Source organism: Streptomyces morookaense, from assembly GCF_013030945.1.
GTDB classification, from domain to species: Bacteria; Actinomycetota; Actinomycetes; order Streptomycetales; family Streptomycetaceae; genus Streptomyces; species Streptomyces morookaensis.
The window spans coordinates 113,320-168,552 of record NZ_JABBXF010000001.1 but is presented as its reverse complement, the minus strand read 5'-3'; the positions used below and the strand labels follow the sequence as shown (position 1 = coordinate 168,552).

Annotated in this window: 55 protein-coding genes and 1 pseudogene (2 of these 56 cut by a window edge); 31 read left to right on the top strand and 25 right to left on the bottom strand. The window is 71.9% G+C overall.

Annotation, left to right across the window (positions count from 1 at the left end; all coding sequences use genetic code 11):
• The 3 genes from HG542_RS00760 to HG542_RS00750 all read left to right on the top strand — a co-directional run.
• Window positions 1-158, top strand: partial view of a gamma-glutamyltransferase family protein gene (locus HG542_RS00760; protein WP_171077972.1) — the end only. It extends 1,636 nt beyond the left edge of the window; only the last 158 of its 1,794 coding nucleotides appear in the window; its start codon lies off the left edge, out of view; it ends in the stop codon at window positions 156-158.
• 100 nt (window positions 159-258) lie between these two features.
• A complete protein-coding gene (locus HG542_RS00755; protein WP_171077971.1) occupies window positions 259-1,086 on the top strand; it encodes an inositol monophosphatase family protein in 828 nt (275 codons plus the stop codon).
• Between the two features lie 66 nt (window positions 1,087-1,152).
• Window positions 1,153-2,571: a phytoene desaturase family protein gene (locus HG542_RS00750; RefSeq protein WP_229922765.1), complete on the top strand. Its 1,419-nt coding sequence runs from the start codon at window positions 1,153-1,155 to the stop codon at window positions 2,569-2,571.
• An 89-nt stretch (window positions 2,572-2,660) separates the two neighbouring features.
• On the opposite strand, the gene HG542_RS00745 is transcribed toward HG542_RS00750, so the two are convergent.
• The 3 genes from HG542_RS00745 to HG542_RS00735 form a co-directional block, all read right to left on the bottom strand.
• Window positions 2,661-3,248: a Clp protease N-terminal domain-containing protein gene (locus HG542_RS00745; protein WP_171077970.1), complete on the bottom strand. Its 588-nt coding sequence runs from the start codon at window positions 3,246-3,248 to the stop codon at window positions 2,661-2,663.
• A 2-nt stretch (window positions 3,249-3,250) separates the two neighbouring features.
• The gene (locus HG542_RS00740) at window positions 3,251-3,475 is read right to left on the bottom strand and encodes a hypothetical protein (RefSeq protein ID WP_171077969.1); all 225 of its coding nucleotides are present in this window, start codon (window positions 3,473-3,475) and stop codon (window positions 3,251-3,253) included.
• A gap of 144 nt (window positions 3,476-3,619) precedes the next feature.
• A complete protein-coding gene (locus tag HG542_RS00735; RefSeq protein ID WP_171077968.1) occupies window positions 3,620-4,417 on the bottom strand; it encodes an SIR2 family NAD-dependent protein deacylase in 798 nt (265 codons plus the stop codon).
• 293 nt (window positions 4,418-4,710) lie between these two features.
• Between HG542_RS00735 and HG542_RS00730 the strand changes: the two genes are divergently transcribed.
• The 3 genes from HG542_RS00730 to HG542_RS00720 all read left to right on the top strand — a co-directional run bounded on the left by HG542_RS00730 (window position 4,711) and on the right by HG542_RS00720 (window position 7,405).
• On the top strand, window positions 4,711-5,349 hold the full coding sequence (locus tag HG542_RS00730; RefSeq protein ID WP_171077967.1) for a hypothetical protein: 639 nt from the start codon (window positions 4,711-4,713) through the stop codon (window positions 5,347-5,349).
• A gap of 202 nt (window positions 5,350-5,551) precedes the next feature.
• On the top strand, window positions 5,552-6,697 hold the full coding sequence (locus HG542_RS00725; RefSeq protein WP_171077966.1) for a serine hydrolase domain-containing protein: 1,146 nt from the start codon (window positions 5,552-5,554) through the stop codon (window positions 6,695-6,697).
• A gap of 132 nt (window positions 6,698-6,829) precedes the next feature.
• A complete protein-coding gene (locus HG542_RS00720) occupies window positions 6,830-7,405 on the top strand; it encodes a hypothetical protein (RefSeq protein WP_171077965.1) in 576 nt (191 codons plus the stop codon).
• A 21-nt stretch (window positions 7,406-7,426) separates the two neighbouring features.
• Here HG542_RS00720 and HG542_RS00715 read toward each other — a convergent pair whose 3' ends face one another.
• A complete protein-coding gene (locus HG542_RS00715; RefSeq protein WP_171077964.1) occupies window positions 7,427-9,106 on the bottom strand; it encodes a BCCT family transporter in 1,680 nt (559 codons plus the stop codon).
• A gap of 122 nt (window positions 9,107-9,228) precedes the next feature.
• Here HG542_RS00715 and HG542_RS00710 point away from each other — a divergent pair, with 122 nt between their 5' ends.
• Complete coding sequence (locus tag HG542_RS00710; RefSeq protein ID WP_171077963.1) at window positions 9,229-10,332, top strand: glycerate kinase; 1,104 nt, start codon at window positions 9,229-9,231, stop codon at window positions 10,330-10,332.
• 164 nt (window positions 10,333-10,496) lie between these two features.
• On the opposite strand, the gene pssA is transcribed toward HG542_RS00710, so the two are convergent.
• From pssA to HG542_RS00665, 9 genes are all read right to left on the bottom strand, one after another.
• Window positions 10,497-11,357 carry a CDP-diacylglycerol--serine O-phosphatidyltransferase gene (gene pssA, locus HG542_RS00705; RefSeq protein ID WP_171077962.1) on the bottom strand — a complete coding sequence of 287 codons (861 nt, stop codon included), beginning with the start codon at window positions 11,355-11,357 and terminating at the stop codon, window positions 10,497-10,499.
• Window positions 11,344-12,000: a phosphatidylserine decarboxylase gene (locus HG542_RS00700; RefSeq protein ID WP_171077961.1), complete on the bottom strand. Its 657-nt coding sequence runs from the start codon at window positions 11,998-12,000 to the stop codon at window positions 11,344-11,346. The genes pssA and HG542_RS00700 overlap by 14 nt, the downstream gene beginning before the upstream one ends.
• A 170-nt stretch (window positions 12,001-12,170) precedes the next feature.
• On the bottom strand, window positions 12,171-13,376 hold the full coding sequence (locus tag HG542_RS00695; RefSeq protein WP_171077960.1) for an acyl-CoA dehydrogenase family protein: 1,206 nt from the start codon (window positions 13,374-13,376) through the stop codon (window positions 12,171-12,173).
• Between the two features lies 1 nt (window position 13,377).
• A complete protein-coding gene (locus HG542_RS00690; protein ID WP_171077959.1) occupies window positions 13,378-13,890 on the bottom strand; it encodes a MaoC family dehydratase in 513 nt (170 codons plus the stop codon).
• Window positions 13,891-13,895: 5 nt separating this feature from the next.
• Window positions 13,896-14,876, bottom strand: a complete 981-nt coding sequence (locus HG542_RS00685) for an HpcH/HpaI aldolase/citrate lyase family protein (protein ID WP_171077958.1) — start codon at window positions 14,874-14,876, stop codon at window positions 13,896-13,898.
• Window positions 14,873-16,885 (bottom strand): protein meaA, encoded by a 2,013-nt coding sequence (locus HG542_RS00680; protein WP_171077957.1) that lies wholly within the window; start codon window positions 16,883-16,885, stop codon window positions 14,873-14,875. The genes HG542_RS00685 and HG542_RS00680 overlap by 4 nt, the downstream gene beginning before the upstream one ends.
• Window positions 16,886-16,895: 10 nt before the next feature.
• Complete coding sequence (gene ccrA, locus HG542_RS00675; protein ID WP_171077956.1) at window positions 16,896-18,233, bottom strand: crotonyl-CoA carboxylase/reductase; 1,338 nt, start codon at window positions 18,231-18,233, stop codon at window positions 16,896-16,898.
• 377 nt (window positions 18,234-18,610) lie between these two features.
• The gene (locus HG542_RS00670) at window positions 18,611-19,462 is read right to left on the bottom strand and encodes a TetR family transcriptional regulator (protein WP_171077955.1); all 852 of its coding nucleotides are present in this window, start codon (window positions 19,460-19,462) and stop codon (window positions 18,611-18,613) included.
• A gap of 85 nt (window positions 19,463-19,547) precedes the next feature.
• Complete coding sequence (locus HG542_RS00665) at window positions 19,548-21,359, bottom strand: 3-hydroxyacyl-CoA dehydrogenase family protein (RefSeq protein WP_373313181.1); 1,812 nt, start codon at window positions 21,357-21,359, stop codon at window positions 19,548-19,550.
• A gap of 327 nt (window positions 21,360-21,686) precedes the next feature.
• On the opposite strand from HG542_RS00665, the gene HG542_RS00660 reads away from it, so the two are divergent.
• The 9 genes from HG542_RS00660 (at window position 21,687) to HG542_RS00620 (ending at window position 31,575) form a co-directional block, all read left to right on the top strand.
• Window positions 21,687-22,295 carry a HEAT repeat domain-containing protein gene (locus tag HG542_RS00660; RefSeq protein ID WP_171077954.1) on the top strand — a complete coding sequence of 203 codons (609 nt, stop codon included), beginning with the start codon at window positions 21,687-21,689 and terminating at the stop codon, window positions 22,293-22,295.
• Between the two features lie 109 nt (window positions 22,296-22,404).
• Window positions 22,405-22,863, top strand: coding sequence for an SRPBCC family protein (locus HG542_RS00655; RefSeq protein ID WP_171077953.1), 459 nt, complete (start codon window positions 22,405-22,407; stop codon window positions 22,861-22,863).
• A gap of 244 nt (window positions 22,864-23,107) precedes the next feature.
• The gene (locus HG542_RS00650; RefSeq protein ID WP_373313180.1) at window positions 23,108-25,522 is read left to right on the top strand and encodes an MFS transporter; all 2,415 of its coding nucleotides are present in this window, start codon (window positions 23,108-23,110) and stop codon (window positions 25,520-25,522) included.
• 69 nt (window positions 25,523-25,591) lie between these two features.
• Window positions 25,592-26,428 carry a M55 family metallopeptidase gene (locus tag HG542_RS00645; RefSeq protein WP_171077951.1) on the top strand — a complete coding sequence of 279 codons (837 nt, stop codon included), beginning with the start codon at window positions 25,592-25,594 and terminating at the stop codon, window positions 26,426-26,428.
• Window positions 26,421-27,800 carry a M20/M25/M40 family metallo-hydrolase gene (locus HG542_RS00640; RefSeq protein WP_171077950.1) on the top strand — a complete coding sequence of 460 codons (1,380 nt, stop codon included), beginning with the start codon at window positions 26,421-26,423 and terminating at the stop codon, window positions 27,798-27,800. Before HG542_RS00645 ends, HG542_RS00640 begins: the two co-directional genes overlap by 8 nt.
• Before the next feature lie 29 nt (window positions 27,801-27,829).
• Window positions 27,830-29,818: a dipeptidyl-peptidase 5 gene (locus tag HG542_RS00635; RefSeq protein WP_171077949.1), complete on the top strand. Its 1,989-nt coding sequence runs from the start codon at window positions 27,830-27,832 to the stop codon at window positions 29,816-29,818.
• A gap of 58 nt (window positions 29,819-29,876) precedes the next feature.
• On the top strand, window positions 29,877-30,581 hold the full coding sequence (locus HG542_RS00630) for a 4'-phosphopantetheinyl transferase family protein (protein WP_171077948.1): 705 nt from the start codon (window positions 29,877-29,879) through the stop codon (window positions 30,579-30,581).
• A 3-nt stretch (window positions 30,582-30,584) separates the two neighbouring features.
• Window positions 30,585-30,806, top strand: a complete 222-nt coding sequence (locus HG542_RS00625; protein ID WP_171077947.1) for a DUF1049 domain-containing protein — start codon at window positions 30,585-30,587, stop codon at window positions 30,804-30,806.
• 13 nt (window positions 30,807-30,819) lie between these two features.
• Complete coding sequence (locus tag HG542_RS00620; protein WP_171077946.1) at window positions 30,820-31,575, top strand: SDR family NAD(P)-dependent oxidoreductase; 756 nt, start codon at window positions 30,820-30,822, stop codon at window positions 31,573-31,575.
• Here HG542_RS00620 and HG542_RS00615 read toward each other — a convergent pair.
• Window positions 31,562-32,158, bottom strand: a complete 597-nt coding sequence (locus HG542_RS00615) for a TetR family transcriptional regulator (protein WP_171078006.1) — start codon at window positions 32,156-32,158, stop codon at window positions 31,562-31,564. The genes HG542_RS00620 and HG542_RS00615 overlap by 14 nt on opposite strands.
• Before the next feature lie 106 nt (window positions 32,159-32,264).
• Here HG542_RS00615 and HG542_RS00610 point away from each other — a divergent pair, with 106 nt between their 5' ends.
• Window positions 32,265-33,194, top strand: coding sequence for an oxidoreductase (locus tag HG542_RS00610; RefSeq protein ID WP_171077945.1), 930 nt, complete (start codon window positions 32,265-32,267; stop codon window positions 33,192-33,194).
• Between the two features lie 116 nt (window positions 33,195-33,310).
• On the opposite strand, the gene HG542_RS34660 is transcribed toward HG542_RS00610, so the two are convergent.
• Window positions 33,311-33,838 (bottom strand): EF-hand domain-containing protein, encoded by a 528-nt coding sequence (locus tag HG542_RS34660; protein ID WP_229922764.1) that lies wholly within the window; start codon window positions 33,836-33,838, stop codon window positions 33,311-33,313.
• 217 nt (window positions 33,839-34,055) lie between these two features.
• Between HG542_RS34660 and HG542_RS00600 the strand changes: the two genes are divergently transcribed.
• Window positions 34,056-34,586: a hypothetical protein gene (locus tag HG542_RS00600; protein ID WP_171077944.1), complete on the top strand. Its 531-nt coding sequence runs from the start codon at window positions 34,056-34,058 to the stop codon at window positions 34,584-34,586.
• Here HG542_RS00600 and HG542_RS00595 read toward each other — a convergent pair.
• Window positions 34,583-35,338: a helix-turn-helix transcriptional regulator gene (locus HG542_RS00595; protein WP_171077943.1), complete on the bottom strand. Its 756-nt coding sequence runs from the start codon at window positions 35,336-35,338 to the stop codon at window positions 34,583-34,585. The two genes, HG542_RS00600 and HG542_RS00595, sit on opposite strands and share 4 nt — an antisense overlap.
• A gap of 74 nt (window positions 35,339-35,412) precedes the next feature.
• On the opposite strand from HG542_RS00595, the gene HG542_RS00590 reads away from it, so the two are divergent.
• From HG542_RS00590 to HG542_RS00585, 3 genes and pseudogenes are all read left to right on the top strand, one after another.
• On the top strand, window positions 35,413-35,751 hold the full coding sequence (locus tag HG542_RS00590) for a hypothetical protein (protein WP_171077942.1): 339 nt from the start codon (window positions 35,413-35,415) through the stop codon (window positions 35,749-35,751).
• Window positions 35,673-36,177: pseudogene (locus tag HG542_RS34655) on the top strand (hypothetical protein); the annotation flags it as partial. The gene HG542_RS00590 and the pseudogene HG542_RS34655, both read left to right, overlap by 79 nt.
• A gap of 161 nt (window positions 36,178-36,338) precedes the next feature.
• Window positions 36,339-37,175, top strand: a complete 837-nt coding sequence (locus HG542_RS00585) for an NAD(P)H-binding protein (RefSeq protein WP_171078004.1) — start codon at window positions 36,339-36,341, stop codon at window positions 37,173-37,175.
• Window positions 37,176-37,186: 11 nt separating this feature from the next.
• On the opposite strand, the gene HG542_RS36005 is transcribed toward HG542_RS00585, so the two are convergent.
• Complete coding sequence (locus HG542_RS36005; RefSeq protein ID WP_368857174.1) at window positions 37,187-37,441, bottom strand: DUF6255 family natural product biosynthesis protein; 255 nt, start codon at window positions 37,439-37,441, stop codon at window positions 37,187-37,189.
• Window positions 37,438-37,608, bottom strand: a complete 171-nt coding sequence (locus HG542_RS00580) for a hypothetical protein (protein ID WP_171077941.1) — start codon at window positions 37,606-37,608, stop codon at window positions 37,438-37,440. The genes HG542_RS36005 and HG542_RS00580 overlap by 4 nt, the downstream gene beginning before the upstream one ends.
• A gap of 135 nt (window positions 37,609-37,743) precedes the next feature.
• On the opposite strand from HG542_RS00580, the gene HG542_RS00575 reads away from it, so the two are divergent.
• The 5 genes from HG542_RS00575 to HG542_RS00555 all read left to right on the top strand — a co-directional run bounded on the left by HG542_RS00575 (window position 37,744) and on the right by HG542_RS00555 (window position 42,187).
• On the top strand, window positions 37,744-38,556 hold the full coding sequence (locus tag HG542_RS00575; RefSeq protein WP_229922763.1) for a helix-turn-helix domain-containing protein: 813 nt from the start codon (window positions 37,744-37,746) through the stop codon (window positions 38,554-38,556).
• On the top strand, window positions 38,553-38,864 hold the full coding sequence (locus tag HG542_RS00570; RefSeq protein ID WP_229922762.1) for a DUF397 domain-containing protein: 312 nt from the start codon (window positions 38,553-38,555) through the stop codon (window positions 38,862-38,864). Before HG542_RS00575 ends, HG542_RS00570 begins: the two co-directional genes overlap by 4 nt.
• Before the next feature lie 30 nt (window positions 38,865-38,894).
• Window positions 38,895-39,638, top strand: a complete 744-nt coding sequence (locus tag HG542_RS00565; RefSeq protein WP_171077939.1) for a polysaccharide deacetylase family protein — start codon at window positions 38,895-38,897, stop codon at window positions 39,636-39,638.
• 32 nt (window positions 39,639-39,670) lie between these two features.
• Window positions 39,671-40,690 (top strand): methyltransferase, encoded by a 1,020-nt coding sequence (locus HG542_RS00560; RefSeq protein WP_171077938.1) that lies wholly within the window; start codon window positions 39,671-39,673, stop codon window positions 40,688-40,690.
• Window positions 40,691-40,837: 147 nt separating this feature from the next.
• Window positions 40,838-42,187 (top strand): CoA transferase, encoded by a 1,350-nt coding sequence (locus HG542_RS00555; RefSeq protein ID WP_171077937.1) that lies wholly within the window; start codon window positions 40,838-40,840, stop codon window positions 42,185-42,187.
• Between the two features lie 52 nt (window positions 42,188-42,239).
• Here the strand turns inward: HG542_RS00555 and HG542_RS00550 are convergent, their stop codons facing one another.
• Complete coding sequence (locus HG542_RS00550) at window positions 42,240-42,599, bottom strand: VOC family protein (protein ID WP_171077936.1); 360 nt, start codon at window positions 42,597-42,599, stop codon at window positions 42,240-42,242.
• Between the two features lie 57 nt (window positions 42,600-42,656).
• Window positions 42,657-43,457, bottom strand: a complete 801-nt coding sequence (locus HG542_RS00545; RefSeq protein WP_171077935.1) for a class I SAM-dependent methyltransferase — start codon at window positions 43,455-43,457, stop codon at window positions 42,657-42,659.
• Between the two features lie 171 nt (window positions 43,458-43,628).
• On the opposite strand from HG542_RS00545, the gene HG542_RS00540 reads away from it, so the two are divergent.
• Both HG542_RS00540 and HG542_RS00535 read left to right on the top strand, forming a co-directional pair.
• Entirely contained in the window at window positions 43,629-44,843 is a 1,215-nt protein-coding gene (locus tag HG542_RS00540; RefSeq protein ID WP_171078002.1) for an aminotransferase class I/II-fold pyridoxal phosphate-dependent enzyme, read from the top strand.
• Window positions 44,844-44,890: 47 nt separating this feature from the next.
• Window positions 44,891-45,943, top strand: coding sequence for an MBL fold metallo-hydrolase (locus tag HG542_RS00535; RefSeq protein ID WP_171077934.1), 1,053 nt, complete (start codon window positions 44,891-44,893; stop codon window positions 45,941-45,943).
• On the opposite strand, the gene HG542_RS00530 is transcribed toward HG542_RS00535, so the two are convergent.
• Entirely contained in the window at window positions 45,903-47,210 is a 1,308-nt protein-coding gene (locus HG542_RS00530) for an RCC1 domain-containing protein (RefSeq protein WP_171077933.1), read from the bottom strand. The two genes, HG542_RS00535 and HG542_RS00530, sit on opposite strands and share 41 nt — an antisense overlap.
• Window positions 47,211-47,540: 330 nt before the next feature.
• On the opposite strand from HG542_RS00530, the gene HG542_RS00525 reads away from it, so the two are divergent.
• Entirely contained in the window at window positions 47,541-48,341 is an 801-nt protein-coding gene (locus HG542_RS00525; protein ID WP_171077932.1) for an SDR family NAD(P)-dependent oxidoreductase, read from the top strand.
• Between the two features lie 17 nt (window positions 48,342-48,358).
• On the opposite strand, the gene HG542_RS00520 is transcribed toward HG542_RS00525, so the two are convergent.
• Complete coding sequence (locus HG542_RS00520) at window positions 48,359-48,982, bottom strand: TetR/AcrR family transcriptional regulator (RefSeq protein WP_227725048.1); 624 nt, start codon at window positions 48,980-48,982, stop codon at window positions 48,359-48,361.
• 163 nt (window positions 48,983-49,145) lie between these two features.
• Entirely contained in the window at window positions 49,146-49,667 is a 522-nt protein-coding gene (locus tag HG542_RS00515; RefSeq protein WP_171077930.1) for a GNAT family N-acetyltransferase, read from the bottom strand.
• A 348-nt stretch (window positions 49,668-50,015) separates the two neighbouring features.
• Between HG542_RS00515 and HG542_RS00510 the strand changes: the two genes are divergently transcribed.
• Window positions 50,016-51,401 carry an amino acid permease gene (locus HG542_RS00510; RefSeq protein ID WP_171077929.1) on the top strand — a complete coding sequence of 462 codons (1,386 nt, stop codon included), beginning with the start codon at window positions 50,016-50,018 and terminating at the stop codon, window positions 51,399-51,401.
• A 104-nt stretch (window positions 51,402-51,505) separates the two neighbouring features.
• On the opposite strand, the gene HG542_RS00505 is transcribed toward HG542_RS00510, so the two are convergent.
• The gene (locus tag HG542_RS00505; protein ID WP_171077928.1) at window positions 51,506-52,951 is read right to left on the bottom strand and encodes an aldehyde dehydrogenase; all 1,446 of its coding nucleotides are present in this window, start codon (window positions 52,949-52,951) and stop codon (window positions 51,506-51,508) included.
• 137 nt (window positions 52,952-53,088) lie between these two features.
• On the opposite strand from HG542_RS00505, the gene HG542_RS00500 reads away from it, so the two are divergent.
• Window positions 53,089-53,637, top strand: a complete 549-nt coding sequence (locus tag HG542_RS00500; RefSeq protein WP_171077927.1) for a TetR/AcrR family transcriptional regulator — start codon at window positions 53,089-53,091, stop codon at window positions 53,635-53,637.
• A gap of 1 nt (window position 53,638) precedes the next feature.
• On the opposite strand, the gene HG542_RS00495 is transcribed toward HG542_RS00500, so the two are convergent.
• Window positions 53,639-55,233, bottom strand: partial view of a hydroxysqualene dehydroxylase gene (locus tag HG542_RS00495; RefSeq protein ID WP_171077926.1) — the 3' portion only. 190 nt of this gene lie beyond the right edge of the window; only the last 1,595 of its 1,785 coding nucleotides appear in the window; the start codon falls outside the window, past its right edge; the stop codon is at window positions 53,639-53,641.

The following is a 55,233-nucleotide window of genomic DNA, read 5'->3' as shown; positions in this document are numbered from 1 at the left end:
AGATCGTCGCGGAACTGCGCCGCCGGGGGCACGACGTGACCGTGGGAGGGCCGTGGTCGGAGGGGCGGCTGTGCGCCGTGGCCCGCGACCCGGAGACCGGGGTGCTGTCGGCGGCCGCCAACCCGCGCGGGATGCAGGGGTACGCGGTGGGGCGCTGAGCCGCCGGACCCGGCCCGGCCGGGCACCTGTTCACCTCCGATATGTGCTGCATACACCCGGGCCTCACCGATTGTCGGTGGGGCATGGTTCGATGGATGCATGATCGATGAGTTTCTCGCGGGTGATCCGAACGGTGTCGAGGAAGCGGTCCGCAAGGCCGCGGCCGCCGAGATCATGCCGCGTTTCCGGCAGCTCGCCGCGGACGAGATCGTCGAGAAGAACGGCCCGCACGACCTGGTGACCGTCGCCGACCGGCTCGCGGAGGAGCGCCTCACGGCGGATCTCACGGCGCTGCTGCCCGGCTCCGTGGTCGTCGGCGAGGAGGCCGTGCACGCCGACCCGGCCGTTCTGCACGCGCTCGGCGGCGACGCCCCGGTGTGGATCGTCGACCCGGTCGACGGCACCCGGCAGTTCGTCCACGGCGACCCGGGCTTCGCCACCCTCGTCTGCCTCGCCCACCACGGCGAGCTGCTCGCCTCCTGGACGTACGCCCCCGCCCTGGACCTGATGGCCGTCGCCCGCCGCGGCGGGGGAGCGGTGCTCAACGGCGAGCGGATACGCAGCGGTTCGCCCGAGCCCGGCAAGCACCTCGAAGTGGCCATATCCCACTACGACTTCACCACGCCCGAGGAGAAGCGCGTCCTCGGCACGCTGCTGACCGACGCCGTCACCCCGCGCCCCTGCGGCTCGGCGGGCCTGGAATACCTGCACGTCGCCCAGGGATCGCTCGACGGCCTGGCCTTCTCCTGGGAGAACGCCTGGGACCACGCCGCGGGACTGCTGCTGGTCGCCGAGGCGGGCGGCGCGAGCGGCACCGTCGCCGGCGAGCCCTTCCGCATCGCCGGGGGCAACGCCCTGCCGTTCGCCGCCGCCCGGGACGAGGCGACCCTGCGGCATATGCTGGGCCTGCTGGCGTCCGCCGGCTGACCGGCTGCTGATCCACTGCTGATCTGCCGCTGATCCACTGCACAGGGGACGAGGGGAGTCCGACCGGTGGCCACCATGCTCGACGCGGTCGTTGTAGGAGCCGGGCCCAACGGGCTCACCGCCGCCGTCGAACTGGCCCGCCGCGGCCTGGCGGTCGAGGTGTACGAGGCCGCCGAGGGCATCGGCGGCGGCGCCCGCACCGAGGAGCTGACCCTCCCCGGCTTCCGCCACGACCCCTGTTCCGCCGTGCACCCGCTCGGCGTCCGCTCGCCGGCCTTCACCGCCATGCCGCTCTCCCGGTACGGGCTGGAGTGGGTCCACCCCGAGCTGCCGATGGCGCACCCCTTCCCCGACGGCACGGCCGCCGTGCTCTCCCGCCTGGTCGGCGAGACGGCCGGCTCGCTCGGGCCGCGCGACGCGGGTGCGTACCGCAGGCTCGTCGCGCCGTTCCAGGGCAAGTGGCCCACGCTCGCCGCGGACTTCCTGCGCACCCAGTGGGACGGGCTGCCGCGCGACCCCGTCACCTACGCCCGGTTCGGCATGGTCGCCGCCCAGCCCGCCGCACTGCTCACCCGCCGCTTCCACGACGAGAAGGCCCGCGCCCTGTTCGCCGGGCTCGCCGCCCACGGCATCGCGCCGCTCACCGGCTTCGGCACCGGCGGCATGGCCCTGCTCTTCGCGATCGCCGCCCACGAGGGCGGCTGGCCCGTACCGCGCGGCGGTTCGCAGTCCATCGCGGACGCCCTCGCCGGATATCTGCGCGCCCTGGGCGGCACGATCCACACCGGCTTCGAGGTCAAGCGCCTGGACGACCTGCCGCCCGCCCGCGCCTACGTCTTCGACACCTCGCCCACGGCCATGGCCCGCATCGCCGGACTCGGCAAGATGTTCGCGAACTACCGGTACGGTCCCGCCGTCTTCAAGATCGACTACGCGCTGGACGGCCCCGTCCCATGGACCGCGGAGCCGGCCCGCAAGGCCGGTACGGTCCATATCGGCCCCACCTACGGCGAGATCAAGGACGCTCTGGGCGCCGCCCTCCACGGCGACGACCCCTCCGTCCCCTTCCTCATCACGTCCCAGCCGACCCTGATGGACCGGACGCGCGCGCCCGGGGGCAAGCACACGTTCTGGGTGTACGGCCATGTGCCCAACGGCTGGGAGGGCGACGCGACCGAGGTGATCGAGCGCCAACTGGAGCGCTTCGCACCGGGGTTCCGCGACCTCGTCCTCGCCCGCGCCACCGCCGGGCCGCCGCAGCTCGCGGTGCGCAACGCCAACTACGTGGGCGGCGACATCGCGATCGGATCGGTCGCGGCCCTGCGGCTGGTCGTCCGGCCCAGGCTGGCCCGCGTGCCCTACGCGACGGCGCACCCCGCCGTCTTCCTCTGCTCCTCGGCGACGCCGCCCGGCCCCGGGGTGCACGGCATGTCCGGCCACCACGCGGCCAAGGCGGTGTGGCGCAGCCTGCGGCGCGTGCGCTAGGGCTCCGCGGGAAGTGCGGTGCGTCGGCTGCGGGTTCGTTGTGGCTGGTCGCGCAGTTCCTCGCGCCCCTTACGGGGTGCGGTACTTGCTCAGGCGGCCTGTTCCAACTCCGCCAGCAGGCCCGCCCGTACGGCCTCCATGTCCGTGCCCAGCCTGGCCAGCAGCGCGGCGGTCGGATGATCCGCAGGGTCGAGGATCCCGAGCAGCACGTGCTGGGTGCCGATGAAGTTGTCCTTGCGGGCCAGCGCTTCCCGCAGCGAGCGCTCCAGCACCTTCTTCGCCCGGGGCGTGAAGGGGATGTGCCCCTTCGGCGCGCCCTTCGCCGCCTTGCGCCAACGCCCCCGTGACTGCTCGGGTGTTGCGGCGTGGTCCAGCGCGCCGGGGCCGAACACCTCCTCGGCCCGGTCCCGTACGGCGTCGAGGTCGATGCCGATCGCGCTGAGCGCGGCCGCGTCCTGCTCGTCGAGCTCGCCCGCCGAGGCCGGCACCATTGCGGCTCGGCATGCCGCGGGCGTCACGCCGAGCCGCTCCAGCGTGGCCGCGCCGGGCGCCCCGGCGCGGGAGGCGATGCCGAGCAGCAGGTGCTCGCTGCCGATCCACGAGTGGTTCAGCATCCGCGCCTCCTCCTGCGCGAGGACGACGACGGTGCGGGCTTCCTTGGTGAACCGTTCGAACATGCCTACCTCCTGGCGTGTTTCTTGTGCACTGCCTGCCTGCTGACTCCGAGGGCGGCCCCGATCTCCTCCCAGGACCAGCCTTGTGAGCGCGCGTTGCCGACCTGCAAGGTCTCCAGCCGCTCGACGAGCCGCCGCAGCGCGGCGACGGCGCGCAGCCCCACGCGGGGGTCGGCGTTCATGGCGGCCTCGGTGGTGCCGAGTGCGTCCTTCGCGTCTGTTCCGGCCATGGTGTCAATGTAGGTTGACGGGCGGAGTGTGTCAACGTTCGTTGACGGGGTGGGGTTGGTTTTGCAGATGTGTCGACTTGGTGGTCGAGCCGCCGCAGCCCCAAGGGTGGAAGGGGTGATATGTCGCCACCCGTCCGCCGCCGGTCAGACGGGAGAACCGCCGGACCCGCCCTGTGCCCCGTACCGCGCGAGCACCTCCGGCAGCGCGCTCCCGATCGGCTCCCGTACCAGTTCGTCGGCGCGTTCGTCGTAGGGCGTGGGCTCCGCGTTCACGATGATCAGTCGTGCCCCGTGGTCGGCCGCCAGGCCGGCGAGTGCGGCCGCCGGGTGGACGGTCAGGCTCGTACCGACCGCGATGAAGACGTCGCACGCCTTGGTCACGGCCACCGCCTCGCCCAGCACCGCCGGGTCCAGGCCTTCGCCGAACATCACCGTCGCCGACTTCAGGATGCCGCCGCACGCCGTGCAGACCGGGTCCGGGTCGCCCGCCGCCACCCGGGCCAGCGCCTCCGCCATGTCCGAGCGGGACTTGCAGCCCGTGCACACCACCGCCCGTGCGGTGCCGTGCAGTTCGAGCACCTTGCGCTCCGGCATGCCCGCCGACTGGTGCAGTCCGTCGACGTTCTGCGTGATGACGCGCACCGGCGTGCCGGACCGTTCCAGCCGGACGACGGCCTCATGGGCGGCGTTCGGACGCGCGTGCCGTGCCGGGGACGAGAGCCGCATCTGCCAGGAACGCCGCCGCACGGCCGGGTCGGACATGTAATACGCGTACGTGACCAGCTTCTCGGCCTCGGGGTCGCGGCGCCACAGCCCCTGGGGGCCGCGGTAGTCGGGGATGCCGGAGTCGGTGGAGATCCCGGCCCCGCTGAGGATGGCCACCAGGGGGCGGGGGCCGGGGCCGGGGCGGGTGTCCTGAGGTGTGCTCTCGCCGCTGCTCATGGTTGCGAGGGTAGGCGTGCCGCGGGGCGTCCGGCTGTCGCGGATCTATGGATCTGTCGACTTTTCCGGCGTGCCGCGCCGGTCACCTGCGTGGAGTCGTTCTGTATGTCCGTAGGTCCCTCGCGTGGGTGATGAGAGAGCGGCATCCGGACCAGGAATCGGAGCCGTCTCGCAGCTGTATTACGACAAATATGTTCCTGTGCCACTTCAGAGTCTCTGTGAGTGGAAGGGGCGACATGTCGCTTTTTAAGACACGGTCCGCGTTCTTTACGACCAGGCGCGGAGCCACCGCCATGGGGGTGACGCTCGCCCTGTGTGCCACGGCGGGCGGGGCCGCGTTCGCCATCGCGGCGGACGGGCACAACAGCCGGGTGCCCGGCATGGTGGTCTCCCGGACGGGCCAGTACGTGCGCAACGGGTCCACGACCACCTCGAAGGTCATCGACACCCGCGGACCGGGGGACGGGGTCCTCATCGCCTGCAAGCTCCAGGGCGAGAGCGTGCAGGGCAACCGCTACTGGTACCGGCTCGCCGAGAGCCAGAACGGCTGGATGAGCGCGCACTACGTGAAGAGCTACGGGGCGGTGCCCCTCTGCCGCCCGGCCGGCACCGTGGGAGGGGTCTACAAGGGGACCGCCGGCCAGGGGCACAAGGGCCAGGGACACGGAAAACCCGTCGCTCCCGCAAAGCCTGCCGCCCCCGTGAAACCCGCGGGGCCCATGAAGCCCGGCGGCCCTCCCCGGCCCCTCGCCCCCAAGGGGAACGGCGCCGTCGCCCCCTCGCGGCCGCCCAAGGCGAATCCCTCGGTGCCGGTGAAACCCGCCGCACCCCCGCGGCCGAGCGCCCCCGTGGCCCCCGCCGCCCCCAAGACCGACCAGAGCCGGCCCCCGGGCACCGTCCCGGCGGCGCCCTCCCGGCCCCCCAAACGATGAGCGGCATTCCGTAGACCCGCACCGAACCCGCACCGGACCCACCCCCTGAGGAACTGCCGGTGGCCCGCCAGCGATGGCCGGGCCACCGGCCTTTTCGATGAGGGAACCCACCGTTCTCCCCTGGAAATTCATTCGAGCCGACGACCCGTCACACGTATCGTTCGGGGGTCGAACGTCCCACGTACGAGAAGGCAGTGGCCAGGTGAAGCACAACGGATGGGCCGACGAGGGGTTCGGTCCCGTCGCGGACGAGTTCTCCCGCAACTTCGACGAATTCGGTGAACTCGGCGCGGCCGTCTCCCTGTTCGTGGACGGCCGCCAGGTCGTGAACCTGTGGGGCGGCATCGCGGACGAGCGGGACGGCAGGGCATGGGAGGCGGACACGGCCGCCCCGGTGTTCTCCACCGCAAAGGGCATCGTGACCATCTGCGCCCTGCACCTCGCCCAGGAGGGCCGCCTCGACCTCGATGCGCCGATGGCCGGCTACTGGCCGGAGTTCGGGCAGCGCGGCAAGGAGGGGATCACGCTGCGCATGGTCCTCGCGCACCGCGCGGGGCTGCCCGTCCTCGACCTGACGCCGGGCTTCGACGAGATCATGCAGTGGGACCCGGTCGTCCGGGCCCTGGAGGTGCAGGAGCCCTACTGGGAGCCGGGCACCGCGCACGAGTACCACGGCCACACCTTCGGCTGGCTCGTCGGCGAGGCGATCCGGCGGATCACCGGGCTCACCCCGGGCGCCTACTTCCGCAAGGCGATAGCGGACGAGCTCGGCCTGCGCACCTGGATCGGCGTGCCGCAGGAGGAGGTGCCGCGCCTGGCCCGGCTCACCGAGGCCGAGGGCCGGCCCGGGCTGCCGGGCCCGGAGTCGATCTTCTACCGGATCCTCACGATGAACGGGGAGTTCGTCTTTCCCGGCATCGACGACCCGCGCGGCTGGAACTCTCCCGCGATGCTGACCGCCGAGGTCCCCGCGACGGGCGCGGTCTCGTCGGCAGGCGGCCTGGCCGCGCTGTACGCGGTGGCGGCGACCGGTGTGGACGGCCGACCGCGTCTGCTGTCGCACGAGACGATCACCGATGCGGTGCGGGAGCAGACTGCCGGTGCGTCGTGGGGCGGCATACCGGACATGGGCGCCCGCTGGGGCACCGGCTTCACGATCGACTCGCCGGGCGTGCTCCCGCTGCTCGGCGCGCGCAGCTTCGGTCACGAGGGCTCGGGCGGCTCGGTGGCCTTCGGCGACGACGAGTTCGGCGTCGGCTTCGCATACGTGCCCAACCGCATGGTGGGCCACGGGGACCCGCGTGCGCGACGGCTGATGGCGGCGGTCCAGGGGTGCGTAAAGGGCTGAGCGGCTTCCGCCGTTCACCGGGCGCCGCCCGGGTGCGTGACGCGCCCGGGCGCCCGCCTGTGCGCCGCAACCCACGGGGAGACGGAAGCGGTACCTCCGCCCACACTCGTACCGCCAACCCGAAGGAGGCGCATGATGCACGCCATACGCATGCACATCACCCGTCGGCTCGACGGCCGTGTCAGGAGACTGTGGGCGTGGGCCGGTTCCGTCGCCCTGATCGCGGCAGCGGTCGTCGCCGGGCCGGCCGCCGTCCCGGCCCGCGCGGCGCAGGGGGACCTGGCCTGTGCCGCGCAGTTCACCATGGCCATGAGTCCCGCGCTCAAGCCCAACGGAAGCGCGTCGGTCAACGTCACGGCGTCGCTGAGCAGTTGCACGTCGGCCAACGGCAACTACGCCCGGCTGCAGTCCGCCACGGCCACGGCGAGCGGCACGGCGACCGCCGACGGCGCCGGCAAGGGCCCGTGCGGCGTGCTGTTCACCGCACAGGGCACCGGCACGATCACCTGGTCCGACAAGTCGACGAGCACCATCCAGTTCACGGTGAACACCGACCCCACCAACGGGACCGTCACCTTCCACTGCGTCATCACCGGCGGCACGCTGAGCAACGACGGGGACACGGTGGTGCCCGTCATCTCGGGCGCCCAATGCACCTCGGGCGGGCTGCAGTCGATGAGCGCCCACATGGCGGTGGACTTCGCCTGAGCAGCGGAGGGGGCAGGGCGGTCAGCCCTTGCCCCCCTCCGTGTCGTCCCCCCGCTCCCGCGCGCTCCGCGCGACGCGCCGCAGCCTCGGGTGCCGCACCGGGCCCGTCTCCGTGACGGCCTCGCCGATCATCGTGCGCATGGCGTCGCCCAGGCCGTGCAGGGCGTGGTGCCGGGCCGGGCCCGCGCCCGGGTCCTCGCGGAGTTCGCTCAGCAGGGCCCAGCACAGGGCCAGCATCACCACGACGAACGGCAACGCCACGAGGATCGTGGCCGATTGGAGCGAGCCCAGCCCGCCGGCCACCAGAAGAACCGCCGCCACCGCGGCCATCAGCACGCCCCACGTCACCACCAGCCACGTCCGCGGGTGCAGCGCGCCCCGGCTGGACAGCGAACCCATCACCAGGGATGCGGAGTCCGCGCTCGTGATGAAGTACGTCATCACCAACAGCATCGCCAGCCACGACACCACCGCCGACAGCGGCAGCGTGTCCAGCAGCGCGAACAGCGAGGCCTCCGCGCCCTGTTTGACCGTTCCCGCCATGTCGGCCGCGCCGGTCATGTCCAGCCGCAGGGCGCTGCCGCCCATCACGCAGAACCACACCACCGTCGCGCCGCTGGGCACCAGCAGGACGCCGATCAGGAACTCGCGGATCGTACGGCCGCGGGAGATACGGGCGATGAAGGTGCCGACGAACGGGGCCCACGACAGCCACCACGCCCAGTAGAAGACCGTCCACGCGCCGAGCCACTTCGAGTCCGTGAAGGCGCCGGTGCGTGTGGCCAGCGTCAGCAGGTCCTGGAGGTAGCCGCCCACCGCGGCGGGAACGGTGTTGAGGACGAAGACCGTCGGGCCGACCACGAAGACGAACAGCATCAGGCAGGCCGCGAGCACGATGTTGAGCGTGCTGAGCCACTTCACGCCCTTGTGCAGGCCCGAGAAGGCGGAGAGCACGAAGGCCGCCGACAGGCCGGCGATGATGATCAGTTCCAGCGACCGGGAGTCCTGGACGCCCGTGGTGATGTTGAGGCCCTTGGAGACCTGGAGGGCGCCCAGCCCCAGGCTCGTCGCCGTGCCGAAGACCGTGGCGAAGACGGCCAGCAGATCGATCACCCGGCCCGGCCAGCCTGCCGCCCGCTCCTCCCCGAGCAGCGGGGCGAACGCGGCGCTGAGCCGGTTGCTGCGGCCCTTGCGGAAACCGGCGTAGGCCAGGGCCAGGCCGGACATCCCGTAGATGGCCCAGGGATGCAGGGTCCAGTGGAAGAACGAGTACTCCAGCGCCGTCCGGGCCGCCGCGGGGGAACCGGCGGTCACCCCGCTGCCCGGCGGCGGGGAGACGAAGTGCTGGAGCGGCTCCCCGACCCCGTAGAACATCAGGCCGATGCCCATGCCCGCGCTGAACATCATCGCGATCCAGGCGAGGTTGCCGAACTCCGGCCGGTCGTCGTCCTTCCCGAGCCGGATGCGGCCGAACCGGCTGAAGGCGATGACCACGCACAGCGCGAGGAAGACGTCGGCGGCGATCACGAACAGCCAGGCGAAGTTGTTCAGCACCCAGCCCAGGGCCGACCCCGACACCCGGTCGAAGGAGCGCTTGCCGAGGGCCGCCCAGGCGACCACGGCCACGACGGCGAGACCGCCGATGGCGACGAGCGGCAGGTCCGGAGGGCCCGCCTGGGGATCGTGCGCGTCGGTGCTCATGACGCCCCACTATGGCCGGGAAGAGGCCGATTGCCCGGGCTGGCACGCCGCCGTACCTCTGGGCTCCGCCCGTTCCCGTGGATAAGGTCGCTGCGGCGCGACGGAGGAGGGTGGCAGAAGCGATGCGTGTGCTGATCGCCTCGGACAAGTTCAAGGGCTCGCTGACGGCCGTCGAGGTCGCCGAGCACGTCGGCGCCGGGCTGCGGAGGGCCGCGGCGGGGACGGAGGTTGTCGCGCTGCCCGTCGCGGACGGGGGCGACGGGACGGTCGACGCGGCCGTCGCGGCCGGGTACGAGCGGCGCGAGGTGCCGGTCACCGGCCCGGCGGGGCAGCGGGTCCGCGCGGCCTACGCCTTCCGCCGGGCGGACGGCACCGCCGTGGTGGAGATGGCCGAGGCGTCCGGGCTGCGGTACGGGGCCGGGGCGCCGTTGACGGCCACGACGTACGGCACGGGCGAGCTGGTGCGGGCCGCGCTCGACGCGGGGGCGCGGACGATCGTGCTCGGCGTGGGCGGCAGCGCCACGACGGACGGCGGCGCCGGGATGCTCGCCGCGCTCGGGGCGCGGTTCCTGGACGGGGCGGGGCGGCCCGTCGGACCCGGGGGAGCGGGGGTCGCCGCGCTGGCCACGGCCGACCTGTCCGGGCTCGACCCGCGGCTGCGCGGGACGGCTGTCGTGCTCGCGAGCGATGTCGACAATCCGCTGACCGGGCCACGGGGGGCGGCCGCGGTGTACGGGCCGCAGAAGGGGGCCTCGCCGGACGATGTGGCGGTGCTGGACGCGGCCCTTGCGCACTTTGCGCGGGTGCTGGAACCGGCCCTCGCCGATGCGCCCGGCGCCGGGGCCGCGGGAGGCGTCGGGTACGGGGCGCTGGTGGGGCTCGGTGCGACGTTCCGTCCCGGGATCGAGGTGATGCTCGACGTGCTGGGCTTCGAGCGGGCTGTTGCCGGGTGCCGGCTGGTGATCACGGGGGAGGGGTCGCTGGACGAGCAGACGTTGCACGGCAAGGCGCCGGTGGGCGTCGCCGCGGCGGCCCGGCTGCGGGGCGCGGAAGTGGTTGCCGTCTGCGGGCGGCTGGCCGTGGTGCCTGCGGCGCTGGCTGCGGTGGGTATCTCGCGCGCTTACGCGCTGACGGATCTGGAGCCGGACCCCGAGCGGTGCATGGCCCACGCGGGGCCGTTGCTGGAGCGTGCGGCCGAGTCCATCGCGCGGGACTTCCTGGGCTGAGTTCAGAGCTCTTCCCGCCCACCCGCCCCAGCTCCGAACGTCATGACGTTCGGGGTAATCGGGCGGGTGGGCGGGCGAAAAGACCGGAGCGATCACCGGGCCGCACCGGAAAACGCAACGGGGCCCGAGCAGACGCTCGGGCCCCGTCAAGCACGCGGCACGCGTTACGGCAGCTGCGCTGCCCTCGCCTCGCGGCGGTTGTCACGGAACGTGTTCACCCGGCGTGCCGTCGCGAACAGCGGAATGACCGCGCCCAGCACGACCTGCAGCGCGCACCCCGTCTGCAGCAGCAGCTCGCCGCCCGGGGCCTCGAAGGCCCAGGCCGCCAGGAGGCCCATGCTGAGGACGATCCAGCTGAGCATCGCCACGGCCAGCCGGCCCCGCGGCTTCGGGTATTCGACCCGGCTCACCATCAGCCACGCCACACCCACGATGGCGAGCAGCGTCGGCACGAAGGGGAGCTCCAGCAGCACGATGGATACCACCGTCAGCGCCCCGAAGGGGCTCGGCATGCCCTGGAAGATGCCGTCCCGCATCGGCACGCACGAGAAGCGGGCGAGTCTCAGCACCACGGCCAGCAGCACCACGATCGCCGCCACGGCCGAGACGCGCTGCATCGCGTCGTCGGCGACCATGCCCCAGACGACCACGAAGTACGCGGGCGCCAGGCCGAAGCTGATCAGGTCGGAGAGGTTGTCCAGCTCCGCCCCCATCGCCGAGGCGCGCAGCTTGCGTGCCACGAGCCCGTCGAAGAGGTCGAAGACCGACGCGAGCAGCATCAGCATCACCGCGGTCGCCGCGCTGTGCCGGGCCATGCCGCCGTCCTCGTTGCCCGTCAGGTGCGGGATGAGGACGCCGGTGGTGGTGAAGTACACCGCCATGAACCCGCAGATCGCATTGCCGAGGGTGAGGGTGTCCGCTATCGACAGCCGGGTCGACAGCGGCATGTCGTCCGTGCCGTCCGGGTCCAGGGGGTCCGCCTCCGGGACCCAGGCGGCCTGTGCGTCGGGATCAATCACGGTCAAGGCGGGTCACTCCTGCCGTGGTGGCCTGACCGACCTCGACCGCCACCTCGACACCCTCGGGGAGGTAGATGTCGACGCGCGAGCCGAAGCGGATCAGGCCGATGCGGTCGCCCTGCTCCACCTTGGTGTCCGCGGTGACGTAGGGCACGATGCGACGGGCGACCGCGCCGGCGATCTGCACCATCTCGATGTCGCCGAGCTCGGTGTCGAAGTGCCAGACGACGCGCTCGTTGTTCTCGCTCTCCTTGTTGAACGCCGGAACGAAGCCGCCGGGGATGTGCTCGACGGACGTCACCGTGCCGGACAGCGGCGCGCGGTTGACGTGGACGTTCAGCGGGCTCATGAAGATGGCGACGCGGGTGCGTCCGTCCTTCCACGGCATGATGCTCTGCACCACGCCGTCGGCGGGCGAGATGACCCGGCCCCGGGCGATCTCGCGTTCCGGGTCGCGGAAGAACCACAGCATGCCCGCCGCGAGCGCGGTGGCGGGCACGGCCAGCGCCGCCCAGCGCCCGGAGCGGCGGGCCCGCGTGAGGCTGACCGCGGCCGTGGCGACGGTCGGGAGGAGCCACGGCGATGCTCCGCGCGCGAGGCGTACGCCGGCGAGGCTGTCGCGTTGTGCAGAGGAAGAGCTGTGGGGCATGGGTGACCTTCGTAGCGGAGGGTGCCGCGTTAATGATCGGGGGACGGCGGCTTTCCGGGGATGCTATCGGTTGCGGGCGGCAACTGGCCAAGCGCCAGAGCCAGTCACTGGCCGAAGAGCGATGACGGGGTGTGATCTTCTTCTCTGCTATATCGCCTCTAACCGGACATTCAACCCTGGATCCGGTACTCCTCGAGGAGCCGGCGTCCAATGATCATTTTCTGGATCTCGGCCGTACCTTCACCGATGAGCAGCATCGGTGCCTCGCGGTAGAGGCGCTCGATCTCGTACTCCTTGGAGAAGCCGTAGCCGCCGTGGATGCGGAAGGCGTCCTCGACGACCTCCTTGCAGTACTCGGAGGCCAGGTATTTGGCCATCCCGGCCTCCAGGTCGTTGCGCTGCCCCGAGTCCTTCTTCCGCGCCGCATTCACCATCATTGCATGGGCGGCTTCGACCTTTGTAGCCATTTCGGCCAGTTTGAACTGGATCGCCTGGTGTTGCGCGATGGGTTTTCCGAACGTGTGGCGCTGCTGGGCGTAGGAGACGCCGAGTTCGAAGGCACGCTGTGCGACACCGCAGCCACGCGCCGCCACATTGACGCGGCCCACCTCGACGCCGTCCATCATGTGGTAGAAGCCACGTCCGGTGACCCCGCCGAGCACGCGGGCGGCCGGAACACGCAGGCCGTCCATGATCAGTTCGGTGGTGTCGACGCCCTTGTACCCCATCTTGTCGATCTTGCCGGGAATGGTCAGGCCCGGCTTGACCTGTCCGAATCCCGGTTCCTTCTCGATGAGGAAGGTCGTCATCGACTTGTGCGGCGCCGTCCCCTCGGGGTGGCCCTCGTCGGTGCGGCACAGCACCGCGACGAGGGTCGACGAGCCGCCGTTCGTCAGCCACATCTTCTGGCCGCTGAGGACGAACTCGTCGCCGTCGCGCACCCCCTTGGATGTGATTGCCGACACATCGGAGCCCAGTCCCGGCTCCGACATGGAGAAGGCGCCCCGCACCTCGCCCGTTGCCATGCGCGGCAGGAAATGGTCCTTCTGCTCCTGCGTGCCGTGCTGCTTGAGCATGTAGGCGACGATGAAGTGCGTGTTGACGATGCCCGACACACTCATCCAGCCGCGGGAGAGTTCCTCCACGCACAGCGCGTATGTGAGAAGGGACTCACCGAGCCCGCCGTACTCCTCCGGGATCATCAGCCCGAACAGGCCGAGTTCCTTGAGGCCCTCCACGATCCGCGTCGGGTACTCGTCGCGGTGCTCCAGGCCGGTGGCGACCGGGAGGATCTCCTTGTCGACGAAATCGCGGACGGTGGCGAGTATTTCCCGCTGGATGTCCGTCAGGCCGTCGGTCTGCGCGAGGCGCCCCATCTCACTTCTCCCGGACGATCGGCTCGGGGCGGCCGGGCTGTTCCCCGCCGCGCTTGTCGGTGTATTCGGCGGTGGGGACCATCACCTTGCGCCGGAAGACGCAGACGATGGTGCCGTCCTGCTTGTAGCCGCGGGTCTCCACGTACACGATGCCGCGGTCGCTCTTCGACTTCGACGGCGTCTTCTCCAGCACGGTCGTCTCGCCGTAGATCGTGTCGCCGTGGAAGGTCGGCGCAATGTGCTTGAGCGATTCCACCTCGAGGTTGGCGATCGCCTTGCCCGAGACGTCCGGTACGGACATGCCCAGCAGAAGTGAGTAGATGTAGTTCCCTACCACCACGTTCTTGCCGAAATCGGTGGTCTTCTCGGCATAGTTGCTGTCCATGTGCAACGGATGGTGATTCATCGTGAGCAGACAGAACAGGTGGTCGTCGTATTCGGTGACCGTCTTTCCCGGCCAGTGCTTGTAGACGTCCCCGACGGTGAACTCTTCGTAGGTACGGCCGAACTGCATCGCCCTCACGCCTCCGGGATCTCGAACTTGGACGTGCGGGTCATACCGGCCGCCCGGCCCTTGCCGGCGACGACCAGGGCCATCTTGCGGCTCGCCTCGTCGATCATCTCGTCGCCGAGCATCGCCGAGCCCTTCTTGCCGCCCGCCTCGGAGGTGCAGTAGTCGTAGGCGTCCAGGATCAGCTCGGCGTGGTCGTAGTCCTCCTGCGAGGGCGAGAAGACCTCGTTGGCCGCCTCCACCTGGCCGGGGTGCAGCACCCACTTGCCGTCGAAGCCCAGCGCCGCGGCGCGGCGGGCGACCTCCTTGTAGCCCTCGACGTTGCGGATCTGCAGGTACGGGCCGTCGATGGCCTGCAGGTCGTGTGCGCGGGCCGCCATCAGGATCCGCATGAGGATGTAGTGGTAGGCGTCCGCAGGGTAGCCGGGCGGCTGTTCGCCGACCACGAGGGACTTCATGTTGATCGAGGCCATGAAGTCCGCCGGGCCGAAGACGATCGTCTCCAGGCGCGGCGAGGAGGCGGCGATGTCGTCGACGTTCACCAGACCCTTGGCGTTCTCGATCTGCGCCTCGATGCCGATGCGGCCGACCTCGAAGCCCATCGTCTTCTCGATCTGCGTCAGCAGCACGTCCAGGGCGACGACCTGCTGGGCGTCCTGCACCTTGGGCAGCATGATGCAGTCCAGGTTCGGGCCCGCGCCCTCGACGACCGTGATGACGTCGCGGTACGTCCACTGCGTGGTCCAGTCGTTGACCCGGACGACGCGCGTCTTGCCCGTCCAGTCACCGGTGTTGAGCGCCTCGACGACGGTGTGCCGGGCACCCTCCTTGGCCAGCGGTGCGCAGGCGTCCTCCAGGTCGAGGAACACCATGTCCGCGGGGAGGCCCTGGGCCTTCTCCAGGAAGCGCGGGTTGCTGCCCGGGACGGCGAGGCAGGAGCGGCGCGGGCGCAGCCGGTTGACGGGGGCAGGCGTGGAAGACGCGGTCATGCGGAGACCTCCAGAGGGTCGAGCTGGTTCGCTGTGCGGATCTCGTCGACGATACGGCCGATGATCTCCGTTATCCCGAAATCCTTCGGGGTGAAGACCGCTGCGACGCCGGCCGCCCGCAGGGCGGTGGCATCGGCGGACGGGATGATGCCACCGACGATGACGGGCATGTCCTGTGCCCCCGCGCGCCGCAGCCGCGCCAGGACGTCCGGTACGAGCTCGGTGTGCGAGCCCGAGAGGATCGACAGGCCCACACAGTGGACGTCCTCGGCGACGGCCGCCGAGACGATCTGTTCCGGGGTGAGCCGGATGCCCTGGTAGACCACCTCGAACCCGGCGTCGCGGGCCCGTACGGCGATCTGCTCGGCGCCGTTGGAGTGGCCGTCCAGGCCGGGCTTGCCGACCAGCAGGCGCAGTTTGCCGCAGCCCAGGTCGGCGGCCGTGCGGGCCACCTTCTCGCGGACCGCGGCCAGTGGCGTGCCGGCCTCGGCGGTCACGGCCAGGGGGGCGCCGCCGACGCCCGTGGGCGCCCGGTACTCGCCGAACACGTCCCGCAGGGCCCAGGACCACTCGCCGGTCGTCACGCCCGCGCGGACGCACTCCAGGGTGGCCGCCATCAGGTTGCCGTCCCCGGCCGCGGTCTTCTTCAGCGCCGACAGGGCCTCCTGGGCGCGTACTTCGTCGCGCTCGTCGCGCCAGGAGTGCAGGGCGGCGACGACCCGGGCCTCGTTCGCCGGGTCGACGGTCATGATCGCGGTGTCGAGATCGGCGGTGAGCGGGTTGGGCTCGGTCGTCTCGAAGCAGTTGACGCCGACGATCTTCTCCTCGCCCGCCTCGATCCGGGCGCGCCGCTCGGCGTGCGAGGAGACCAGCTGGGACTTGAGATAGCCGGACTCCACGGCCGCCAGCGCGCCGCCCATCTCCTGGATGCGCGCGATCTCGGCCGTGCACTGCTCGACGAGCGCGCCGACCTCGGCCTCGATCACATGCGATCCGGCGAAGATGTCGTCGTACTCCAGCAGGTCGCTCTCGTGCGCCAGCACCTGCTGGATGCGCAGCGACCACTGCTGGTCCCAGGGGCGCGGCAGGCCCAAGGCCTCGTTCCAGGCGGGCAGTTGGACGGCGCGGGCGCGGGCGTCCTTGGAGAGGGTGACGGCCAGCATCTCCAGGACGATGCGCTGGACGTTGTTCTCCGGCTGCGCCTCGGTCAGGCCGAGGGAGTTGACCTGCACGCCGTAGCGGAAGCGGCGGTGCTTGGGGTTCTCGATGCCGTAGCGCTCACGGGTGATCGTGTCCCAGATGCGGCCGAACGCCCGCATCTTGCACATCTCCTCGATGAACCGGACGCCCGCGTTGACGAAGAACGAGATGCGGGCGACGACATCGCCCCTGCGCTCCTCGGGGACCTGGCCGGAGGCGAACACGGCGTCCAGCACGGCGATCGCCGTGGACATCGCGTACGCGATCTCCTGCACCGGCGTGGCCCCCGCCTCCTGCAGGTGGTAGCTGCAGATGTTGATCGGGTTCCACTTCGGTATGTGGTTGACCGTGTAGGTGATCAGGTCCGTCGTCAGGCGCAGGGACGGCCCCGGCGGGAAGACGTGCGTCCCGCGCGAGAGGTACTCCTTGACGATGTCGTTCTGCGTCGTCCCCTGCAACTTCGCGATGTCGGCGCCCTGTTCCTCCGCGACCACCTGGTACATCGCCAGCAGCCACATGGCGGTGGCGTTGATGGTCATGGAGGTGTTCATCTGCTCCAGGGGGATGTCCCTGAACAGCCGCCGCATGTCCCCGAGATGGGCGACCGGGACGCCGACCCGGCCCACCTCGCCGCGGGCGAGCACGTGGTCGGCGTCGTAGCCGGTCTGCGTCGGGAGGTCGAACGCGACCGAGAGGCCGGTCTGGCCCTTGGCGAGGTTGCGCCGGTAGAGCTCGTTGGACGCCTCGGCGGTGGAGTGGCCGGCGTACGTCCGCATCAGCCACGGACGATCCTTCTGACGCTCAGTCATGTCTCGGCGCTCACACGTTCCGGAAGCGGTTGATGGCGTCGATGTGCTGCGCCCGCATCTCCTCGTCGCGCACGCCCATGCCCTCCTCGGGCGCCAGGCACAGTACGCCGACCTTGCCCTGGTGCAGGTTGCGGTGCACGTCGTACGCCGCCTGTCCGGTCTCGGCCAGGGTGTAGGTCTTCGAGAGCGTCGGGTGGATCTTCCCCTTGGCGATCAGGCGGTTGGCCTCCCATGCCTCGCGGTAGTTGGCGAAGTGGGAGCCGATGATGCGCTTCAGCGACATCCACAGGTAGCGGTTGTCGTACTGGTGGTTGTAGCCCGAGGTCGACGCGCAGGTGACGATCGTGCCGCCCTTGCGGGTGACGTACACGGACGCGCCGAAGGTCTCGCGGCCCGGGTGCTCGAAGACGATGTCCACGTCCTCGCCGCCGGTGAGTTCGCGGATGCGCTTGCCGAACCGCTTCCACTCCCGCGGGTCCTGCTGGTGCTCGTCCTTCCAGAACCGGTAGCCCTCCGCGCTGCGGTCGATGATCGCCTCGGCGCCCATCCGGCGGCAGATCTCCGCCTTCCGGTCGCTGGAGACCACACAGATGGGGTTGGCGCCGCCGGCGAGCGCGAACTGCGTTGCGTACGAGCCGAGTCCGCCGCTCGCGCCCCAGATCAGCACGTTGTCGCCCTGCTTCATCCCGGCGCCGTTGCGGGAGACCAGCTGCCGGTACGCGGTGGAGTTGACCAGGCCGGGGGCGGCGGCCTCCTCCCAGCTGAGGTGGCGCGGCTTGGGCATCAGCTGGTTGGACTTCACCAGCGCGATCTCCGCGAGCCCGCCGAAGTTGGTCTCGAAGCCCCAGATGCGCTGCTCGGGGTCGAGCATGGTGTCGTTGTGCCCGTCGGCGGACTCCAGTTCGACGGAGAGGCAGTGGGCGACGACCTCGTCGCCGGGCTTCCAGGCGTTGACGCCGGGGCCGGTGCGCAGCACCACGCCGGCCAGGTCGGAGCCGATGACGTGGTACGGCAGGTCGTGCCGCCTGCCGAGCGGGGAGAGCTTCCCGTAGCGCTCCAGGAAGGCGAAGGTGGAGACGGGCTCGAAGATCGAGGTCCACACGGAGTTGTAGTTCACCGAGCTGGCCATGACGGCCACGAGCGCCTCGCCGGGCCCGAGTTCGGGCACCGGCACCTCCTCGACGTGGAGCGACTTGCGCGGGTCCTTCTCCCGGGAGGGGAGTCCGGCGAACATCTCCGCCTCGTCCTTGTGCACGGTGACCGCGCGGTACGAGTCGGGGACGGGCAGCGAGGCGAAGTCCTCGCCGGTCGTGTCGGACGCGAGGATCGCGTCGAGTATCTGGTTCACGGTGGGCCTCCGGCGAAGCGCGTCTTCGAACGGCTCTAGGGAACGTCGGGGGTGGTGCAGAGGCGGTGCCGTCGGTTCGGCGGGGTGGTGCGGGGCGGGCGCGGGTGGCGCCAACTGGTGCCTGTGACGCAGGCGTCCGGGCGCACAAGGTGGTTGTGGGGACAGCCGGACACCGACAAGGTATGGCACCGCGTGCCACCAGACAAGACACTGCGTGCCAACAATTTCTCTCAGATGTCATCCGGGCGTCACGAATGAGCAAAGCGGCCGCCCCGGAGGGGGACGGCCGCTGTTGCGCCCCGTAAGGGGCGCTGGGGGTACCCCCAGCGGTAGCCGGGGGAGGAACTGCGCGACCAGCCACAGCCGGCCCGCAGTCGCTAAACCTCCTTGAGTGCCCTCTCGATCGTGCGCATGACCTCGCCGAGCGGCGCATCGGTACGCGCCACCGTGACCAGCACCGAACCCTCGGCCCGCGCCGAAGCGGCAGGCGTCTCGGCACGGCCGGCACCGATCCCGGTGCCGAACGTCTCGCGCACGATCGCGAACGCGTGGTCGAGCTGCGCCTCCAGATCGCCCTCGCCGCCACCGCGCAGCCAGCGCCGCAGCACATGGTTGTGCGCGGTCACCACCGCAGAGGCGGCGACCTCGGCGAGCAGCGGGTCGTCGCCCGTGTGATGGGCGCTCTCGTCGAAGTGGCCCAGCAGATAACGGGTGAACAGCCGCTCGTAGCGGGCCACCGAGGCGATCTCGCGCTCGCGCAGGGCCGGCACCTCGCGCGTCAGCCGGTAGCGCTCGACGGAGACGGCCGGGGAGGCCGCGTACATCCGCATGACCTCCTTGATGCCCCGGCACACGGTGTCCAGCGGGTTCTCGTGTGCCGGTGCGGCCTCCAGCACGTCGGCGGCCCGCACCAGGGTGTCGTCGTGGTCGGGGAAGATGGCCTCTTCCTTGGAGCGGAAGTGGCGGAAGAAGGTGCGGCGGGCGACCCCGGCCGCGGCCGCGATCTCGTCGACCGTCGTCGCCTCGTAGCCCTTGGTCGCGAACAACTCCATGGCGGACGCCGCGAGTCGGCGGCGCATGGTGAGCCGCTGGGCGGCGGCACGGCGGGAGCCGGCGCCCGCGGAGCTCGCGCCCCTCGGCGCCCGGGCGCTTCCGGGCGCGGCGGGTTCGGGTGCGGCGGCGCTCCGGGAGGTGCGGGTGCCGTGGGCGGACTTGGCGGGCTGGGACATGTGGGGAACGTAACACGCGTCCGAGTGGCTGTGCCGGGGCGGACCGTCCGCGGGCTCCAGCAGCCCGCCCCAGCCGGCGTCGTGGTCAGGCCTTCGCATACTCGCGGAAGCCGCGGCCGGTCTTGCGTCCCAGGCGCCCCGCCGCCACCAGGTGTTCCAGGAGGGACGCGGGGGCGAGCCCCGGGTCGCGGAACTCGCGGTGCAGGACCTTCTCGATGGCCAGCGAGACGTCCAGGCCCACCACGTCGAGGAGTTCGAACGGTCCCATGGGGTAGCCGCCGCCCAGTTTCATCGCCGCGTCGATCTGGTCCAGGGTCGCGTAGTTCTCCTGCACCATCTTCACCGCGTTGTTGAGGTACGGGAACAGCAGCGCGTTGACGATGAACCCGGCCCGGTCCCCGCAGTCCACCGCGTGCTTGCCGACCCCGGCGCACACCGCGCGCACGGTGGCGTGCACCTCGTCGGACGTGAGCACCGTCCGCACCACCTCGACCAGCTTCATCGCGGGCGCGGGATTGAAGAAGTGCATGCCGATCACGTCCTGCGGGCGCGAGGTCGCGCGGGCGCAGGCCACCACGGGCAGCGAGGACGTGGTCGTGGCCAGCACCGCACCCGGCTTGCAGACCTTGTCGAGCGCAGCGAACAGCTGCTGCTTGACCTCCAGGTCCTCCGCCACCGCCTCGACTGCCAGGTCGACGTCCGCGAGCGCGTCGAGCGAGCCCGCCGTGGCGACCGCCGCCAGTGCCGCCTCCCGCTGCTCCTCGGTGATCCGGCCCTTCTCCACCGACCGGGCCAGGGACTTGGCGATGCGCGCCTTGGCCGCCTCCGCCTTCTCCGGGGTGCGGGCCACGAGCACCACCGGGTGGCCCCGCTTGGCGAACACCTCGGCGATCCCGCTCGCCATCGTGCCCGAGCCCGCGACGCCGACGCTGCGCACGCTGCGCCCGGCCGCCGCGTCGTGCGTCCCGCCGGGGCTCTCCGCATCCGCGACGACCACGGCCGAGCCGGGGGCCTCGTAGGTGTAGAAGCCGCGGCCCGCCTTGCGCCCGGTGAGCCCCGCCTCCGACAGCTGTCCCAGGATCGGGGCGGGCGCGTGCAGGCGGTCGTGCGAGGCGGCGTACATGGCCTCCAGAACGGTACGGGCGGTGTCGATGCCGATCAGGTCGAGCAGGGCGAGCGGGCCCATGGGCAGTCCGCAGCCCAGCCGCATCGCCGCGTCGATGTCCTCGCGGCCGGCGTAGCGCGCCTCGTACATCGCCGCAGCCTGGTTGAGGTAGCCGAACAGCAGCCCGTCGGCGACGAATCCGGGGCGGTCGCCGATCGCGACCGGCTCCTTGCCCAGTTCACGGGCGAGCGCGGTGACGGCGGCGACCGCACCGGGCGAGGTGAGCACCGAGGAGACGACCTCGACGAGCTTCATGGCCGGCGCGGGGTTGAAGAAGTGCAGGCCCAGGACGCGTTCGGGGCGGGCGGAGTCGGCGGCCAGCCGGGTCACCGACAGTGCGTTGGTGCCGGTCGCCAGGATGGTGTCCGGGCGCACCACGGCGTCCAGGGCGGTGAACACCTCGTGCTTCAGGGCGTAGTTCTCGGGCACGACCTCGATCACCAGGTCCGCCCCGGCTGCGTCCCGCAGGTCGCAGGAGGTGCGGAAGCGGGCCAGGGCGGCCCGGCGCTCGTCCTCGGTGATCCGCCCGCGCTCCACCGCACGGGCGGTCGCGGCCTCCAGCGCGGCTGCGGCACGGGCGGCGGCCGCCTCGGTGACGTCGATGCCGACGACGGTGCGGCCGGCACAGGTGAGCACCTCGGCGATGCCGGTGCCCATGGTGCCCAGGCCGACCACGGCGACGGTCGTGAGCGGGGGGAGGGGGGACGGATCGGGACGGGACAGTCGGTCCATCGCGGACTCCAAGGGAAGCCCCCGTCTGCGGACACGGGGGAGACGGCGGCCGGCGGGCCCCTGAACGGGGCACGGCGACTGAGGAAAACCGCGGACGGGTAACGGGTAAGAGGGGTCCGCGGAACGGGAGTTGCTGCGGCAGGCCCTGTCCCGGGGCCTGCCGTGTGCCGAACCGACGTCACTGCACGGGCGGCTGCGTCACCAGGCCGCCGAGCGGGGGGATGCCCCCCGCTTGCCGGGAGATTAACTCACGGGTAACCAAGAGCACCAGGGGCTGTGCGCGCGACTTACGATGTGGTCCAGGCCACTCGGGGAGGAGAGCGGGAAATGGAAGAGGAATTCCGCGCGCTGCTGAAGCGGGTACGGACCGAACTGGTCTCCCCGGCCGAGTTCGTGGCATACGAACAGCTCCTCGCGCTCGTCCGCACCGACGGCCGCGCCGCGCGCGACGAGCTGGCGCACGTCCTCGTCGCCCCCGAACGGCCGCTGTGGGCACGGGAGATCGCCGCCTTCGCCCTCGGCTCCCAGGGCGACCGCCGGGCCTTCGAGACGCTGATCCTCCTCCTCAACTACCGCGAGCCGGTGCGCTGTGCGACGGCCGCGCGCGTCCTGGCCCGGCTGCGCGACCCGCGCACCGCGAAGGCGGCGGCCGCCCTCGCCACGAATCCGCTGCGCACCGCGTACGCCGTGCACCCCGTGCGCCTCCTCACCGAGCTGCGGGCCCCCGAGTCGGTGCCCGCACTCCTCTCCACCCTGGAGCGGCTGCTCGCGGCGCGGGACCACTGCTGGCCGGTCGCCCGCGCGTGCGTGGAGGGGCTGGGGGTGCTGGGGGACCGGCGCGCGGAGGCCGCGCTTGTCGCTGCGCGGGAGCACGAGAGGCTGCGGCCCGCGGCCGTGGTGGCGCTGGCGCGGTTGGGGGGCAGGGCGCCGCGGTAGGGGGTCGCGCCGGCGAACGTGTGGTGCCCCGCACCTGGATTTGGGCGGCTGCCCGCAAGGGTGGTTGGCTGACCCCACACCAAGTACGGAACGTCCGGAGGACAATGCCATGGGCCAGGTCGAGGCGACCACGGAGCGGATCATCGCGGCGAGTGCGGAGGACGTGTTCGACGCGCTGGCGGACTACAGCGGCGTCCGCCCCAAGCTGCTCCCCGAGCACTTCAGCGAGTACGAGGTGCGCGAGGGCGGCGACGGCGAGGGCACCCTGGTGCACTGGAAGCTCCAGGCCACCAGCAAGCGGGTCCGCGACTGCCTGCTGGAGGTCTCCGAGCCGTCCACCGGCCAACTGGTGGAGAAGGACCGCAACTCCTCGATGGTGACGACCTGGACGGTCACCCCGGCCGGCGAGGGCCGCGCCAAGGCCGTCGTCCACACCGTCTGGAACGGCGCCGGCGGCATCGGCGGCTTCTTCGAGCGGACCTTCGCGCCGAAGGGCCTCTGCCGCATCTACGACGCCGTGCTCGCCCGTCTCGCGGCCGAGACCGAGGGCGGCCAGAGCGCGGGCTGAGCGCCCGCCGCACCCCCGGCACCCGGGGCCCGGAGCGGAACAGCCCGTTCCGGGCTCACCGGTTCGAGTGGTTTTCCCGGCCGGGCTTCCCCCTTCCGGCCACCCCTGTCCCCCCTCCGACCGGCGGAAAGTCCGCCTGAACGGTCATCCGGGACGAATCGTCGCGCTTGCCCGTGCTTGCCCCTCTTGCAGCGAAATGCGAGAAAAGGGCGCCAACGCAGGCGCGACTAAGGGGAGAAGCTACGTGGGCGGGTCCATCGTCGAGACCACCGTGGTGAAGGGCGACAGCACACTCCCCCCGCCCCCGGCCGCAGCCGTCCCCACTGCGGGGGAGCCCCCGCCGGGCCCCGCGAGGGTACGTCTGGTCTTCGCCGGGCTGATGCTCACGCTCCTCCTCGCCGCCCTCGACCAGACCATCGTCGCGACCGCCCTGCCCAAGATCGTCGGCGAACTGCACGGTCTCGGCAGGATGTCCTGGGCCGTCACGGCCTACCTCCTCACCTCCACCGTCGTCCTGCCGCTCTACGGCAAGCTCGGCGACATCTCCGGCCGCAAGACCGTCTTCGTCTTCGCCATCGTCGTCTTCGTCGCGGGCTCCGGCCTGGCCGGCTGGTCCCGCACGATGGAACAGCTCATCGCCTTCCGGGCGTTGCAGGGCGTCGGCGCCGGCGGGCTGCTGATCGGCGTGCAGGCCATCATCGCCGACATCGTCCCGGCCCGGGAACGCGGCCGGTACATGGGCGTCATCAGCGCCGCGTACGGACTGGCCTCCGTCGCGGGCCCGTTGCTCGGCGGCTTCTTCACCGACCACGCCTCCTGGCGCTGGTGCTTCTACGTCAACGTCCCCTTCGGGCTCGTCACGCTCGCCGTCGTCGGCGCCGCCCTCAAGCTGCCCCGGCCGCCGCGCCGGGCCCGCTTCGACGTCCTCGGCGCCCTGCTGCTGACGACGGCCTCCGTCTGCCTGGTGCTGCTGACCACCTGGGGCGGCACCGAGTACGCCTGGACCTCCCGCACGATCCTCGGGCTCGGCGCGGGGGCGCTGGGCACGACGCTGCTGTTCGCCGTCGTCGAGCAGTTCGCGGCGGAACCGATCATGCCGCCGCACCTGTTCCGCGACCCCGTGTTCACCGTCACCGCGCTCGTCGGGGCCGTCGTCGGCGTCGCGATGTTCGGCGCCGCCAGCTATCTGCCCAGCTTCCTGCAGATGGTCGACGGCGTCGGCGCGACCGCATCGGGCCTGCTGATGCTGCCCATGATGGGCGGCATCGTCGTCTCCTCGCTCCTCGCCGGCCACCTCATCAGCCGCACCGGCCACTACAAGCTGCTGCCCATCCTCGGCCTCGCGCTCTCCGCCGAGGGCATGTATCTGCTGTCCCATCTCGACACGGGAACCGGCCGGATCGTCTACAGCCTCTGGATGGCCATCCTCGGCGTCGGCATCGGCCTGTCCCTGCCCGTTCTCGTCCTCGCGGTGCAGAACTCCGTGCAGCCGCAGGACCTCGGCACCGCCACCAGCGCCAACAACTACTTCCGGCAGATCGGCGGTTCGCTGGGCGCGGCCGTCTTCGGCACGCTCTTCGCCCACCGCCTCTCCGCCCGGCTCGCCGGCGAACTCCCGCACCGCGCAGACCTCCCGGCCCCCGACTCCATCACCCCGCAGCTGGTGCACGCCCTGCCCGCAGCACTGCGCGACGGCTACGTCCGGGCCTACGCCGAGGCCATGCCGCGGATCTTCCTCTACCTCGTACCGGTGCTCATCGTGGGCTTCGTGCTCGCCTTCCTGCTGAAAGAGAAACCACTGGTGTCCCACCCCAACGCCCCCGAGGCCGCCATCCCGTCCGCGCGCACCGCATCCTTCATGGACCCGGTGACCCCGGCCCCGGCACCGCCGCCGCTCGTCGCGGGCATCCCGGTGACGGGCGCCGTCCAGCACCTCGACGGCAGCACCGTGCCGCGCGCCGCGCTCACCCTCATCGACGTCCACGGACGCCAGATCGGCCGCGGCGCGAGCGGCGACGACGGTCGGTACGCCCTGAGCACCCCCGGCACCGGCTCGTACGTCCTCATCGCCGCGGCCGGCGGACACCAGCCGCAGGCCGTCACCGTGACGGTCGGCGAACGCCCCGTCGAACTGGACGTGGTGCTCGGCGGCGCCGGCCGCCTGGCCGGGACGGTCCGCACCGCCGACGGCTCGCCGGTGCGGGAGGCGCTCGTGACGCTGACGAACGTGCACGGCGAGGTCGTCGCCTCGACCCGGACCGGCCCCGAAGGGGGCTATGTCATCGCGGAGTTGATCGCCGGCGAGTACACGCTGGCGTCGAGCGCCCCCGCCTTCCGCCCGGCGGCGCTTCCCGTGACCGTCCAGTCGGCACGCGAGACCCGCCAGGACATCGAGCTGGCGGGCGGCGCGGTCCTGCGCGGCACCGTCCGCGCGGGCGCGGGCCGCCTGGTGGAGGACGCGCGCGTGACGCTGCTGGACGCGGCGGGCAACGTGGTCGACTCGACGGTGACGGGCCCGGACGGCACGTTCCGCTTCGTGGACCTGTCGGCGGGCGAGTACACGGTCATCGCGGCCGGGTACCCGCCGGTGGCCACGGTGCTCCAGATCGCCGGGGGCGGGCGCACGGAACGGGACTTGATGCTGGGGCACGCGGACTGAGGGCGGGCGGGGGCGGGGCGCCCACGCGTTCCGCTGCCCCGCCACCCCTTCCTGCGGTAGAACGGGGGCATGGTAAAGATCCTGATCTCTGCCGACATGGAAGGCGCCACCGGGGTCACCTGGCCCGGCGACGTGCTGCCCGGGGCGCCGCAGTGGGAGCGGTGCCGTCATCTCTTCACGTCCGACGTCAACGCCGCCATCGCGGGCTTCTTCGACGGCGGCGCCGACGCCGTCCTCGTCAACGAGGCGCACTGGAGCATGCGCAACCTGCTGCTGGAGAAGCTCGACGAACGGGCCGAGATGCTCACCGGCAAGCACAAGGCCCTGAGCATGGTCGAGGGCGTGCAGCACGGCGACGTCGACGGGATCGCGTTCGTCGGGTACCACGCGGCGGCCGGTGCCGAGGGGGTGCTGGCGCACACCTACCTGGCCAACTCGCTGACCGGCGTCCGGGTGGGCGGCACGCGCGCCAGCGAAGGGTTCCTCAATTCCCTCGTCGTGGCCGAATACGGTGTGCCCGTGGTGCTGGTGACCGGCGACGACCGGACGTGCGAGGACGCCAAGGGGTATGCGCCCCGGGCCCGTTCGGTCGCGGTCAAGGACTATGTGTCGCGGTACGCGGCCGTGTGCCGCCCGCCGGCCCGTACGGCGGCCGACATCCGGGCCGCGGCGAAGGACGCCGCCGCGCTGGCCGTGCGGCACGAGCCGGTGCGGGGCGGCCCGTTCGTCTGGGAGCTGGATTTCGACGCCGAGCACCTCGCCGGCCAGGCGACCTGCGTACCCGGCGTCGAACAGTGCGGCGAGCGCCGGATCACCTTCACCACGCCGACCATGTACGACGGAATCCGCTGCTTCAAGGCGGTCACGACCGTCGTGTCGGCGGCGGTGGAGGAAGAGTATGGATGACGGCACGGCGGACCGGGTGGACGGGCAGGCGCTCGACGAAGTGGTGCGCTTCACCTCCGACCTGATCCGGATCGACACCAGCAATCACGGTGGCGGGGACGGCCGGGAGCGCCCGGCCGCCGAGTACGTGGCGGAACGGCTCGCCGAGGCCGGCCTGGAGCCGGTGCTGCTGGAGAAGGAGCCGGGGCGGACCAATGTCGTGGCCCGCCTTGCCGGTTCGGACCCGGGCGCCGCGGCGACGCTGCTCCACGGGCACCTGGACGTGGTGCCGGCCGAGCCCGCCGAGTGGAGCGTCCACCCCTTCTCGGGCGAGGTCCGCGACGGGGTGGTCTGGGGCCGCGGCGCGGTCGACATGAAGAACGCGGACGCGATGATGCTGGCCCTGGTGCGCTCCTGGGCCCGGGCGGGGGTGCGGCCGCGCGGCGACGTCGTCCTCGCCTTCACCGCCGACGAGGAGGACCGCGCCCTCACGGGTGCCGACTTCCTGGCCCGGGAGCACGCCGTGCTGTTCGAGGGCTGCACGGTCGGCATCGGCGAGTCCGGCGCGTACACCTTCCACGGCGACGGCGGTCTGCAGATCTACCCGGTGGGCGCGGGGGAGCGCGGCACGGCCTGGCTGAAACTGACCGCGCACGGCACGGCGGGGCACGGTTCCAAGGTCAACCCCGACAACGCGATCGTCCACCTCGCCGCCGCCGTCCAGCGGATCGCCGCGTACGAGTGGCCGGTCCGGCTCTCCCCGCTCGTCCGGGCCGCGCTGCGCGAACTCGCCGCGGTGCACGGTATCGACGCCGACCCGGACGCGCCGGACTTCGACGTCGAGGGCCTGCTGGACAAGCTGGGCGCGGCCGCCAAGCTGGTGCGGGCGACCCTGCGCAACAGCACCAACCCGACCATGCTGAACGCCGGATACAAGGTCAATGTCATCCCCGCCGCCGCCACCGCCCACGTGGACGGGCGGGTCGTGCCCGGCGCCGCGGAGGAGTTCCGGGACACCCTCGACCGGCTCACCGGGCCGCACGTGGAGTGGGAGTACTACCAGAGGGGCGAGGGGCTCCAAGCACCCCTCGACACCCCGGTGTTCGCCCGCATGAAGGCGGCGATCGGGCACTTCGCACCGGAGGGTCATGTCGTCCCGTTCTGCATGTCCGGCGGGACGGACGCCAACCAGTTCTCCCGCCTGGGCATCGTGGGCTACGGCTTCAACCCGCTCCGGCTGCCCGCCGGCTTCGACCACCAGGCGATGTTCCACGGCGTCGACGAGCGGGTGCCGGTCGACGCCCTGCACTTCGGAGTCCGGGTTCTCGACCACTACTTCATGGATGAGCAGAATGGACGGGCACGACGTGAGGAAGACCGCTCGGTGAACTGAGCGGACACCGTCCCGAGGAGGAGTGGCCCATGGTGTCCACGGCGCCCTACGGAGCCTGGCAGTCCCCGATCGATGCCGCGCTCGTCGCGTCGCGCAGCGGCCGGCCCGCGTGCGTGGGCGCGGTCGGCGACGAGGTGTGGTGGGTCGCCCCCCGCCCGGCCGAGGCGGGCCGGGCCACTCTGGTGCGGCGGCGGGCCGACGGGGCCGAGGAGTCCGCGCTGCCCGCTCCGTGGAACGTCCGCAACCGGGTCTTCGAGTACAGCGGCTTCCCGTGGGCGGGAGTGCCGCGGCCGGCGGGCGGCCCGCTGCTGGTCTTCACCCACTTCGGGGACCAGCGCCTGTACGCCTTCGAGCCGGACGCGCCCGGGGGCGCCGTACCCCGGCCGCTGACCCCGGTCTCGGCGGTCGGCGGGGGACTGCGCTGGGCGGACCCGGTGCTCCTGCCCGAGCGGGGCGAAGTGTGGTGCATGGCCGAGGAGTTCACGGGCGAGGGCCCGTCGGACGTGCGCCGCTTCCTCGCGGCCGTCCCGCTGGACGGCTCGGCGGCCGCGGACCGGTCCGCCGTGCGGGAGTTGTCGGACGACGCCCATCGCTTCGTCACCGGCCCGCGGCTCTCCCCGGACGGGCGGCAGGCGGTGTGGCTCGCCTGGGACCACCCGCGCATGCCGTGGGAGGGCACGGAGCTGAAGACGGCCCGGGTGACGGAGGACGGCCGGTTCGCGGACACCCGCACGCTGCTGGGCGGGCCGGAGGAGGCCATCGCCCAGGCGGAGTGGGCGCCAGACGGCTCGCTGATCGTCGCGACCGACCGTACGGGCTGGTGGAACCTCCACCGCGTCGACCCCGCCACGGGCGCGGCCACCCAACTGTGCCGGCGCGAGGAGGAGTTCGCGGGGCCGCTGTGGACGCCGGGCATGAGGTGGTTCGCGCCGCTGGCCAACGGGCTGATCGCGGTGGTGCACGGCAAGGGCGCGGCCGTCCTCGGCATACTCGACCCCGAGTCCGGGGAACTGGTCGACGCGGCCGGGCCGTGGACGGAGTGGGCGGCGACGCTCACGGTGAGCGGCACCCGGGCCGTGGGCGTCGCGGCGAGCCCGCGCACCGCGTACGAGGTGGTCGAGCTGGACACGGTCACGGGACGCGCCCGCACGATCGGTGCCCGGCACACGGATCCCGTGGACCCCGCCTATTACCCCGAGCCGCAGATCCGTACCTTCACGGCCCCCGACGGCCGTGAGATCCACGCCCACATCTACCCGCCGCACAGCCCCGACTTCACCGGGCCGGCCGACGAACTCCCGCCGTACGTGGTGATGGCCCACGGCGGCCCCACGTCCCGCGTGCCCGCCGTCCTCGACCTGGACGTCGCCTACTTCACCTCCCGGGGCATCGGCGTCGCCGACGTGAACTACGGCGGTTCGACGGGCTACGGGCGCGCCTACCGCGAACGCCTGCGCGGCCGTTGGGGCGTCGTCGACGTCGAGGACTGCGCGGCCGTGGCCACTGCGCTGGCGGAGGAGGGCACGGCGGACCGGGCCCGGCTGGCCGTGCGCGGCGGCAGCGCGGGCGGCTGGACCGCGGCCTCGTCGCTCGTCTCGACGGACGTGTACGCGTGCGGCACCGTCCTCTATCCGGTGCTGGACCTGCTGGGCTGGGCGGACGGCGGCACGCACGACTTCGAGTCGCGCTACCTCGACTTCCTGATCGGCTCGTTCGAGGAGTTCCCCGAGCGCTACCGGGACCGGGCCCCGCTGACGCGGGCGGACCGCGTGCGCGTTCCCTTCCTGCTCCTGCAGGGCCTGGAGGACCCGGTGTGCCCGCCGGAGCAGTGCGACCGCTTCCTGGAAGCAGTCGCGGGATGCGGGGTGCCGCACGCGTACCTGTCGTTCGAGGGGGAGGGGCACGGCTTCCGGAGGAAGGAGACGATGGTGCGGGCGCTGGAGGCGGAACTGTCGCTGTACGCGCAGGTGTTCGGGGTGGAGGTGGCGGGGGTGCCGTTGCTGAAACTGGGGGAGTAGTTCCGGCTGCGGGTTCCCCGCGCCCCTTGAGGGGCGCGGCCCCGGTAGGGTGATCCACATGGTGATACGGCCCCGCATCCTCGGCAACGATCCGTTGCCGCAACAGTGGACCCGCGGCGACCGGCCGCACGTCTGGCTGCTCCGTATCACCGACCCGCCCTCCGCGGAGGAGTACGAGCCGATCCTCGACCCCGAGGAGCGGGCCCGCGTCAAGGCCTTCGTCCACGACATCCACCGCACCCGGTACGCCGCCTCCCACCTCGCCCTCCGCCGCCTCCTGGGCGCCTACCTCGGCAAGGCCCCCGGAGAAGTCCGGCTCACCCGTGAGCCGTGCCCCGGCTGCGGCGGTCCCCACGGCCGTCCGGCCGTCGCCTGTGCGCCGTTCCACTTCAACCTCTCCCACTCCGCCGACCTCGCCCTCCTCGCCTTCGCCGACACCCCTGTCGGCGCCGACGTCGAGGCCGAGCAGCCGCTGTCCGTCGTGACAGAGGTGTCCCGCATGCTCCACCCCCGCGAGATCGCGGAACTCGGCGCCCTCCCGGATGCCGCCCGCCCGCCGGCCTTCGCCCGCTGCTGGACGCGCAAGGAGGCCTATCTCAAGGGGACGGGCACGGGCCTCTCGGAGAGTCCGGCCGTCACCTACGTAGGCTCCGGAGAGGTCCCGGCCTCGCCGCCCGGCTGGGCGCTCACGGACGTCGACGCAGGTCAGGGCCATGCGGCGGCGATCGCGGTGGCGTCACCCGGAGGACGCTGGGATCGTTGAGGCATGAGCCTGGCAAGTCGCGTCCGTGACGCGCTGACGCCCTCCAGGGTCGTGGTGCTGGCCGTCCTGGTCCTGCTGCTCGTCTTCGTGCTGGAGAACACCGGCCGCATCACGATCCGCCTCATCGTCCCCGAGGTGTCCGCGCCGCTGTGGCTGACACTGGTCGCGATGCTGGTGATCGGCTGGTTCCTGGGCCGCTTCGTGCATGTACGGCGGCGGTCGTAGGCGGTGGACGGCGATGGCGCTCCTGGAGAAGAAGGTCGCCCTCGTCTACGGCGCGGGCGGCCCCGTCGGCGGTGCGGTGGCGCGCGCGTTCGCCCGTGAGGGGGCGAAGGTGTTCCTGTCGGGCCGGTCCTTCGAGTCGCTCGACCCGGTGGCCGACAGGATCCGCGCGGCGGGCGGCACGGCCGAGACCGACCGGGTGGACGCCCTGGACGAGCAGGCGGTGGACCTCTACGTCGACGCGGTGGCGGAGCGGGCCGGGCGGATCGACATCTCGTTCAACCTGATCTCGTACGGCGACGTCCAGGCACCGCTGATGGAGATCTCGGCGGAGGACTTCCTCCGCCCGGTCGCCACCGCCACCCGCACCCACTTCCTCACCACCCGCGCCGCGGCCCGCCATATGATCCCGCGCGGCACGGGCGTGATCCTCGCCTTCGGCGGCTCGGGCCCGCACACGCTGCCCGAACTCGGCGGCTTCAAGGTCGCGTTGGACGCCCTCGAAGGACAGCGCCGCCAGTGGGCCAGCGAACTGGGGCGGCACGGCATCCGGTTCGTCACGCTCAAGACGGGCGGGGTCCCGGAGACCATCCCGGAGGGGTTTCCCGGCCGTACCGAGATGGTCGCCGGCCTGGAACGGGCGAGCCTGCTCAAGTGGACGGCGACCCTGGCGGACGTCGGCCACGTGGCGGCCTTCGTCGCCTCCGACCGCGCCCGCACGATGACGGCGGCCACGGTGAACATCTCGTGCGGGGCGATCATGGATTACTAGGCCCGACAGCGTCCAGCGCCGGGGCGATTGCGGCGAAGGCGCGGTCGGTCAGTTCGGCGGGGTCGTCCGCACCGTCGCTGCCGCTCCACCGCCGCAGCACGGCGTCGAAGGCGGTGAGCGCCATCCCGGCGGCCAGCTGCGGGTACAGATCGGTGTCGGGATCGAGCCCCAGGCGCTGCGCCAGCTCCGCTGCCAGGTCGTCGCGCCACCGGTCCTGGTGCTCCAGGAAGCGTGCGCGCAGCGCGGCGGTGCGCAGGATCAGCTGAACCACGCGCAGTGCTCTCTCGGAATGATCGGCGCAGGCGGCCATGGGGTCCCGGACGGTGTGCCGCAGGGCCACGGAAGGCTGCTCCCCGAGGGGACGGGACGCCAGGGCTGCACGCATGCCGGCGCCCATGTCGGCCAGGAACTGGACGACCACGTCCTCCTTGGAGGCGAAGTAGCGGAAGAACGTCCGCTTGGACACGCCTGCGGTGGCCGCGATCTCGTCGATGGTGACCGCGTCGAACCCCTTCAGCGCCAGGAGTTGCAGCGCCGCTTCGCTCAGCTCGTTCGAGACGAGCCGGCGTTTGCGTTGGGCCATGGTGACGTCGGGGCGGGAGCTCACCGGGCCATGCTACTCCGCCGTGCCATCCATGGCACTTGGTTACCTCTTGACACCGAGTGCCATGCACGGCAGCGTGTGCCGCATGACGAAGAAGCAGCGCTGGACCGCCGATCGGATACCGGACCAGGCCGACCGGGTGTTCGTCGTCACCGGAGCCAACAGCGGCCTCGGCCTGGCGACCACCCGGGCACTCGCCCGCAAGGGCGGGCACGTGATCCTCGCCGTACGCGACGAGGCGAAAGGCCGCCGGGCCGCCGCAGGGATCGCCGCCGAGCAGCCCGGCGCCGACCTCGAGGTGCGCCGTCTCGACCTGGCCGATCTCGATTCGGTCCGGGCGTTCGCCGATCGGTTGCACGCCGATCACCCGCGGCTGGACGTGCTCGTCAACAACGCCGGCGTGATGGCGCCGCCGCGCTCACTCAGCGCGCAGGGCCACGAGTTGCAGTTCGCCTGCAACCACCTCGGCCACTTCGCGCTCACCGGTCTGCTGCTCGACCTGCTGGCCGCCGGCAACAACGCCCGCGTCGTCACGGTGAGTTCGACCAACCACCGGCAGGGGCGCCTCTGCTTCGACGACCTTTCCGGCGAGCGCACGTACTCGCCCATGGGGTTCTACAACCAGTCGAAACTCGCCAACGCCGTCTTCGGACGGGAACTCCACCGGAGGCTGACCGCGGCAGGAAGCCCGGTGCGCAGCGTGCTCGCGCACCCCGGCTACACCTCCACCAGCCTCCAGACGAGCGCGCCCGTCGGCATGGTGAAACTGCTGTTCGGCCACATCCTCGCCCCGCTCGCCCAGTCCCCGGAGCAGGGTGCGCTGCCGCAGCTGTACGCGGCCACCGCCCCGGACGTGCAGGGCGGTGAGTTCATCGGGCCGGACGGTTTCGGTGAACTGCGCGGCGGCCCGACGCGAGTGCAGTTGTCCGCTACGGCAGCCGACCCTCGGACCGGCCGTCGGCTGTGGGAACTGTCGGAGCAACTCACCGATGTGCGGTGCGTGGTCGCGCCCTGAAGGGGCGCGGGGAACTGCGCGGCAAGCCACGACGAGCCCTTCGCGCTGCGCACCGCCCTGTCCCGTATACCTGTCTCGGCCTGAGCCGTGCCTGGAGCGACGACCAGGGGCACGCCCTAGTACAGTGCTTCGCCCATCGGGGAGTCGTCACCGACGATGTAGGCGCGGATCGCCGCCAGATACGCATCACGGGCGACCAGCCCGTCACCATCGGTGTCCAGCGCGGCGAACGCCGCCCCCGCATTGCCGGGCGGATTGTTGAGCGCGGTGCGCAGGGTGGTGAACTCGGCGCGGTCCAAGGCGCCGTCCCCGTCGGCGTCGACGAGGTCGAACAGCGAACCCAGGGCGTACTGGCAGATGTTGTCGAACTTGTCGCCGTCCACCCATGCGTCGTATTCGGCGAAGGTCAGCCGGCCGTCTCCGTCGGCGTCCATCGTCCCCCAGGCCTTGAGCCCTTCCGCACGGGCGGTGGCGACGAGCGGGTCGTCCTCCGGGCGCCCCGTCGCCTGCACGACCCGATCGATGCGGGAGAGGTAGTCGTGCGCCGAGATCACGCCGTCCCCGTCCCTGTCCATCATGGCGAAGACGCGCTGGGTGGGTGTGGTGGCGGGAGTGGTGGTGGCTGTGGTGCTCGTGCGGTCCACTCGGGATTCCTCCTGCTCGGGGATCGGCTCGACGACGACTCGTCCAGCGCTTCCTACCCGCCGCAGCAGGTGAACCCGACGACAGCAGTGGCGCGTGAGGCAGCGCGTCCGGGCAGGCGCGCGCGGAGGGTGCGCTTCGAGGCGCTGGGATGGCAGCTGCGAACGAGGGCAGTCAAAGGGCAATAAAGCCACGGGTGTTGGAGGGAATGTGTTCGGAATGCGCGGTACGGCGGTGACGCTGGGCTCCCTGGCGCTGGTGTTGTCGTCGTTGGTGTGGGCGCCGGACAGCCAGGCCCGGCCCCGCGAGCAGGGGGCCGTCACCTGCACGGGCAATTCCGTGAGCCGCTACGACCCACCGCTCACCCTGACGCCGCAGCCGACCCGCGTTCACGCGGAGGTGCGGTACGACTCGTGCACCGCGCATGCAGGCCACACGTTTGCGGCCACCAGCACCTTCGAGTCGCTCCGGACCGCGGCGTCCTGCGTGTCGGATTCCGACGCGCTCGGCGTGGAAACCGTCCGGTACGCCGACGGCGGTCGGTCGGTGATCGCCATCGAGAGCGCCACCACGGTCCGTGACATGGGCGTCCTGTTCACCCTGCAATCGGGCCGGGTCACCGAGGGCCGCGGCGCGGGACACCAGGTGCGGCGAACCGTCGCCGCTCCGCCCCGGCAACTGCCCACGGACTGCCTCACCTCCGGCATCGGGGGCAGCAACAGCGGCGTCCAGCTGGAGATTCTGCCCTAGCCCACCAGCCCGGCCGCCCGCGCCCGGGCGGTGGCCGTCACGCGGTTGTTGGCGCCCAGCTTCCGATAGACCTTCTCCAGGTGGCGGTTGACCGTGTGGGGCGAGATGGCCAGACGGCGGCCGATCGCCTCCGTGGTGAGCCCCTCGGCGAGCAGCCCCAGCACGGTGGCCTCGCGCGGCGTGAGGCCGATGTCGCCGACGGGTGAATCCGCGCCCACCGCGGCGCGCAGCCGCCGGAGTTCACGGAGGTGGTTGTCCACCGCCATCAGCAACGGCTGCACCCGGCACGCGAAGGCGAAGTCGCGCTCACCGAACTCGCCTTCGCGCCCGAAGACGATGGCCCGCAGCCCGCCCGGCTCCCCCGGCAGCGGCACGCCGAGCTGCTGCTTGGTGCCGTAGGTGCGCAACGCGTCGTTGTACCAGGCGGATTTCCGCCAGGTCTCGCAGAGATCGGTCATCCGGCGGGGGCTGTGCTCCCGCGCCTGCAGATACGGAATCAGCGGATGTCCCTGCTGCAGCCGACGCCGCAGCAACTCCCCGACTTCGCGCCCGAGCCACTCCGGCGCCCACGCCTCGGCCACCCCGGTGCGGCCACTGGGGCACATCCGGGCCATGATCACCGTGTTGGCCCGCATGACGGTGAACAGCTCGCGCGATATCAGGTGCCAGGAGGCGTCGGGATCGCCGTTCTGCAGCACGGCGGTGACGAGGTCGAGAATGTGCTCGTAATCCTTGATCTTGAGCTGCGCCATCCTCGGATCATGACAAACGGCATCGCTGATGCCCAAGCGCAAGAACCCGCCGGGCCGTCACGCAGTGACCTGTCATGTCCTCCAGCCCACGGCACTCTGCATGCGTATCAAGCGGCTTCTCGCCCACGGACGCCGAGGACCTCACGCTGTATCGGGAGAAGTTCCGGCGGCGTCTGCCGGAGTCGCTGGACGAGTTGCACGGCCCGACCCAGGGGGTCGTGGAGCTGCCGCTGCACCTGGCCTGGTCCGGGATGACCTCGTACGACATGAGCAAGCCTCGTCAGCGTATGGGCCTGTACCGCACGGTCCTGCACGAGGGCCTGCGCGACGACCTGCCCCGGTACCTCAACCGGGACCTGCTCCTCCAGCTATGGCCGGTGCTGCGCACCCTCGTCGGTCGCACCGCCTCGTGAACCGCCCCAGCCAGGACCTCGATGTCGCAACCGAGAACCCGGCGCCCATGGCCGACATCGCGGCCACGCTCCGCGCCGGCCTGGAAGCCCGCGGCTGGAAGGTGCACGCGCTGGAGACTGCCCCGCTGTCCGCCCGCTTCACCGTGACCGACCCGGTCACCGGCCAGGAGTGCGAGGTCGACGTCCTCAAGGAGATCTTCTGGCGGCCGGTCGCCCAGAGTCCGTACGGGCCCGTCCTCGCGGAGGAGGACGTGATCGGGACCAAAGTCGAACCTCACGGGCGCCGAGTGGACCGACGACGAAGCCTTTGCCGCCCATGGGCTCGATGCCGCCACGATCACCGCACTCCGTGCTTGGGCCGTGGAGTGGGCCGACGACCTCGCGGTCCGTCTCCTCGAAGAGGCCGGCGATCCGGATACGGACTGATCGCCTGACCCCGACCGTGGAGAATGCGACGCTCAGCGTCCATGCGTGCACGACTGTGCGTTGTCGCATGAAGAGGCCTCTTCGGCTTGACCTGAACCGCAGTTGAGGACCTAGCGTCCGGCGGGAAGTGGCCTCGGGGCGAGGGAAACGGAGACGTGACCATGATTCTGGTGACCGGCGCGACGGGGACCGTCGGCAGTCTTCTGCTGGAGGCGTTGCACCGCTCCGGCACTTCACCGGTGCGCGGACTGACGCGCGACCCGCAGCGGGCCGCCGCGTTCCCTGCGGGGGCCGAGGCCGTGGAGGGCGACTTCGCCCGGCCCGAGACGCTCAAGCGCGCCCTCGACGGCGTGCGTTCGCTCTTCCTCGTTCCCGGCTTCGGCGGCGAGGCGGACGTCCTGGCGGCCGCCCGTTCTGCCGGCGTAGAGCACGTCGTCCTCCTCGGCTCCCTCGGTTCCGGGACCCACCCGCACCTCGTCACGGCCCGGGAGCGACTGGCCGTCGAACAGGCCCTGAAGGACAGCGGCATGGCCTGGACGGTCCTCCGCCCGACCCAGTTCGACTCGAACGCCCTGTGGTGGGCCGCCTCCATCCGCCAACACGGCGCGGTGTTCGCGCCGTTCCCCGACACCGGCCTGCCCGCCGTCCACCCCGCCGACATCGCCGCCGTCGCCCACGCCGCCCTCACGGATCCGGCGCACCGGGGGCGTACGTACCCGCTCACCGGCCCCGAGACGGTCTCGCCGCGGCAGCAGACCGCCGCCATCGCCGAGGCCCTCGGCCGTGAGCTCTCCTGCGTCGAGGTCGCGCGTGCCGCCGCGCACCAGCAGTATGCCGTCGGCCTCGGCGACGAAGTCGCCAAGGAGGTGCTGGACCTCATGGGCGGCGACCCCCGGCCCGGCATGTTCGAGGTCCACGACACGGTGCAGCGGGTCACGGGCCTCCCGGCCCGGACTTTTGCGCAGTGGGCGCGGGAGAACGTGGCCGCGTTCCGCTGACGCGGTGACCATCAGCACCGCGCAGCGGGGCCGCTGCGCGGTGCTGAATCCCCCTTGCCGGCGCCGTTCGGCGGCAGCGGAATGGATCCTACGGGCACGGCTTCCGAGGCTGGCGCGTTTCCTGCTTGCGCAGTTGAACGGAAGCGTTCGGGGATTTCGATGTGCAGTGCACCGTACCCGGGGTAGCGCCGTGTGCCGCATCCTGCGGTGCAGTGGTCGACGCCGTCGTGGGTGGTCCACCCTTGCGGGTGGGCGCAGTTGTTCACCCGTGGTCCGCGCGCTGGTGGCGGCCCATGAGGACGACCCACTTCTCGGCCGCGACGCGATCGCCGGCGGCTGTCGCCTTGGCGTGCTCGTCCTTGATCCATGCACACCCCGCACAACGGGGTGCCCTGCGGACGGCTTCGGGTGTCGGTTCCGGGGTATGGGGCATCGGGGCAACCTTTGTTTGCCGGTCGCTCACTCACGCGAGCGATGTTCTGGGCGGTTCGCTTCCAGCGTGGTGCGGTGCCCGTACGGTGACCAGGGTTGGGACCACCCCAACGGCTTTGGGGTGAAGGGGGTTTGTGTGACATCTCCGGTCAGCGGGGCCGCCTACTTCGGCACCGAGGTGCGCGAGTGGCGTACGGCAAGGGGAATGAGCCAGCGCGAGCTCGGCGAACTGGCCCAGTACGGACAGCAGTACGTCGCCAAGGTGGAGGCGGGGGAGCGGCTTGCCAGCCTGGAGTTCGCCCAGGCGTGCGATGTTGTTTTCGGTACACCGGGGACGTTCGTCCGGTTGCGGAAGCGGGCCGCCAAGAGCGGTGGGTATCCCACGTGGTTCGAGCCGTACGTGATGTTGGAGCAGCGCGCAACGACGATCCTGAGCTTCTGCTCGGGGCTCGTGATGGGGATGCTGCAGACAGAGAGATATGCGGAGGCGGTCTTTCGCAAGGCCCACCCTCGCGACACGTCGGATGAGATCGCCGAGAAGGTCGCCAGGCGAATCAAACGCCGCCAGGTGATCGCGGGGGAGAGGCCTCCGCTGCTCTGGGTCATCCTGGACGAAGGCTGCCTGCGGCGCATGGTCGGCAGCGCCGACATCATGCGTGAGCAGATGGGTCACTTGGCGAGCGAAGCGGAGTCGCCGCACATCGCCCTTCAGGTACTCCCGTTCAGGTCCGGAGCTCCGGCGACATCCATGGGGTTCATCGTGCTGCGGTTCGATGAGCAAGAACCTGACGTCCTGTATGTGGAGAACCCCGTGCACGGCCAAGTGATCGACTCCGCCGGAACCGTGGCCAAGGCGCACGTGACCTACGATCGGCTTCGCGCTGACGCGCTGTCCCCGGGCGAATCGCTGGTCCTGATTCGCAAAGTGATGCAGGAGTGGAACTCGTGAGCATAGGTGGCATACCCGGTGTGGAGTGGGTCAAGTCCAGCTACAGCGGTGGCAACGAGGGGCAGTGCCTTGAGGTGGCCCGTTGCCTGAGCCCGTCCCGCGGCACTCCGAAGCGCGACGAGTGGATCAAGTCCAGCCACAGCGGCGGCAACGAGGGGGAGTGCGTAGAGATCTTCCGCCGCGGCGCAGCCACCGGCACCGTCCCCGTCCGGGACAGCAAACGCCCCCGCGGGGCGGCCCTCGCCATACCGGCTCCCGCCTGGACGGCCTTTGTGGCCGCCCTCCAAGAGGGAACGTTCATCCCGTAGCCGCCCGCAGGGCCCCCGCGTTGAGCGGGTATGAACCGTATTGCGAGGGCGCTCGCCATCGCCGTCACCCTGCTCGGCACCGCCACGGCCCCGGCGGCGAGCCGACCGGTGGCGAGCGGACCGGACTGTCACACCGCGATCCGCCGCATCCCCACCGCCGACCCCGTCGTCGCTCTCACCTTCAACGCCGCCTGGGACGAGGGCGGCCTCGCCGCCACCCTCGCCACCCTCCGCCAACGCGCCGCGCCGGCAACCTTCTTCCCCACCGGCCGGTTCGCCGAGCGGCACCCCGCCGCCGTACGCGCCATGGCCGCCGCAGGCCACGGGCTCGGCAGTCACTCCTACAGCCACCCGCACTTCAGCACCCTCGGCCGCCTCGCGATCGCCAAAGAGGTGTGGCGTGCCGACGCTGCCATCCGCCGGGCCGGGCGCACCGAGCCGTTGCCGCTCTTCCGGTTCCCGTACAGCGAGACCACCCCGCAGGCCATTGCGGAGGTGAACACCCTCGGGTTCACCGACGTCGAGTTCACCACCGACACCAAGGGCTACCTCGGCACCGCACGCGGCATGACCGTCGACAAGGTGATCGAGAGGGCCCTCGCAGCCCTCACCTCCGGCGAGATCGTGCAAATGCACGTCGGCAACACCGCGGGCGACGGAGGACACGTCCTCGACGCCGAGGCCCTGCCGCGGATCATCGACGCCGTCCGGGCCCGCGGCTACCGGATCGTGGATCTGCGAACCCTCGCCCAGCGCTGCACACAAGGGAGTTAGGGTGGGCTTACTCAAATCCGAAGGGGTGTCGTATGACCGAGTACCGCTCACGGATATTGCAACTGGCCTTCGGCCCGATGATCGGGCACCTGGTGAACACCGCACTGCGCCTCGGGGTGCTGGACCGGATCGGCGAGGGCGGGCGCAGCGCGGAGGAACTGGCCGCCGAAGGGAAGACCGACCTGCAGTCGACGACCCGGCTGCTCCGGGCGCTGACCGGGATCGGGCTGCTCACCGAGACCGTCCCCGGTGTCTTCGCCACCACCGAGACCGGTGCGTGCCTGCGCACCGATCACCCCGAATCCATGGCCTACGTGGCCAGGTTGCTGACCGAGCCGTCGATGCTCCGCTCCTGGGAGCACCTCGGGGAGAGCGTCCGGACCGGAGAGCCGTCCTTCCCGAAGGTCTTCGGCACGGACTACTTCAGCTTCCTCAAGGACAACCCGGAGCTGTCCGAGAACTTCAACATCGCCATGAGCCAGGGCACCCGCAACACCGCGGAACTCCTGCCCGTGGCCTGCGACTTCGGCCGCTTCGGCACCGTCGCCGACATCGGGGGCGGCGACGGCACGCTGCTCGCCGGGGTGCTCCGGGCCAACCCCGCGCTGCGCGGGATCCTCTACGACTCCGCCGAGGGGCTGTCGCAGGCCGCGGCGAAGCTGGAAGAGGCGGGGCTGGCAGGGCGCTGCGACCTCGTCACCGGTGACTTCTTCGCCTCCGCGCCCGCGGGTGCCGACGCGTATCTGCTCAAGAGCGTGCTGCACGACTGGTCGGACGACCGGGCCGCCACCATCCTCCGCCATGTGCGGTCCGTGCTGCCCCCGGAGGGCCGGGTGATCGTCGTCGAGGCGGTGCTGCCCGACATGGCGGACGGGCGGGAGGGCGGGATGAACTATCTGAGCGACCTCAACATGCTGGTGAATCTGGGCGGTCGGGAGCGGACGCGCGACGACTTCGCGGAGTTGTTCTCGCGGGCGGACCTTTCGCTGGTGTCCGTCGTTCCGGTCGGGCCGGAGGTGCCGTACTTCGTGATCGAGGCCGTTGCCGCTTGAGCGGTATGGCCCGGTTGCCGGGTGCGGGTTGTCCTGGGTTGCTCGCGCAGTTCCTCCCCCAGCGCCCCTGACGGGGCGCAGGATGCGGGCGGAGACGAGGCGTTCCGCCCGCTTCCCTCCGCCGGCACCCGGTGCCACACTGCGGGAATGATCAAGCACGCCTGGGCCCTCCTCGGCGGAGACCCCGCCCACACGGCCGCGATCGAGTACGGCGGCCCCGCCGCCGTACTCCCGGCACGCCTGCCCGTACGGGAGTTGGCGCGTTCGACCGTCGCCGTGTGCGCCCTGGCCGCCGCCGAACTGGCCGCCGCGCGGGCCGGCGGCAGCCCGCTGCCGACGGTGCGGGTCGACGACGGCGCCGTCGCCACCGCGTTCGTCAGCGAACGTCATCTGCTCGTCGACGGCCGTCCCCCGGTCACCTTCGCGCCCCTGTCCCGCTTCTGGGACACCGCCGACGGGCGGGTGCGCACGCACGCCAACTACCCGCACCACCGGGCCCGGCTGCTCGCCGCGCTCGGCGTCGCCGACTGCGGTGACGACGAGGCCCTCGTCCCGCGCGTGGCCGCCGAACTCGCCGGCCGCACCGCCGCGGACGTCGAGGACGTCGTGTACGCGGCGGGCGGGCTGGCCGTCGCCGTGCGCACTCCTGAGCAGTGGGCCGCCCACCCCCAGGGTGCGGCCGTGGCGGAACGTCCGCTGCTCACGCGGGAACGGTTCGCGGACGGGCCCGTACGAACCCTCGGCCCCGCCGGGCCCGTTGCCCCGGCTGCCGGGCTGCGCGTGCTGGACCTCACGCGCGTCATCGCCGGGCCCGTCGCCACGCGCACGCTCGCCCTGCTCGGCGCGGACGTCCTGCGCGTCGACTCCCCGCGCCTCCCCGAGAGCCAGGACGCCCACAGCGACACCGGCTTCGGCAAGCGCTCGACCGTGCTCGACCTCGCCCGGCGTGCGGACCGGGCCGTCTTCGAGGAGCTGCTCGCCTCCGCCGATGTGGTCGTCACCGGGTACCGGCCCGGCGCACTCGACGCCTACGGGCTGGCTCCCGAGGCGCTCGTGGAGCGCCGGCCGGGGCTGGTCGTCGGGCAGTTGAGCGCCTGGGGCGCGTACGGGCCGTGGGGCGGGCGGCGCGGGTTCGACTCGCTGGTCCAGGCCGCGTGCGGGATCGCCGCAGTCGAGGGGGACGGCGGCGAGCCGGGCGCTTTGCCCGCGCAGGCGCTCGATCACGGCACCGGGTACCTGCTGGCTGCCGCCGTACTGCGGTCCGTCACCGAGCAGTTGACGGGGGGCGGGAGTCATGTCGCCCGGTTTGCGCTTGCGCAGACCGCGGCTTGGCTGATGCGGAATGCGTACGAGCCCTCGGCATGGCTGGCCGAGGCGGACGGGCCGCTGGGGCGGGTCCGGTATGCCCTGCCGCCCGTGTCCTTCGACGGTGGGCCCCGCGACTGGTCCCGCCCGGCGGGGCGTTGGGGCGCCGATGCGCCGACCTGGCTGGGGTGAGCCCCGTCAGGGGCGCCGGGGGTACCCCCAGCGCCCCTGACAGGGCGCCGCCCTATGGCGCTGCACCGGCCGCGCGGTCCACGTATTCGAAGATCGAGCCGTCCGGATGGCGAGCCACCAGATTCCGGCCGATCGGGGTCGGGACCGGGCCCGCGATGATCTCCGCGCCCACCGCCCGGAGGTCGGCGACGGCCTCTTCGACGTCCGTCACCGCAATCGTCGCCGTGATCTTCCGCAGGATGGAGAGCTCCGCCTCCGGGCCGCTCATCAGAAAGAAGCAGCCGACCGCCGCCACCTTGACGCCCCCGCGCTGGAAACGCAGCGCCTCCGTTCCGGTCAGCCGTTCGTACACGGCGACCGCATGGTCCAGATCGCCGACGCACACCCTCAGCGAGGTCCCCAGAATGTTCATGGGATCAAGGCTAGTTGGCGAAGGGCGTGCCGCGGGAGCATGCCTTGGCCTCAACCTTCAGACCTGGCACAGCAGTTCACCGTTCAGGACTGCGAACCAGCCGTCCTCCTGCCGCCCCCACTCCCGCCACGCCCCGGCGACGGCCTCCAGACCGGCGCGGTCCGTGTGCCCGCCGGACACGGCGAGCGCGGCGTAGGAGGACGCCACCGTGCGCTCCGCCCACAGGCCGCTCCACCACGCCCGGTCCTCCGGCGTCGCGTAGCACCAGGTGCCGGCCGAGGCGGTGACGTCCGTGAACCCGGCCGCCCGCGCCCACGCCAGCAGCCGCCGCCCGGCGTCCGGTTCCCCGCCCGCGCCGCGGGCCACGCGTCGGTAGAGGTCCAGCCAGTCGTCCAGTCCCGGTATCGGCGGATACCAGGTCATGGCCGCGTAGTCCGCGTCGCGCACCGCGACCACACCGCCGGGCCGGCACACCCGCCGCATCTCGCGCAGCGCGCCCACCGGGTCGGGCACGTGCTGCAGCACCTGGTGCGCGTGGACGACGTCGAAGGAGCCGTCGGGGAAGTCCAGCGCATGGACGTCGCCCGTGGTGAACTCCACGTTCTCCAGGCCGCGTTCGCGCGCCACGGCGCGGGCCTTCTCCAGCACCTCCGCCGCCGCGTCCAGTCCCGTGACCCGGCCCTGCGGGACGAGTGCGGCCAGGTCGGCCGTGATGGTGCCGGGGCCGCAGCCCACGTCCAGGATCTCGTGGTGCGGCCGCAGCGCGGGCAGCAGATGGGCGGCGGAGTCGGCGGCCGTGCGCCTGCTGTGCGAGCGCAGGACGGACTCGTGATGGCCATGGGTGTACACGGGTTCCACGGGTTCCCCTTTCGGCGGTTCGTCGCTCCGACCGTACGCGCGCGTCCCGGATGGCGAGAAGTACGTATCACCATCCGGGACGACTTCGTCACCCGGCCGCCCGTGTCGGCCCGCCGCCCGCCACACGCGTCTGCAAAGGTGTAGCTACAGGTGAGCTACAGGGAGGTACGGATGCAGAAGGGCAAGGGCTCTCCGGCGGCCCCCGCCCTCCCTGCGGCCGAGCACGGCCTGCCCGTCCTGCCCGAGCTCGCCGCACGGCTGGCGGAGGCGGCCGGGCGCAGCGGGCCGGAACCGGTCGGCGGCGGCACGGAGCTGCGCGAGGCGGCCTGCCGCTACTGGGCGCGGCGCGGTCTGCCCGTGGGGCCCGAGCGCGTGGTCGCCGCCTCCGCCGCCCAGCCCCTGCTCATGGCGCTGCTCGCCGCGGCGGGCGGCGAGGTGCTCTTCACCCGCCCGTGCGCCGCCTGGTACGTACCGGTCTCCCGGCTCGCCGGGCGGTTCGCCTACCCCGTGCCCGTACCGGCCGAGTGCGGCGGCGTGCCCGACCCGTTCGCACTGCTGGAGACCGTCCGCCGGATCCGCGCCGAGGGCGGGCGGCCGCGGTTCCTGGTGCTGTCCGTCGCCGACGACACCACCGGCACCGTCGCCCCGCCCGAGATCCTGCACGAGGTCTGCGAGGCGGCCGCCGCCGAGGAACTGACCGTCATCAGCGACGAGACCTGGCGCGACACCCGGCACGACCCGCACGGCACCGTCTACGTCGGCCCCGCCGAGATGCGCCCCGACAACGTCGTCGTCCTCACCGACCTCGCGGGCACCCTGCTCCCGGCCGGCTGGCCCGCCGCCGTCGCCCGCTTCCCGGAGAACGGCCCCGGCGCCGTGCTGCGCACCCGCGTCCTGTCCGTCCTCACCGCCCTGCGGGCCGAACCGGCGCCCCCGCTCGCGGCCGTGACGGCCTGGGCGCTGACCGAGCCCAAGCCCGTCCGCAACCGCATCACGGCCGCCGGGCGGCTGTACGGGATCCTGGCCGGCGCCGCGCGCGAGCGGCTCTCCGCGGCCGGGGTGCTCTGCCGCCCGCCGCAGACCGGCCCGCACCTCTACGCCGACCTGGGCGAGTTGCGCGAACCCCTCGCCGCCCGCGGCATCACCGACTCCGTCGAACTGGAGGCCCACCTCACCGAGGCGCTCGGCCGGCCGGTGCCCGGCAGCCACCACTTCGGCGACGAACCCGACGCCCTGCGCGTCCGCCTGGCCACTCCACCGCTCCTCGGCCCCACCGACGAGCAGCGGCAACGCGCCCTGGACGCCCGCGATCCGCTGGCCCTGCCGGACGTCGCGGAGGCGTTGTCCACTTTTGGATCCGCGTTCAGTGAACTCGCCGGTGGCTGACCTACCGTCATGAGCGTGCCTCCGCTCCCCACGAATGGAGCCCGTAGATGACCGAGCAGACCGAGCGCCCCCTGGCGGGCCCACGCCCCTTCGGCGAGCGCCGCACCTGGCCCCGGTCGTTCGCCGACCGCCTCACCGCACCGCTGCCCGGCGTCCGTGCCCTGGCCCGCCTCGCCCGCGAGGGCCGGCTGCGCCCGGGACCCGAAGTCCTGGGGGAGATCCCCGAACTGCCCGTCGAACCCGGCCCCGTCCCGGCCGTCGAAGCCGCCTCCGTCGCCGCCACCTGGGCCGGGCACGCCAGTTGGGTGCTCTCCGTCGGCGGGCTGACCGTGCTCACCGACCCGGTCTGGTCCCGCCGCATCCTCGGGACGCCGCCGCGGGTGACCCCGGTCGGGGTGCGCTGGAAGGACCTGCCGAGAGTCGACGCGGTCGTCATCAGCCACAACCACTACGACCACCTCGACGCCCCCACCCTCAAACGACTGCCCCGCGACACCCCGCTGCTGCTCCCCGCGGGCCTGGGCGGCTGGGCGCGCCGCAGGCGGTTCACCCGGGTCACCGAGCTCGACTGGTGGGAGGCCGTCGAACTGCCCGGCCCCGCGGGCATGGTGCGCTTCGACTTCGTCCCCGCGCACCACTGGAGCAAGCGCACCCTGTTCGACACCTGCCGCTCGCTGTGGGGCGGCTGGGTGGTCACTGCGCCGGGCGGGCGGCGTGTGTACTTCGCGGGGGACACGGGCTACGGCCACTGGTTCGAGCGGATCGGGCAGCGCTACCCGGGCATCGACCTCGCCCTGCTGCCCATCGGCGCCTACGAGCCGCGCTGGATGCTCGGCACCGTCCACACCGACCCCGAAGAGGCCGTCCGCGCCTGCCAGGACGTGGGCGCGCGGCTGATGGCCCCCATGCACTGGGCGACGTTCCTGCTCTCCGCCGAGCCGCCGCTGGAGCCGCTGCTCCGGGTCCGGGCCGCGTGGGCGGCCACGGGCCGGCCCCGGCAGGACCTGTGGGACCTGCCGGTCGGCGGGTCGCGGGTGATGGATGCGGCGGGTGTGACGGTCACTCCCGCCCCGTCGCCGTCGCCGTCGCCGTCCACGTGAAGGTGAAGCGGTTGGCGCCGTGCCCGGTGCACAGGAGACCGGACGGCGGCCGGCTGGCGCGGGTGTCGACGCCGACGACCCCGGTGATCTCGTCGTAGGTGAAGCACATCGAGCCGTCGCCCAGCACCTCGTCCCGGCCGGCCGCCATCCGCCGCACGACCAGCTGGACGGGCACGCCTTCCCGGATGCCGAAGTCGCGGGCGGGCTGCCCGGAGACCAGGGTCGTGTCGATGCCGTCGGCCGCGCGCAGGAACTGCAGCGACAGGCGCTCGCGGCCACCGGCCGCATCGGTGAAGTCCGCCCGGACCGCCCGGCCCCTGGGCCCGTCCGGCGCGACCACCGCGAGGCTGTGCGCGCCGCCCGCCGCGACGGCGAGGACCGTCCGGCCCGCCACGGCCGCCGCGATCTCCGACACCTGGCCGTCCCGGTCCCGGCCGGCCGCCAGCAGCCGGCCGTCCTGCGTCACGGCCAGCCCGTGCAGGCTGCCGACCGAGGCCGCGCGGATCCGCTTGCCCTGCGCGGCCCGCAGCAGCCCGGAGACCTGGTGGTGGTCGTCGCGGCCGGACCCCAGCAGCTCGCCGTCCTCGGTCACGGCCAGGCTGTGCATGCCCATGGCGGCCACCGACACGATCCTCCTGCCCTGCGCGGCCTGCAGGATCCCGGACACCTGGCCGAGATCGTCCAGGCCGGCGGCGAGCAGCCGGCCGTCCTCGGTCACCGCCAGGCTGTGCAGCTCGCCCGCGGCGACCGCGGCCACCTTCGCGCCCCCGGCCGCCGCCAGGATCCCCGACACGCTGCCGTGCCGGTCCTGGCCCGCGGCGAGGAGCCGGCCGTCGGCGGTGACCGCCAGCGCGTGGAAACCCCCGCAGGCGGCGGTGACGACATGCAGGCCGTGCGCCGCCTCGACGATGCCCGCCACCTGCCGGAAGTCGTCCAGGCCGGTGCCCAGGAGCCGGCCGTCCCCGGTCACGGCGAGGCTGAACAGCGGCCCGGCGGCGACCGCGGAGATCCGCCTGCCCTGCGCCGCCTTCCACATGCCGTGGGCCTGGCCGTCGCTGTCGTACCCGGCGGCGAGCATCTGCCCGCCGGCCGTGACGGCCAGGCTGTGGTGCGCCCCGGCCGCGATCGCGGTGACCTCCTGGCCCTCCGCCGCCTGGAGGATGTCCCGCACCTGCCCGTAGCCGTCCTGGCCTGCGGCGCACAGCTGCCCGGGGGTCCGTGTCCTGCCGTCCGCTACGTGCTCTCCCGGGGCGGTGGACGTGGACATGGACCCTCCAGGTGGCAGCGGTGCGCGGTGGTCTGCCGCACGCCTCCACGCTGGGCGCTGTGCCGTACCGCGGCATCCGCGGACCGGCGAACGGGTGATGCGCCCGTCGGGGGCGCGGGGCTGTTGCTCCCCCCAACTACCGCTGGGGGTGCCCCCAGGAGGGACCCCCAGCGGCTCCGCCGCGTGGGCGCGCTCAGCCACGATGCGCCTGCTGCTGCCGAGGGGACAGGCACGACACGATTAAGTCTACAGCTGTAGACTTAATCGTTCGGACACCTCGCACCACCACACAGCGCGGGCCACGAAGCGGGCCCTGGGAGGGAACACGGGATGAACCTCGATCTCATCGGCAAGCGCGCACTCGTCACCGGCTCGAGCGCAGGGCTGGGCGAGGCCACCGCGAAATTCCTGGCGGCCGAGGGCGCCGCGGTCGTGGTGCACGGCCGGGACGCGCGCCGTACGGAGCGGGTCGCCCGGGAAATCCGGGAGGCCGGCGGGACGGCCGACGTGGTCGTCGGCGACCTCGCCGACGACCACGCCGCAGCCGGCGTCGCCCACGCCGCCACCGCGGGCGGTCCGGTCGACATCCTCGTCAACAACGCCGGTTCCTACCGGCACTTGACCTGGGCCGAGGCCACCCCCGACGAATGGCGCGACGCCTACGACGCCAACGTCGTCTCAGGTGTCCGGATGCTCCGGCACCTGGTCCCCGCCATGCGCGAACGCGGCTGGGGCCGTGTCGTCACCATCGGTGGCGGGCTCGCCTCCCAGCCGATGGACGCCCACCCCCAGTACAACGCCACCCTGGCCGCCCGGCACAACCTCGCCGTCTCTCTCGCCCGCGAACTCAAGGGAACCGGCGTCACGTCCAACGTCGTCTCCCCCGGAGCGATCCTCGTCGAGGCCACCAAGGACCTCTTCACGGGGATCGGGCCCGCCCGCGGCTGGGGCCGGACCTGGGACGAGGTCGAGCCCAACGCCGTCCAGGCCCTCGTCCCCAACGACCAGGAACGTTTCGGCAAGCCCGAGGAGGTCGCCGCGGCCGTCGCCTACCTCTGCGGCGACCACGCGCAGTACATCAGCGGAGCCACCATCCGCGTCGACGGCGGGCTCGTCCGCTCCGCCTTCTGAGCACCGACGGCGGGCGGCTAGCCTCCGGTGCCGTCAGGACCGGTTCCCGTCGCCGCGGACGTGCCACCCACCTCGTGGACGACCGGTTCGAGCATGTCGGTGAGCAGGGCGATGAGGCGGGCGTCGTCGGCCGTGGCGAGCGCGGTGGTGCCGACGACGCCGCGCAGCAGCCACGTCCCGGCGACCAGCGCGAGGGCGAGCTGCGCACGCACGTCGGCGTCCGGTCCGTCGAGCAGCCCGGCCAGGCGAGCACCGACATTGGCTTCCACGCCCTGCCGGACGATGTCCGCCGCCTCGGGATCCGGTGCCGAGCGCAGCAACAGGAGGAACGGGTCGAGCCGCTCGGCGTCGGACGCCGTGCGCTCGGTGAGCGTATGGGCGATGGCCCCCGCCAAGTCGGCGCGTTCGTCGCCGACGATGGTCGGCGGCGCGAAGGAACGCGCGACGGCCTGCGTGAACAGGCCCTGCTTGGAGCCGAAGTAACGGTTGACCATCATCGCCGTCACCCCCGCCCGCTCGGCGATCCGACGCACTCCGGCACCCGCGTACCCGTGCTCGGTGAACTCCACGACCGCGGCGGCGAGGATCGCCTCGCGCGTAGCGGCGGCGTCGCGCTTACGGGCGGGTTGCGCAGTGCTCATGCCCGGGAGCATACGGGCCGCATCGGGACACGGAGCAACAAGTCCGCGCGGCGCAGGGCCGTGGAGTCGACGTCCAGGTCCCACGTCATCGCACCCTTCGCGTCGGCCAGGGGCTGGAGCCGGGTGAGGACGACGAGCCGCCGCCGAGACCGGACAGCACGGCCTACGTCTCCAGGACGTGCACGCGCACCCGCCTCCCCGAGAGGGGATGCACCGTCTCGCGCTCCATGCGCATGCCGAGCTTGCGCATGACCCGCTCGGATGCCTCGTTGCCGACCGTGTGGATGCTCACGATCCGGGCCAGGCCGCGCTCGCGCAGTGCGAAGTCCAATGCCGCGCGGGCCGCCTCGGTGGCCAGACCGCGGCCCCAGAACGGCCGCCCCAGCCGCCAGCCGATCTCCACGGCGGGTAGCACCTCCGGCAGGAACAGCGGCACCGACAGCCCGGTGAATCCCGCCAGTCGACCGGTGTCCCGGCACTCCACCGCGAACAGCCCGACCCCGAGCTCCTCCCACGCGCGCTCCCACACCGCGATCCGGGCCGCCGTCTGCTCCCGGTCCTGCACCGAGCCGTCCCCGATCCAACGCATCACCTCCGGATCGGAGTTGATCGCCGCCATCGCATCGAGATCGTCCTCGCGCCAGCGGCGCAGCGTCAGCCGGGGCGTGCACAGGCAGGTCGTCATGAGGGGATCCTGCCCGCTCAGCCCGAGGGCACCCACGTCGCCGCCGAGGAGGCGGAGGGGAGTGGGCCCGGGTCGGCCGGGTACGGCTTCTGCATGGCCTTTTCCTGCGCCTTTGCGCTACGCCGCTGCGGCCGGCCCGTTACTGCAACACAGTTTCCGGAGCGTGGACGAATCACGGCCTCCGACCTTGATCACCACACCTTTTACGGTTCCCATGCGGCCCTCGCGGGACAAAAATCGCTGATTTTGCGCGGTGCGATGCGAGGGTGAACATGTGCAGTCGCACAGCCCTGTGCTGTCGCCCGGAACCGGCGACCTGCCACGCCAGACGAGAGGCGCACCACACCCATGCACGACACCGACGACGGCACGCAGTCACGCCGCTTCGGCCTCCCCACGGCCACCGCGCTGGTCATGGGGAACATCATCGGAGGCGGCATCTTCCTGCTGCCCGCCTCCGTCGCCCCCTTCGGCACCGTCAGCCTGCTCGCCTTCGGCGTGCTGACGATCGGCGCCATCGCGCTGGCGCTGGTCTTCGGCCGGCTCGCCGAGCGCGACCCGCGCACCGGCGGCCCCTATGTCTACGCGCGTGAGGCTTTCGGCGACTTCGCCGGGTTCCTGTCGGCCTGGTCGTACTGGACCATGACGTGGGTCAGCAACGCCGCCCTCGCCGTGGCGGGCGTCGGCTACTTCCACTTCCTGACCGGCGTGAAGCCCTCCACGGGCGCCGACCTCACCGTGGCCCTGGCCTTCCTGTGGCTGCCGGCGCTGGCGAACCTCGCCGGCACGCGCTGGGTGGGCGCGGTGCAGATGGTCTCCACGGTGCTGAAGTTCCTGCCGCTGCTGTTCGTCGCCATCGTCGGCATCTTCTTCTTCGACCCGAAGAACCTCGGCCCCTTCACCGAGGGCGGCGGCAACTGGACCGGCGGTCTGACCGCGTCCGCCGCGATCCTGCTCTACAGTTACGTGGGCGTGGAGTCCGCCTCCGTCAGCGCCGGCGCGGTGCGCAACCCCGAGCGCAACGTGGGCCGCGCGACGGTTCTCGGCACCATCGGCTCCGCCGTGGTCTACCTGCTGGGCACCCTGGCGGTCTTCGGCTCCATCCCGCACGACAAGCTGGTCAAGTCCACCGCGCCGTTCTCCGACGCCGTCGACACGATGTTCGGCGGCCACTGGGGCGGCACGCTCATCGCGGCCGCCGCGGCGATCTCCATCTTCGGTGCCCTCAACGGCTGGACGCTGATGAGCGCCCACTCGCCGTACGCGGCCGCCAAGGACGGCCTGTTCCCGGCCGCGTTCGCCAAGGAGAAGCGCGGCGTGCCGACCTTCGGCGTGCTGGCCGCGGCCGTGCTGGCCACCGGGCTGACCGTCATCAACTACACGTCCGGCTCGGGCGGGGTGTTCAACATCCTCGTCCTGGTGACGACGTTCTCCGCGACCGTCCCGTACCTGCTCGCCGCGGCGGCGCAGGTGTACTTCCTGCTGACGGGCCAGGGCCACAAGGTCAACGCCGGCCGGATGACGCGCGACATGGTGCTGGCGGTGGGCGCGTTCGCCTTCTCCTTCTGGCTGGTGGCCGGTGCCGGTTACGCGGCTGTGTACCAGGGCGTGCTGTTCCTGTTCGCGGGCATCCTCGTCTACGTATGGATGGCGGGACGGCGCAAGGCGGCCGAGGCCGCCGATGCGGCTCCCGCTGCGGCCGCCGAGCCGGTGAAGGAGTCCGTCTCCGGCTGAGGCCCCGTCCCACGGCACATCGACGGCCACGGCCCTCCGGACCCCGCGCACTCGGGTCCGGAGGGCCGTGGCCTTTTGCTTCAGCGTCCTTTCCCCGTCGACGGTCAGACGGTGATCGTCTTGTACTCGACGTAGCCGGCCAGTCCGGCGGCGCCGTACTCGCGGCCGATGCCGCTGGACTTGAAGCCTCCGAAGGGGCCGTCGTAGCCGACCGGGGCGCCGTTGACGGTGACCGTGCCGGTCCGTATGCGGCGCGCGACGGCCATCGCGTGCTGCTCGTCGGCGGACCAGACGCCGCCGGAGAGGCCGTACTCCGAGTCGTTGGCGATGCGGACCGCGTCGTCCTCGTCGTCGTAGGCGATGACCACCAGCACCGGACCGAAGATCTCCTCCTGCGCGATCCGCATCCGGTTGTCGACGTCGGCGAAGAGCGTGGGGGTGACGTAGTTGCCGGCCTCCAGACCCGGTGGTACCTGCGGGCCGCCGGTGACCAGGCGGGCGCCCTCCTCGATGCCGAGCCGGATGTAGTCGCGGACCCGCTGCTGCTGGTCGGGGCGGATCATCGGGCCGATGAAGGTGTCCTCGTCGGCGGGGTCGCCCACCTTCAGGGACTCGATCAGGTCCTTGAGGGCGGCGACGACCTCCTCGTAACGCGAGCGCGGGGCGAGGATCCGGGTCTGCGCGATGCAGGCCTCGCCGTTGTTGAGCAGCGAGCCGAACTTCAGCCCGGCGATGGTTCGTTCGAGGTCGGCGTCCTCCAGGACGATCGCGGCCGACTTGCCGCCGAGCTCCAGGCCGACCCGCTTGAGCTGCCGGCCGGCGATGGAGGCGATCTGCCGGCCGGCGCGGGTGGAACCGGTGAAGGCGATCTTGTCGACGCCGGGGTGGGAGACGAGGTATTCGCTGGTCTCGCGGTCCGCGTGGAGCACGCTGACCGTGCCCTCGGGCAGGCCGGCCGCGTCCAGGAGTTCGGCGAGCAGGTTCATGCTGAGCGAGTTCTCCGGGGAGGTCTTCAACACCACGGTGTTGCCTGCCAGCAGCGCCGGAACGATCTTGGCCAGGGCGGCCGAGAACGGGGAGTTCCACGGAATCACCGCGGCGACCACGCCGATCGCCTCGCGGCGCACCACGCTGCGGAACGGCAGTGCGGGGTCGGACGGTCGGAGCGTCTCCTCCCAGCCGAATTCCTCGGCCGCCTCGAGGTAGGCGGCGGCCTGCCGGGTCAGCCCGGCCTGGCCCGCCCTGGTGAACCAGCCCGCCGAGCCGTTCTCGGCGGAGATCAGTGCTGCGATCTCCTCCGCGCGGTCCTCGCGCAGTGCGTTCAGGCGGCGGACGACCTCGATGCGCTCCGCGGGGGCGGTGTGCGGCCACGGCCCGTGGTCGAAGGCATTCCGGGCGGCCGCCACCGCGCGGTCCACGTCCGCGGGGGAGGCCTGGGCGGCGCGGCCGATGACGGACCGGTCGTGCGGGGAGCGGATCTCCCGTGTGTGCGCCGGGGCGCTGGGCCGGGTCCAGACGCCGCCGATGTAGAGCCTGTCGTTGATGATCACGTTCTTCCCGCCCCTGGTGGTCAGTTGGTCAGCCCGTCTCGGCTAACTGTCACTTGAATGTAGCAGTTAGCCGAGTAGGTGCACGCCTATGTGGCGGGAGTCTCTGTATGTGCCGCGTCGATGGCTACACTGTGGCGATGAGAGCCGATGCCGCGCGCAACCTGGAAACCGTCCTGTCCGCAGGCGCCCGCCTGCTCGCCACCGACCCCTCCGCGAGCATCGCCGCCATTGCCGCCGCCGCCGGAGTCGACCGGCGTACCGTCTACCGGCGGTTCGCCTCCCGCGAGGAGCTGCTGGCCGCCGTCTACAAGGCCCGCCTCGACGCGATCGAGCAGGCCATCGACGCCGCCCGCCTCGACCGCGCCCCGGTCGCGGTGGCGCTCCACCGCTACGCCGAGGGCATCGTCACCGTCAACCGCACCTGGCCTGTGGAACTCGGCCGCATGCGCGCCGACGAGACGATCCGCGCGCGCCGCGACGGATTCATCGAGCAGGTGGACGCATTCCTCCGACGCGCCACCGAGGAAGGCCTGTTGCGCGCCGACCTGCCGGCCGGATGGGCCGGCGCGCTCCTGCGGCAGCTCCTGCACCTGGCCACCGACGAGCTGCCGGACCTCGACGCGGGGCAGGCGGCCGACGTCCTGGTGGAGACGTATCTGCGGGGCGTGGGGCGGGACCGCACCTGATTCAGCCGAGGTCGAACACGTTGCGCAGCCCCAGCCCGTAGCGGATCTCGTCCTGTTGCTTGAGGAATTCGAATTCCGGGGCACGGTACAGGGGTGTGACGGTGCACCGTTCGGCGGGTGAATCCACCGTGTCCAGCAGGGCGTTGACGGCCGCGCGGGCGGCCGCGTTCGCGCCTTCCATCGTCGCCAGGTCGATGTCCGTGGCCACGTAGTCCCCGGCGAGGAAGAGGTTGGGGATTGCGGTGCCGGCGGAGGGGCGGTTGTACCAGGTGCCCGTCGGGTGGATGAGGAGCTGCTCGTCGTTCGCCGGGTGCGGGCCGCCGAGCTGGACGGCCGGATCCAGGAACCATGAATGCAGCTTCGCGTCGCTGAGTACCGTGTTTCCTGTGTCGTTGAGCCCGGCTTTCATCTGGGCCCACACCTCGCGGGCGACTTCCTCGCGGGTGCACTGCTTGGCCGTCTTGCCGTAGAGGATTCCTGGCCTGTCCCATTCGGAGGCGATGCACGACAGGCAGTCCGCGACGGTCCCGTCCCCGTAATCCCTGCGGAAATCCCTCCCCTTCCAGAACTGGGCCTGTCCCACGGAGGTGACCGACCAGGGCGTGTCGAGGTGGTCGACGTGCCCGTGGACGATGGGCGTCGGTTCGGTGAGATAGAACTGTATTCCCGTCATCCAGTCCGTCATCAGCCGGTCGCACCGCGCGAGTTGCGGATCGGCCGCCCGCACCTGCGCGTTCCACGTCGTACGGGCGTGCTCCACCGGCATGGCCGAGACGAAGTGGTCGGCGGTGACGGACTGCCCGGCGCCGCCCGCGTCCTGCAGCACGGCCTCGGCGATCCGGCCGCCGCTCATGCGCAGGTCCTTCACCGCCAGGCCGGTACGGAACTCCACGCCGAGGGAGCGCAGATAGGCGACCCACGGGTCGATCCAGGCCTCGTCGGTGGGAGCATTGAGCACCCGGTCCGGCTCTCCGTCGGCGCCCCGGTCGAGGATGTTGTAGAAGAAGGCCTCCACATAGGTGGAGACCGTCTTGGTGCTGGCGACTTCGGCCTTGGTGGCCACGATGTTGCGCGTGATGCCGACGCACAGAAGTTTCCGGTAGTCCGACGACATCCGGTCGGCCCCGGTGAATTGCCACCACGGTATGCGCTCCCATTCCTGGGTGCGCCGCCGGTCGCAGCTGGTGAACCAGACGAGCAACCGGTCGGCCATGTAGGCCAGTTCGTGAGCGGGCAGCTGGAGCTCGAAGAAGGCCGTCACCGCGCGCCGGAATGCGTCCGGTGTGAGGACGGGGGGCACATTGCCGAGCCGGCTGAACGGCAACCGGAGGTCCTCGCGTCCGATGCGGGCCATCAGGGCCTCGGTGGAGGGGACGAGGTTGTCGTGGCAGCCGCCCGCGTTTCCGGGGAAGGGAATGCGGCGCATAGTGTCGGGCAGATTGCGGTAGAATCCCGGGAAGAAGCGGAAGCCGTGTTCGCCGGGGAGCGGTCTGCGGGTGCCCCGGGCGCTGCCGGGGACGTCCATGCTGCGGGCCTTGCCGCCGAGGGCGTCCTTGCGCTCGTAGACGGTGACGCGGAAGCCGCGTTCGGCGAGTT

Excerpts from the sequence above, each read along its gene's own strand:
- HG542_RS00755 (WP_171077971.1), top strand. The coding sequence starts at position 259 with ATGATCGATGAGTTTCTCGCGGGTGATCCGAACGGTGTCGAGGAAGCG.
- HG542_RS00745 (WP_171077970.1), bottom strand. The coding sequence starts at position 3,248 with ATGTTCGAACGGTTCACCAAGGAAGCCCGCACCGTCGTCGTCCTCGCG.
- HG542_RS00740 (WP_171077969.1), bottom strand. The coding sequence starts at position 3,475 with ATGGCCGGAACAGACGCGAAGGACGCACTCGGCACCACCGAGGCCGCC.
- HG542_RS00735 (WP_171077968.1), bottom strand. The coding sequence starts at position 4,417 with ATGAGCAGCGGCGAGAGCACACCTCAGGACACCCGCCCCGGCCCCGGC.
- HG542_RS00730 (WP_171077967.1), top strand. The coding sequence starts at position 4,711 with ATGGGGGTGACGCTCGCCCTGTGTGCCACGGCGGGCGGGGCCGCGTTC.
- HG542_RS00720 (WP_171077965.1), top strand. The coding sequence starts at position 6,830 with ATGATGCACGCCATACGCATGCACATCACCCGTCGGCTCGACGGCCGT.
- HG542_RS00715 (WP_171077964.1), bottom strand. The coding sequence starts at position 9,106 with ATGAGCACCGACGCGCACGATCCCCAGGCGGGCCCTCCGGACCTGCCG.
- HG542_RS00710 (WP_171077963.1), top strand. The coding sequence starts at position 9,229 with ATGCGTGTGCTGATCGCCTCGGACAAGTTCAAGGGCTCGCTGACGGCC.
- HG542_RS00700 (WP_171077961.1), bottom strand. The coding sequence starts at position 12,000 with ATGCCCCACAGCTCTTCCTCTGCACAACGCGACAGCCTCGCCGGCGTA.
- HG542_RS00695 (WP_171077960.1), bottom strand. The coding sequence starts at position 13,376 with ATGGGGCGCCTCGCGCAGACCGACGGCCTGACGGACATCCAGCGGGAA.
- HG542_RS00690 (WP_171077959.1), bottom strand. The coding sequence starts at position 13,890 with ATGCAGTTCGGCCGTACCTACGAAGAGTTCACCGTCGGGGACGTCTAC.
- HG542_RS00685 (WP_171077958.1), bottom strand. The coding sequence starts at position 14,876 with ATGACCGCGTCTTCCACGCCTGCCCCCGTCAACCGGCTGCGCCCGCGC.
- HG542_RS00680 (WP_171077957.1), bottom strand. The coding sequence starts at position 16,885 with ATGACTGAGCGTCAGAAGGATCGTCCGTGGCTGATGCGGACGTACGCC.
- HG542_RS00670 (WP_171077955.1), bottom strand. The coding sequence starts at position 19,462 with ATGTCCCAGCCCGCCAAGTCCGCCCACGGCACCCGCACCTCCCGGAGC.
- HG542_RS00665 (WP_373313181.1), bottom strand. The coding sequence starts at position 21,359 with ATGGACCGACTGTCCCGTCCCGATCCGTCCCCCCTCCCCCCGCTCACG.
- HG542_RS00660 (WP_171077954.1), top strand. The coding sequence starts at position 21,687 with ATGGAAGAGGAATTCCGCGCGCTGCTGAAGCGGGTACGGACCGAACTG.
- HG542_RS00655 (WP_171077953.1), top strand. The coding sequence starts at position 22,405 with ATGGGCCAGGTCGAGGCGACCACGGAGCGGATCATCGCGGCGAGTGCG.
- HG542_RS00645 (WP_171077951.1), top strand. The coding sequence starts at position 25,592 with ATGGTAAAGATCCTGATCTCTGCCGACATGGAAGGCGCCACCGGGGTC.
- HG542_RS00640 (WP_171077950.1), top strand. The coding sequence starts at position 26,421 with ATGGATGACGGCACGGCGGACCGGGTGGACGGGCAGGCGCTCGACGAA.
- HG542_RS00635 (WP_171077949.1), top strand. The coding sequence starts at position 27,830 with ATGGTGTCCACGGCGCCCTACGGAGCCTGGCAGTCCCCGATCGATGCC.
- HG542_RS00630 (WP_171077948.1), top strand. The coding sequence starts at position 29,877 with ATGGTGATACGGCCCCGCATCCTCGGCAACGATCCGTTGCCGCAACAG.
- HG542_RS00625 (WP_171077947.1), top strand. The coding sequence starts at position 30,585 with ATGAGCCTGGCAAGTCGCGTCCGTGACGCGCTGACGCCCTCCAGGGTC.
- HG542_RS00620 (WP_171077946.1), top strand. The coding sequence starts at position 30,820 with ATGGCGCTCCTGGAGAAGAAGGTCGCCCTCGTCTACGGCGCGGGCGGC.
- HG542_RS00615 (WP_171078006.1), bottom strand. The coding sequence starts at position 32,158 with ATGGCCCAACGCAAACGCCGGCTCGTCTCGAACGAGCTGAGCGAAGCG.
- HG542_RS00610 (WP_171077945.1), top strand. The coding sequence starts at position 32,265 with ATGACGAAGAAGCAGCGCTGGACCGCCGATCGGATACCGGACCAGGCC.
- HG542_RS00600 (WP_171077944.1), top strand. The coding sequence starts at position 34,056 with ATGCGCGGTACGGCGGTGACGCTGGGCTCCCTGGCGCTGGTGTTGTCG.
- HG542_RS00595 (WP_171077943.1), bottom strand. The coding sequence starts at position 35,338 with ATGGCGCAGCTCAAGATCAAGGATTACGAGCACATTCTCGACCTCGTC.
- HG542_RS00590 (WP_171077942.1), top strand. The coding sequence starts at position 35,413 with ATGTCCTCCAGCCCACGGCACTCTGCATGCGTATCAAGCGGCTTCTCG.
- HG542_RS00585 (WP_171078004.1), top strand. The coding sequence starts at position 36,339 with ATGATTCTGGTGACCGGCGCGACGGGGACCGTCGGCAGTCTTCTGCTG.
- HG542_RS00580 (WP_171077941.1), bottom strand. The coding sequence starts at position 37,608 with ATGCCCCATACCCCGGAACCGACACCCGAAGCCGTCCGCAGGGCACCC.
- HG542_RS00565 (WP_171077939.1), top strand. The coding sequence starts at position 38,895 with ATGAACCGTATTGCGAGGGCGCTCGCCATCGCCGTCACCCTGCTCGGC.
- HG542_RS00560 (WP_171077938.1), top strand. The coding sequence starts at position 39,671 with ATGACCGAGTACCGCTCACGGATATTGCAACTGGCCTTCGGCCCGATG.
- HG542_RS00555 (WP_171077937.1), top strand. The coding sequence starts at position 40,838 with ATGATCAAGCACGCCTGGGCCCTCCTCGGCGGAGACCCCGCCCACACG.
- HG542_RS00550 (WP_171077936.1), bottom strand. The coding sequence starts at position 42,599 with ATGAACATTCTGGGGACCTCGCTGAGGGTGTGCGTCGGCGATCTGGAC.
- HG542_RS00540 (WP_171078002.1), top strand. The coding sequence starts at position 43,629 with ATGCAGAAGGGCAAGGGCTCTCCGGCGGCCCCCGCCCTCCCTGCGGCC.
- HG542_RS00535 (WP_171077934.1), top strand. The coding sequence starts at position 44,891 with ATGACCGAGCAGACCGAGCGCCCCCTGGCGGGCCCACGCCCCTTCGGC.
- HG542_RS00530 (WP_171077933.1), bottom strand. The coding sequence starts at position 47,210 with ATGTCCACGTCCACCGCCCCGGGAGAGCACGTAGCGGACGGCAGGACA.
- HG542_RS00525 (WP_171077932.1), top strand. The coding sequence starts at position 47,541 with ATGAACCTCGATCTCATCGGCAAGCGCGCACTCGTCACCGGCTCGAGC.
- HG542_RS00520 (WP_227725048.1), bottom strand. The coding sequence starts at position 48,982 with ATGAGCACTGCGCAACCCGCCCGTAAGCGCGACGCCGCCGCTACGCGC.
- HG542_RS00515 (WP_171077930.1), bottom strand. The coding sequence starts at position 49,667 with ATGACGACCTGCCTGTGCACGCCCCGGCTGACGCTGCGCCGCTGGCGC.
- HG542_RS00510 (WP_171077929.1), top strand. The coding sequence starts at position 50,016 with ATGCACGACACCGACGACGGCACGCAGTCACGCCGCTTCGGCCTCCCC.
- HG542_RS00500 (WP_171077927.1), top strand. The coding sequence starts at position 53,089 with ATGAGAGCCGATGCCGCGCGCAACCTGGAAACCGTCCTGTCCGCAGGC.